This is a genomic window from Stenotrophomonas sp. RIT309 (genome assembly GCF_000632045.1).
Lineage (GTDB): Bacteria > Pseudomonadota > Gammaproteobacteria > Xanthomonadales > Xanthomonadaceae > Stenotrophomonas > Stenotrophomonas indicatrix.
This window is the reverse complement of sequence record NZ_JFYS01000011.1, coordinates 57,672-104,241: the sequence shown is the minus strand read 5'-3', so window position 1 is coordinate 104,241 and position 46,570 is coordinate 57,672. Positions and strand designations below refer to the sequence as shown.

General features: G+C 67.6%; 35 protein-coding genes and 3 tRNA genes (1 of these 38 running past the window's edge). 19 read left to right on the top strand and 19 right to left on the bottom strand.

Annotated features, from left to right (window positions below; translation table 11 throughout):
• Positions 1 to 286: 286 nt before the first annotated feature.
• The 3 genes from BW38_RS13105 to BW38_RS13115 all read right to left on the bottom strand — a co-directional run bounded on the left by BW38_RS13105 (position 287) and on the right by BW38_RS13115 (position 5,647).
• Entirely contained in the window at positions 287 to 3,307 is a 3,021-nt protein-coding gene (locus tag BW38_RS13105) for a ligand-binding sensor domain-containing diguanylate cyclase (protein ID WP_032975818.1), read from the bottom strand.
• A 213-nt stretch (positions 3,308 to 3,520) separates the two neighbouring features.
• Positions 3,521 to 4,912 carry an ATP-binding protein gene (locus BW38_RS13110; RefSeq protein WP_025875397.1) on the bottom strand — a complete coding sequence of 464 codons (1,392 nt, stop codon included), beginning with the start codon at positions 4,910 to 4,912 and terminating at the stop codon, positions 3,521 to 3,523.
• Between the two features lie 6 nt (positions 4,913 to 4,918).
• On the bottom strand, positions 4,919 to 5,647 hold the full coding sequence (locus tag BW38_RS13115; RefSeq protein ID WP_032975821.1) for a response regulator: 729 nt from the start codon (positions 5,645 to 5,647) through the stop codon (positions 4,919 to 4,921).
• Between the two features lie 205 nt (positions 5,648 to 5,852).
• On the opposite strand from BW38_RS13115, the gene BW38_RS13120 reads away from it, so the two are divergent.
• From BW38_RS13120 to BW38_RS13130, 3 genes are read left to right on the top strand one after another with little or no spacing between them, the layout of a single operon-like run.
• A complete protein-coding gene (locus BW38_RS13120; RefSeq protein WP_025875401.1) occupies positions 5,853 to 7,091 on the top strand; it encodes an efflux RND transporter periplasmic adaptor subunit in 1,239 nt (412 codons plus the stop codon).
• Entirely contained in the window at positions 7,088 to 9,046 is a 1,959-nt protein-coding gene (locus tag BW38_RS13125) for a MacB family efflux pump subunit (RefSeq protein ID WP_032975817.1), read from the top strand. Before BW38_RS13120 ends, BW38_RS13125 begins: the two co-directional genes overlap by 4 nt.
• Positions 9,043 to 10,482 (top strand): efflux transporter outer membrane subunit, encoded by a 1,440-nt coding sequence (locus BW38_RS13130; protein WP_032975816.1) that lies wholly within the window; start codon positions 9,043 to 9,045, stop codon positions 10,480 to 10,482. The genes BW38_RS13125 and BW38_RS13130 overlap by 4 nt, the downstream gene beginning before the upstream one ends.
• 146 nt (positions 10,483 to 10,628) lie before the next feature.
• Here BW38_RS13130 and rlmB read toward each other — a convergent pair whose 3' ends face one another.
• The 3 genes from rlmB to rnr all read right to left on the bottom strand — a co-directional run bounded on the left by rlmB (position 10,629) and on the right by rnr (position 14,614).
• Positions 10,629 to 11,372, bottom strand: a complete 744-nt coding sequence (gene rlmB, locus BW38_RS13135) for a 23S rRNA (guanosine(2251)-2'-O)-methyltransferase RlmB (protein ID WP_025875407.1) — start codon at positions 11,370 to 11,372, stop codon at positions 10,629 to 10,631.
• A gap of 129 nt (positions 11,373 to 11,501) precedes the next feature.
• Positions 11,502 to 11,987: a GFA family protein gene (locus BW38_RS13140; RefSeq protein WP_025875409.1), complete on the bottom strand. Its 486-nt coding sequence runs from the start codon at positions 11,985 to 11,987 to the stop codon at positions 11,502 to 11,504.
• 167 nt (positions 11,988 to 12,154) lie between these two features.
• The gene (rnr, locus tag BW38_RS13145) at positions 12,155 to 14,614 is read right to left on the bottom strand and encodes a ribonuclease R (protein ID WP_032975815.1); all 2,460 of its coding nucleotides are present in this window, start codon (positions 14,612 to 14,614) and stop codon (positions 12,155 to 12,157) included.
• A 128-nt stretch (positions 14,615 to 14,742) separates the two neighbouring features.
• Here rnr and BW38_RS13150 point away from each other — a divergent pair.
• A tRNA-Leu gene (locus BW38_RS13150) sits at positions 14,743 to 14,827 on the top strand.
• 159 nt (positions 14,828 to 14,986) lie between these two features.
• Positions 14,987 to 15,073 (top strand) — tRNA-Leu (locus tag BW38_RS13155).
• Positions 15,074 to 15,133: 60 nt separating this feature from the next.
• Here the strand turns inward: BW38_RS13155 and BW38_RS13160 are convergent.
• Positions 15,134 to 15,880, bottom strand: a complete 747-nt coding sequence (locus BW38_RS13160) for a sulfite exporter TauE/SafE family protein (protein WP_032975820.1) — start codon at positions 15,878 to 15,880, stop codon at positions 15,134 to 15,136.
• 96 nt (positions 15,881 to 15,976) lie between these two features.
• Here BW38_RS13160 and BW38_RS13165 point away from each other — a divergent pair, with 96 nt between their 5' ends.
• Both BW38_RS13165 and BW38_RS13170 read left to right on the top strand, forming a co-directional pair.
• The gene (locus BW38_RS13165) at positions 15,977 to 16,888 is read left to right on the top strand and encodes a LysR substrate-binding domain-containing protein (protein WP_032975813.1); all 912 of its coding nucleotides are present in this window, start codon (positions 15,977 to 15,979) and stop codon (positions 16,886 to 16,888) included.
• Positions 16,889 to 16,938: 50 nt separating this feature from the next.
• Positions 16,939 to 17,025, top strand: a tRNA-Leu gene (locus BW38_RS13170).
• Between the two features lie 188 nt (positions 17,026 to 17,213).
• On the opposite strand, the gene emrB is transcribed toward BW38_RS13170, so the two are convergent.
• The 4 genes from emrB to emrR are packed head-to-tail and all read right to left on the bottom strand — an operon-like array spanning position 17,214 to position 21,932.
• Positions 17,214 to 18,800: a multidrug efflux MFS transporter permease subunit EmrB gene (gene emrB, locus BW38_RS13175; RefSeq protein ID WP_025877622.1), complete on the bottom strand. Its 1,587-nt coding sequence runs from the start codon at positions 18,798 to 18,800 to the stop codon at positions 17,214 to 17,216.
• Between the two features lie 8 nt (positions 18,801 to 18,808).
• Positions 18,809 to 19,987, bottom strand: a complete 1,179-nt coding sequence (gene emrA / locus BW38_RS13180; RefSeq protein WP_025877623.1) for a multidrug efflux MFS transporter periplasmic adaptor subunit EmrA — start codon at positions 19,985 to 19,987, stop codon at positions 18,809 to 18,811.
• Positions 19,988 to 19,998: 11 nt separating this feature from the next.
• Positions 19,999 to 21,492, bottom strand: coding sequence for a multidrug efflux transporter outer membrane subunit EmrC (emrC, locus tag BW38_RS13185; protein WP_032975811.1), 1,494 nt, complete (start codon positions 21,490 to 21,492; stop codon positions 19,999 to 20,001).
• Positions 21,489 to 21,932, bottom strand: a complete 444-nt coding sequence (gene emrR / locus BW38_RS13190; protein WP_025877626.1) for a multidrug efflux system transcriptional regulator EmrR — start codon at positions 21,930 to 21,932, stop codon at positions 21,489 to 21,491. Before emrR ends, emrC begins: the two co-directional genes overlap by 4 nt.
• Before the next feature lie 145 nt (positions 21,933 to 22,077).
• On the opposite strand from emrR, the gene BW38_RS13195 reads away from it, so the two are divergent.
• Together BW38_RS13195 and parC are read left to right on the top strand one after the other, a co-directional pair.
• On the top strand, positions 22,078 to 22,986 hold the full coding sequence (locus BW38_RS13195) for a helix-turn-helix transcriptional regulator (protein WP_032975809.1): 909 nt from the start codon (positions 22,078 to 22,080) through the stop codon (positions 22,984 to 22,986).
• Positions 22,987 to 23,045: 59 nt separating this feature from the next.
• Positions 23,046 to 25,289, top strand: coding sequence for a DNA topoisomerase IV subunit A (gene parC, locus BW38_RS13200; protein WP_032975808.1), 2,244 nt, complete (start codon positions 23,046 to 23,048; stop codon positions 25,287 to 25,289).
• A 253-nt stretch (positions 25,290 to 25,542) separates the two neighbouring features.
• On the opposite strand, the gene bfr is transcribed toward parC, so the two are convergent.
• Positions 25,543 to 26,031 carry a bacterioferritin gene (bfr, locus tag BW38_RS13205; protein ID WP_025877631.1) on the bottom strand — a complete coding sequence of 163 codons (489 nt, stop codon included), beginning with the start codon at positions 26,029 to 26,031 and terminating at the stop codon, positions 25,543 to 25,545.
• A 125-nt stretch (positions 26,032 to 26,156) separates the two neighbouring features.
• Here bfr and BW38_RS13210 point away from each other — a divergent pair, with 125 nt between their 5' ends.
• Positions 26,157 to 28,487, top strand: a complete 2,331-nt coding sequence (locus BW38_RS13210; protein WP_032975807.1) for a penicillin acylase family protein — start codon at positions 26,157 to 26,159, stop codon at positions 28,485 to 28,487.
• 117 nt (positions 28,488 to 28,604) lie between these two features.
• Here the strand turns inward: BW38_RS13210 and BW38_RS13215 are convergent, their stop codons facing one another.
• The gene (locus BW38_RS13215; RefSeq protein ID WP_032975806.1) at positions 28,605 to 29,993 is read right to left on the bottom strand and encodes a cation:proton antiporter; all 1,389 of its coding nucleotides are present in this window, start codon (positions 29,991 to 29,993) and stop codon (positions 28,605 to 28,607) included.
• Positions 29,994 to 30,101: 108 nt separating this feature from the next.
• Positions 30,102 to 31,793, bottom strand: coding sequence for an asparagine synthase B (gene asnB, locus BW38_RS13220; RefSeq protein WP_032975805.1), 1,692 nt, complete (start codon positions 31,791 to 31,793; stop codon positions 30,102 to 30,104).
• Positions 31,794 to 32,134: 341 nt separating this feature from the next.
• Here asnB and BW38_RS13225 point away from each other — a divergent pair, with 341 nt between their 5' ends.
• The gene (locus BW38_RS13225; protein ID WP_032975819.1) at positions 32,135 to 33,013 is read left to right on the top strand and encodes an SEL1-like repeat protein; all 879 of its coding nucleotides are present in this window, start codon (positions 32,135 to 32,137) and stop codon (positions 33,011 to 33,013) included.
• Between the two features lie 95 nt (positions 33,014 to 33,108).
• Here the strand turns inward: BW38_RS13225 and dapE are convergent, their stop codons facing one another.
• The 5 genes from dapE to map are packed head-to-tail and all read right to left on the bottom strand — an operon-like array spanning position 33,109 to position 39,175.
• Entirely contained in the window at positions 33,109 to 34,236 is a 1,128-nt protein-coding gene (dapE, locus tag BW38_RS13230) for a succinyl-diaminopimelate desuccinylase (protein WP_032975804.1), read from the bottom strand.
• Positions 34,233 to 34,598, bottom strand: a complete 366-nt coding sequence (locus BW38_RS13235; RefSeq protein ID WP_032975801.1) for an arsenate reductase — start codon at positions 34,596 to 34,598, stop codon at positions 34,233 to 34,235. Before BW38_RS13235 ends, dapE begins: the two co-directional genes overlap by 4 nt.
• Before the next feature lie 13 nt (positions 34,599 to 34,611).
• Complete coding sequence (gene dapD / locus BW38_RS13240; RefSeq protein ID WP_025877642.1) at positions 34,612 to 35,703, bottom strand: 2,3,4,5-tetrahydropyridine-2,6-dicarboxylate N-succinyltransferase; 1,092 nt, start codon at positions 35,701 to 35,703, stop codon at positions 34,612 to 34,614.
• Entirely contained in the window at positions 35,703 to 38,330 is a 2,628-nt protein-coding gene (locus BW38_RS13245; protein WP_032975800.1) for a [protein-PII] uridylyltransferase, read from the bottom strand. The genes dapD and BW38_RS13245 overlap by 1 nt, the downstream gene beginning before the upstream one ends.
• Before the next feature lie 2 nt (positions 38,331 to 38,332).
• The gene (map, locus tag BW38_RS13250; protein ID WP_080277585.1) at positions 38,333 to 39,175 is read right to left on the bottom strand and encodes a type I methionyl aminopeptidase; all 843 of its coding nucleotides are present in this window, start codon (positions 39,173 to 39,175) and stop codon (positions 38,333 to 38,335) included.
• 173 nt (positions 39,176 to 39,348) lie between these two features.
• Between map and BW38_RS13255 the strand changes: the two genes are divergently transcribed.
• The 8 genes from BW38_RS13255 to tsf all read left to right on the top strand — a co-directional run.
• Positions 39,349 to 39,876 (top strand): spore coat U domain-containing protein, encoded by a 528-nt coding sequence (locus BW38_RS13255; protein WP_025877648.1) that lies wholly within the window; start codon positions 39,349 to 39,351, stop codon positions 39,874 to 39,876.
• The gene (locus BW38_RS13260) at positions 39,876 to 40,631 is read left to right on the top strand and encodes a molecular chaperone (protein WP_032975799.1); all 756 of its coding nucleotides are present in this window, start codon (positions 39,876 to 39,878) and stop codon (positions 40,629 to 40,631) included. Before BW38_RS13255 ends, BW38_RS13260 begins: the two co-directional genes overlap by 1 nt.
• 7 nt (positions 40,632 to 40,638) lie before the next feature.
• Complete coding sequence (locus BW38_RS13265; RefSeq protein ID WP_032975797.1) at positions 40,639 to 42,978, top strand: fimbria/pilus outer membrane usher protein; 2,340 nt, start codon at positions 40,639 to 40,641, stop codon at positions 42,976 to 42,978.
• A complete protein-coding gene (locus tag BW38_RS13270; protein WP_032975795.1) occupies positions 42,975 to 44,009 on the top strand; it encodes a spore coat U domain-containing protein in 1,035 nt (344 codons plus the stop codon). Before BW38_RS13265 ends, BW38_RS13270 begins: the two co-directional genes overlap by 4 nt.
• A gap of 148 nt (positions 44,010 to 44,157) precedes the next feature.
• Positions 44,158 to 44,337 (top strand): hypothetical protein, encoded by a 180-nt coding sequence (locus tag BW38_RS13275; RefSeq protein WP_235189922.1) that lies wholly within the window; start codon positions 44,158 to 44,160, stop codon positions 44,335 to 44,337.
• Positions 44,337 to 45,035 (top strand): fimbria/pilus periplasmic chaperone, encoded by a 699-nt coding sequence (locus tag BW38_RS13280; protein ID WP_032975793.1) that lies wholly within the window; start codon positions 44,337 to 44,339, stop codon positions 45,033 to 45,035. Before BW38_RS13275 ends, BW38_RS13280 begins: the two co-directional genes overlap by 1 nt.
• 219 nt (positions 45,036 to 45,254) lie before the next feature.
• Positions 45,255 to 46,058 carry a 30S ribosomal protein S2 gene (rpsB, locus tag BW38_RS13285; RefSeq protein ID WP_025877657.1) on the top strand — a complete coding sequence of 268 codons (804 nt, stop codon included), beginning with the start codon at positions 45,255 to 45,257 and terminating at the stop codon, positions 46,056 to 46,058.
• Between the two features lie 125 nt (positions 46,059 to 46,183).
• Positions 46,184 to 46,570 carry the 5' end (the start) of a translation elongation factor Ts gene (gene tsf, locus BW38_RS13290; RefSeq protein ID WP_032975792.1) on the top strand. The gene runs 492 nt beyond the window's last position, so 387 of the gene's 879 nt are visible here — the first part of the coding sequence; it begins with the start codon at positions 46,184 to 46,186; its stop codon lies beyond the right edge, outside the window.

The window sequence follows — 46,570 nt, the reverse complement described above, 5'->3', positions numbered from 1 at the left end:
GGCGGCCTGCGCAGGGGACGCTGCAAGTACATCCCTGTAAGCTCGGTCGCCGCATCCATGCGGCTCACGCCCCTGTGCAGCCCACCCGCCCGGCCACGGACAGTTTCCCGGGCGCCACGGAAAGATCAGAAAAGCGGGAGCAACAGCGGGTCGCTGCGCTCGATGGATCCTGCCGGCTAGGGCTGTGGTGAGTCACCTTTTTGGTGGGTGCCGACCGTTGGTCGGCACGCCGATTGGTACGGCAATGCCAGTAGATCCACGCCATGCGTGGATGCTTTGCATTGGATCAACCGATGCTCGTGCGATCCCGGCCGTCACTCTTCGCACGGTACAACGCGCGGTCGGCGCGCTGGTACAGCAGTGCCGGGGTGCGGTCGTCGCCGTCCAGTTCCACCAGGCCGGCGCTGAAGGTCACCCGCAGGCCGGGGATGCCGGCCCAGTCCGGGTGGTCATGGAACAAGCCACGCAGGCGCGCGCACAGCTGCGCCGCTTCCTCCAGCCGGGTGTCATTGAGCAGCAGCGCGAATTCTTCGCCGCCGGTGCGTGCCGGCAGATCCGAATCACGGCTGGCGGCGGCGATCACCTGGGCCACTTCCACCAGTACCGCATCACCGATGCTGTGGCTGTGCTGGTCGTTGACGTCCTTGAAGTGGTCGATGTCCAGCACCACCAGGCACAGCGGATGGCCGCTGCGCTGGGCGCGGGCGAAGTCGCGGGCCAGCGCCTCGTCGAAGCCGCGACGGTTGGCCAGCCGGGTCAGCGCGTCTTCGCGGGCCTGCCGTTCGAACGCCTCGGCCTGCCGCGCCAGGCGCTCGGCCAGCTCGGTCTTCTCCTGGTTCAGCGCCTGCAGGTGCACGGTCTGCGCCTGCAGGTCGAAGGTGGCCTCGTCCACGCGCCGTGCCAGGCGCAGGTTGCTGGCCTTGTACTGCTGCAGCAGGAAGCGGTACAGCGCCACCAGCGCGGACAGCAGCACCAGCCCGATCAGCGCCTGCACGCTGTGCCGCTGCCACCAGAATGGCTCGACGGTAAAGCTCCACACTGCTTCCTGATGCCCCCAACTACCACCCGGGTGCGCGGCGGCCACGTGCAGCGTGTAATCACCCGGCGGCAGGCCGACGAATTCCACGCTGCGCTGCGGGCCACGTTCCACCCAGCCGTTGTCCAGCCCTTCCAGCCGCGTGCGGTAGCGGATGCGGTCGGACATCAGGTAGCTCAGGCCCACGTAGCTCACCGCAAGCCGTCGCCCACCGGGAATCAGGTTGCGCTCGGGGCCTTCCCAGTGCACCGGCGCACCGTCGACCTGTACGTTCTCGATTGCCGCAGGCGGTGCGGGACGTTCACGGAAACGCTGCAGCCGCTGCGGATCGACCGTGCTCAAGCCGCCGGCGGTCACCACCCAGAACGTGCCGTCCTGGCGCAGGATCGCCGAGGGACCGGAGCTGCCGTTGGCCTGCGCATTGGCCATGCCGTCGATCTCGTTGTAACGCTCCACCGTGACCCGCGGCGCGCGTCCGTCGGCCACGGCGTTGAGCGTGGCCATGTCGGTGCGCAGTACTCCGCGGTTGCTGCTGATCCACACGTTGCCCAGTCGGTCGGGCACCAGCTGGAACACCGCGTCCACCGGCATGCCCTGCTCCAGGCCCACCCGTGCCAGCGTCCCCGCCTGCCAGCGGTACAGCCCACGGTCACTGCTGATCCACATCGCATCGCCGATCTGGTGGAAGCCGAACACGCTGCGGCCACCGCCCAGCGGCGCCAGGTCGATCGACTGCACCTGGTCACCGCGCAGCACGCGGACGCCTTCAATGGTGCCGATCCACAGATTTCCCTGGTGATCGTGTTCCAGCGCGGTGGTCAGGCCTCCCGGCATGCCAGGAACGGTGGGCACGGTTACCTGGTCACCCTCGATGCGGACCACGCCCTTCTGCGTCCCCGCCCAGACCACGCCGTCAGGCGCGATGCTGATCGCACGGATGTTGCCGCCAGGCAGGCCATCGGCCGCCGCGTAGTTGTGGCGAAGCCGTCCATCGGCGTGCAAGCGGTAGATGCCGTCGCCGAAGGTGCCCACCCACAGATCGCCGCCGGCATCCTGCGCCAGGCTCAGCACCGAAGGCGCCTTGCCACCGCGGTTGTGCAGCGGTATCGCACGGAATCGACCGTCGGCTGTCTGCAGGTCCAGGCCGCTGGCGCTGCCCACCCACAGGTGGCGGTCCCGGTCTTCGAGCACCGTGCGCACGTAGTCGCCGCTGAGGCCGTCGCGTTCGGTGTAACTGCTGAACAGGGTTTCGCGCAGGCGGTACAGACCGCCATTGGCACCCACCCAGATGCTGCCCTCGGCGTCTTCACGCAGGCTGACCACGCGCCCGCCGGGCAGGTTCAGGCCCGCCGGCAGGCGCTCCAGGCCATGTGCCGAGATGCGCAGCAGCCCTTGGTTCTCAGTGCCCAGCCACAGGTCGCCATGGCGGTCCTGCAGCATGGCGGTCAAGTGCAGCTGGCCAGGCAGCCGGTGCACCAGCACCAGGCGATCATCCTCCACCCGGTACAGGCGCTCGCCCGCGACGATCCACAGCGTGCCATCGGGGGCGCGATAGGGCCACGACAGGCCCTTGTCCACGCCCCACGCTGCTGGCGCGCGCTGCAGTACGCCGGCGGTGTCGCGCAGCACCAGGCCGTCGAGGGTGCCGATCCAGACCCGGTCCTGCGCATCGACCGCCATCTTGGTGAAACTCATCGCCAGCGGCAGGTCCGGCGGCGGGCGCTGGTAGACGATGCCCTTGTCCGGGGTCAGATAGCCAATGCCCTTGCCCTCGTACAACAGCCACAGGCGCCCTTGGCTGTCCATCTGCATGGACTGGATCAGCACCTGCGGCGTATCCGGTTGATGTTCCCAGACCCGCCACTGGCCGTCGCTGCCGCGGTGGCTGACATTGCCGCGCGAATCGCTGATCCACAGACCGCCCTGCGGGTCGACCAGCAGCGCGCCGATGCCGTTGTCGCGCAGCCCCGGCCGGGTGCTGCGGTCGAACACGGTGAAATCCAGGCCGTTGTAGCGCACCAGGCCTTCCCAGGTGGCGAACCACAGGTGGCCTTCCGGGGTCTGCGCGATGTCGCGCAGCGAGTTGTGCGGCAGACCATTGCGCGAGGTCCACACGTCGATGGCGTAGTCGCGCAACGGCGGCGCGCCACTCTGCGCGGCCAGTGGCGTGGCAATCGCCAGCAGCAGCCACAGCAGACCCACCTGCAGCAGGCGACCGATGTTCTCCGCGTGGCGCCCCGCCCGGCGCCTGCCCGCCCCCTGTCCGCCCATCAGCGCAGCGGCGGCGGCCAGCTACGGATGCCGGTGGCGGCAGCAGACGCGAACAGGGACAGCCGCACCGCGCAGGGCGGCATGCCAGCAGGAACAGGCAGGCTCATCGGACGAAGAATGGGGAAGTACGCAGATGATAGGGCAAACCCTGTCACCGGCGTCACCGCGCCCGGGCAGCCCGGCGCAACCGGGCCGGGTCCGGGATCGATGCCGCTAGCGCGCCTCGGCGCTGGTCGACCACTGCACCACCGCTTCCAGCCCACCTTCGGGGCGGTTGCGCAACCACAGTCGGCCCCCGTCCTTCTCGGCCAGCGCGCGGGCGATGGTCAGGCCCAGGCCGGCACCGCCGGTCTCGCGCGAACGGGATGTCTCCACGCGCACGAACGGGTCGAACACCGCTTCCAGCTGGTCATCGGCCAGCCCGGGGCCATCATCGGCGATGACCACCGTGATCGTGCCCTCGCCGCGCTCGACACGTACCCGGGCGCGTTGCGCATACATCACCGCGTTGTCCACCAGGTTGGAGAACAAGCGATGCATCGCCAGCGGGCGCAGCATCAGCACCGCGCCGCTGCGGCCTTCAAAGACAACGTCGGCGCCGTCCTCGGCGGTGTCCTCGACGATGCTCTCCAGCAGCGAATCCAGGTCCAGCGCGGCGCGCTGTTCGGCACTCTCCGCACTCCGAGCCAGTTCCAGCCCCTCGCGTACCAGTGCCTGCATCGCAGCCAGGTCGCCGATCAGGCGCTCGCGCAGCGTCTCGTCGGTCACGTTTTCCAGGCGCAGGCGCAGCCGGGTCAGCGGCGTCTGCAGGTCGTGGGTGATCGCCGCCAGCATCTGCGTACGTTCGGCCAGGTGGCGCTGCAGCCGATGCTGCATGGCATTGAAGGCTTCGGCGGCGCGCTGCACTTCACGCGGCCCGCGCAGCGGCAAGGGTGCCCGCTGCAGGTCATCGCCCAGGTCCTCGGCGGCGGCCGCCAGCTCCTGCAGCGGCGCACTGGCCATGCGTGCAACCACGTAGGCCAGCACGGCAATGGCCAGTACCAGCAGGGTCAGGAACAGCGGGTCCACGGCGAGGATGCCGTTGTGCGCGATCGCCGGCGAATCCAGGGCGAGTTTCAGCAACGTGCCGTCGTTGAGCACCACGTCCACCGCCCGGCACTTGGGCGGGATGAAGGTGGGATCGCGTTCGTGTGGCGGCTTGCGGTGGCCCGGCGGCGGTGGCGGCAGCAGGTCCTGCAGCTTGGGAATGCACGAACGGAACGAGGCGAAGTGCACATGCGCCCGCGACACCGGGCCCGGGCGGTCTTCCAGTACTTCCATCAGCGCCTTGTCGGCCCGCCCGATGCGCGCGCCGGGCTGCAGTGCCCGCACGCTGGGGCCACCGATCTCCAGCAGCCGCTCGCGCAGCTCCGGGTTGCCGTCGAGCAGGTTGATGTAGCCCTGCAGGCGGTCGGCGATGCGGTTCAGGTTCTGCCGCTCGAATTCCTGCTGCCGCTTGGAACTGGCCAGCATGGTCGCGCCGATCGCGGCCACGCTCATGCCCAGCAGCAGGATCACGAACAGCCGTCCGACCATCGAGGACAGGAAGTGGCGCAGGCGCTTCATCGCGGCTTATTCCAGGTTGACGGCCGAGGCCAGCACGTAGCCTTCGTTGCGCACGGTCTTGATCAGGCCATCGGGGCCACCGTCATCAGCCAGCTTGTTGCGCAGCCGGCTGACCTGCAGGTCGATCGCCCGGTCCTGCGCTTCGTAGTTGCGGCCGCTGCTGAGGGCCACCAGCTGCTCGCGCGAGAGCACCTTGTTGGCATGGGCGATGAACACCCGCAGCAGGCGGAATTCGGCGCCGGACAGCACCACCACGCGCCCGTCCGGATCGACCAGGTGGCGATGCTCCAGGTCGAAGATCCAGCGTGAGAAACGCGCACGGCGCACCGCCAGCGGTTCCAGGTTGGCCGGCAGCGCTTCGGTACGGCGCAGCACGTTGCGGATGCGCGCCAGCAGTTCACGCGGCTCGAACGGCTTGGCCAGGTAGTCGTCGGCGCCCATTTCCAGGCCGAGTACGCGGTCGATCGGCTCGGCGCGCGCGGTGAGCATGATCACCGGCGTGTTCGAGCGCGCGCGAAGGTCGCGACACAGGGTCAGGCCATCCTCGCGCGGCAGGTTGAGGTCGAGCACGATCAGGTCCACGTGTTCGCGTTCCAGCAGCTGGCGCATGCTGGTGCCATCGGCGGCGGTGCTGACCTGGTAGCCAGCACGGCCGAGCTGCTCGGCCAGCAGGGTGCGGATATCGTTGTCGTCATCGACGATCAGCAAACGGTGCATCGGGTTATCAGTCTCCATGTCGCGAATCATCCCGTGTCGGCAGCTGAACCGCATCCAGGCCAATGCGTACCACTGTATCCCCTGCAGTGCGGGATACCTGCCGATACGCAGTCTCGCAGACAGTGTTACATAGAGACACACCCCGAGGATTGAGCACAGCGTCGCTCGATCTTCACAATGCCCACCAACGCCGCCGCTGCGGCCCCCAGAGTGAAGCCGCCACGTGATCTCCCGCCTGTTGCCCGCGACCCGCAAGGGTCGCCTGATGTTGATCGCCCTGATTGTCCTGATCGCCGCTGTATCCGCCTGGTGGCTGCTGCGCAAGCCTGCCGCACCGGCGCTGGCGACCACCCCGGTCAGCCGCGGCGACATCGAGCAGACGGTGGAAGCTACCGGCGTGATCGACGCCTACAAGCTGGTCAGCGTCGGCGCGCAGGCCTCCGGCCAGATCAAGTCGCTGAAGGTGCAGCTGGGCGATACGGTGAAGGAAGGCGACCTGATCGCCGAGATCGACGCCACCACCCAGCAGAACCAGGTGCTCAACGCGCAGGCCTCGCTGGACCAGGTGACCGCGCAGCGCGCAGTGCAGCAGGCCACCCTGCGCCAGGCCGAACTGGAGTTCGCACGCCAGCAGCAGATGCTGGCTGCCGAAGCCACTTCGCGCCAGGAATACGACGCCGCCGAGGCCCAGCTGAAGACCGCGCGTGCGCAGCTGCAGTCCTACGAGGCGCAGATCAAGGGCCGCGAAACCGAACTGGGCACTGCCCGTGCCAACCTGGCCTATACCCGCATCGTCGCGCCGATGGACGGCACCGTGGTGGCGGTAGTGGCCGAGGAAGGCCGCACGGTGAACGCCAACCAGACCGCGCCGACCATCGTGATGCTGGCACGGCTGGACGTGGTGACCGTCAATGCCGAGGTGTCCGAGGCCGACGTGGTCAAGATCAAGGCCGGCATGCCGGTGTACTTCACCACGCTGGGTGACCCGGACCGCAAGTACCACGCCACGCTGCGGCAGATCAATCCGGCACCGGCGTCGATCGCCAACGAAAGCTCGTCCAGTTCCAGCAGCTCGTCCAGTTCCAGCTCCAGCAGCGCGGTCTACTACAACGCGTTGTTCGACGTCGAAAACCCCGATGGCACCCTGCGCATCGACATGACCGCACAGGTATCGGTGCTGCTCAAGCAGGCCAAGGGCGTGCTGATGGTGCCGGCCGTTGCACTGGGACCGAAGTCGCGCGATGGCGAGCGCATCGTGCGGGTGGTCGACGACAAGGGCCAGCCGCAGCCGCGCAAGATCAAGGTCGGCATCAACAACGGCGCCAACGTCGAGGTCCTGTCCGGCCTGAAGGAAGGCGAGCGCGTGGTGGTCGGCGAAGGCGGCGCTGCGGCAGCCGCTGGCGGCGGCAACCGTGGCGGCATGCAGATGCGGGTCGGCGGCCCGGGCATGGGGCGCCGATGAGCATGACGGCGCCACTGCTGCGCCTGCGCGACCTTCGACGCGAATTCCCGGCCGGTGAAGATGTCATCGCCGTGCTGCGCGACGTCAACCTGGACATCCATGCCGGGGAGATGGTGGCGATCGTCGGCCAATCCGGGTCGGGCAAGTCCACGTTGATGAACATCCTCGGCTGCCTGGACCGCCCGACCCGTGGCAGCTACCAGGTGGCGGGCCGCGAGACCGGGAAAATGGCGCCCGACGAGCTGGCCGAGCTGCGCCGCGAGCACTTCGGTTTCATCTTCCAGCGCTACCACCTGCTGGGTGATCTCGACGCACGCGGCAATGTGGCCGTACCGGCGGTGTATGCCGGCAGCCCCGGCCCGGTGCGCACCGCGCGTGCCGAGCAGCTGCTGCAACGGCTGGGCCTGGCCGACCGCATGCACCACAAACCCGGGCAGCTGTCCGGTGGCCAGCAGCAGCGCGTGTCGATCGCGCGCGCGTTGATGAACGGTGGCGAGGTGATCCTGGCCGACGAACCGACCGGCGCCCTGGACACGAAATCCGGCGAAGAGGTGATGGCCATCCTCGGCGAACTGCATGCCGAAGGCCACACCATCATCATCGTCACCCACGACATGAGCGTGGCCGAGCACGCACAGCGCATCATCGAGATCCGCGACGGCGAGATCATCGCCGACCGTGCCAATCCGGCCGCGCCCAGCTACCGTGCGCAACGCGAGCCGAGCGCTGGCGTGGCCCATGGCAGCAGCTGGCAGGCCGCCCGCGACCGCTTCACCGAAGCGTTCCGGATGGCCCTGCTGGCGATGAACGCCCATCGCCTGCGCACCTTCCTGACCATGCTCGGCATCATCATCGGCATCGCTTCGGTGGTCTCGGTGGTGGCACTGGGCAACGGTTCGCAGCAGCAGATCCTGCAGAACATCAGCGCGCTGGGCACCAACACCATCGACGTCTACCCCGGTCGCGGCTTCGGCGACATGCGTTCGGCGCGGGTGCAGACCCTCAAGGCCAGCGATGCCGATGCCCTGTCACGGCAGAGCTACGTCGACAGCGCCACCCCCAGCGTGTCCAGTTCGGTCACCGCGCGCTACCGCAACCAGTCGGCCACCGCGCAGATCAGCGGCGTCGGCGAGCAGTACTTCCGGGTGAAGGGCGTGAGCCTGCTCAGCGGCAGCTTCTTCGACACCGACGCGGTGAAGGGGCTGGGCCAGGTGGCGGTGATCGATGAGAACACCCGGACCCAGTTCTTCCCCGACAGCGATCCGATCGGCCAGGTGATCCTGCTCGGCAACGTGCCGGTGCGGGTGGTCGGCGTGGCCAAGAAGCAGAGCTTCGGTTTCGGCGGCAGCACCAGCCTGAGCGTGTTCGTGCCCTACACCACGGTGATGTCGCGCATGCTCGGGCAGAGCCACGTTTCCAGCATCACCGTGCGGGTGAACGATGAAACGCCGATGGATGCGGCACAGGAAGCGATCACCCGGCTGCTGACCATGCGCCACGGCACCGAGGACTTCTTCCTCAGCAACAGCGCCGAGATCCGCGACACCATCGAACAGACCACGCGCACGATGACCCTGCTGATCGGCGCCATTGCCGCCATCGCGCTGCTGGTCGGTGGCATCGGCGTGATGAACATCATGCTGGTCTCGGTGACCGAGCGCACCCGCGAGATCGGCGTGCGCATGGCGGTGGGGGCGCGGCAGAGCGACATCCGCCAGCAGTTCCTGATCGAAGCGGTGCTGGTATGCCTGCTCGGCGGATTGCTTGGCATCGGCCTGGCACTGCTGATGGGCGTGTTGATCGGCCGGTTCGCCAGTGATTTCCAGGTGCTGTTCTCCACCGCTTCCATCATTGCCGCCTTCGCCTGCTCGACCCTGATCGGCGTGGCGTTCGGCTTCCTGCCGGCACGCAGTGCCGCCCAGCTCGACCCGGTGGAGGCCCTGGCCCGCGAATGAAGATGATGACCCGACTGCCCTTCCCCGCTCCCTCGCGCCTGCTGCTGTCCGGCGCCGTGCTGCTTGCACTCTCCGCCTGCGCTTCCGTGGGCCGCTATCCGGTCGAAGACCCCAGCGTTGCCGCCACCTATGGTCGTGGCGATGCGACCCTCAACGCACCGGCCGACGACCCACGCAGTGGCCTGGATACGCCGGCCCGCGACATCCGCCAGGACAACTGGTGGACCGGCTTCGGCGATGAGCGCCTCGACCGCCTCGTCGCGCAGGCGCTTGCCGCCAACAGCGACCTCGGTGCGGCCGGGCTGGCGGTGCAGCGTGCACGCCTGCAGGCCGGGCTGGCCAGCAACGCGCTGTGGCCGCAGCCTTCGTCGTCCGGCGTGAGCGGCAGCGGCAGCCGCGCCACCGACCAGGCCGACGACTGGCGCCGCAGCTATTCCACCGGCGTGTCGCTGGGGTGGGAAATCGATCTGTGGGGCCGCCTGCGCAGCCAGCGCGACATCGCCCGCTGGGAGGCCGACGCCAGCGAAGAAGACCGGCAGAACACCGCCCTGCTGGTGATCGGCGATGTCATCAACCAGTACTGGGCACTGGCCTACCTCAACCAGTCCATCGCCACCGGCCAGGCCAACCTTGAGCGGCTGCAGCGCACGCACGAACTGGTACAGGCGCGCTTCGATGCCGGTGCGGTTTCGCGCCTGGAAGTACGCCAGGCACTGCAGAACCTGCAGTCGCAGCGTTCGGCGCAGAGCGCGCTGGAACAACAGCGGGTGGAGGTGCGCAACGCGCTGACCGTGCTGCTGGATGGCACGCCGTGGCCGCAGCAGGACGAACCGCAGAACCTGCTGGAGGCGCAGAGCCCGACCATTGCCGAAGGCCTGCCCGCCGACCTGCTCGGCCGCCGGCCCGACCTGCGCGCGGCCGAACTGCGGCTGCGCAACAGCCTGAAGACGATCCGGGTGACCGCCACCCAGTACTACCCGGCACTGAGTCTTACCGGCAGCCTGGGTTCCAGCGCCACCTCGCTGGGCGATGTGCTGCGCAATCCGGTGGCGACACTGGGAGCTGGGCTGTCGCTGCCCTTCCTCAACCTGCAGCGCGCGCAGCTGGATACGGACGTGGCCGGCACCAACTACCAGATCGCCGCCACCAACTTCCGCAAGACGCTGTACACCGCGCTGTCGGAGGTGGACAACGCCTTGTCCGCACGCGAGCAGCTGCTGCGCCAGGTAACCGCGTCGCAGGCGTCCTACGATGAAGCGGTGGAAGTGGAACGTGCGCAGGAAGTGCGCTATCGCGTGGGCGCCACCGATCTGCGCACCTGGCTGGAAGCGCAGCAGACCCGGCGCGACGCGGAACTGTCACTGGCACGGGTGCGGCAGAGCCAGTTGAACAACGACGTGACGCTGTTCAAGGCGCTGGGAGGCAACGCGGGGTAAGGCATCCGGAGCGCCAACCAAGGTTGGCGACTACCGCCTGCCCGGTAGGTGTCGACCTTGGTCGACACGGCAGATCAGAAAAAAGGGTCAGATCCCTTTCCCGTGGGAAAGGGATCTGACCCCGATCGGGTCTCCGCAGCTGTCGATCAACCGCGCTGGCGCACGGCCTCGAACAGGCTGACACCGGCAGCAACCGAGACGTTCAGGCTCTCGATCTCGCCCGGCATCGGAATCTTGACCAGGCCATCGCAGTTTTCGCGGGTCAGGCGGCGCAGGCCGTCGGCTTCGCCGCCCAGCACCAGGGCGATGTTGCCCTTCAGGTCCAGCTGGTACAGCGACGCAGTCGCCTCACCGGCCAGGCCGTAGATCCACACGCCCTGCTTCTGCAGGTCCTTCAGGCAGCGCGACAGGTTGGTCACCGCCACCACCGGAATAAGGTCGGCAGCGCCGGCCGAGGTCTTGCGCACGGTGGCGTTGACCGTGGCCGACTTGTCCTTGGGAATGATCACGGCGGTAGCGCCGGCAGCGGCGGCCGAGCGCAGGCAGGCGCCGAGATTGTGCGGGTCCTGCACCTCGTCCAGCACCAGCAGCAGGGCCTTGCCTTCCGCAGCCGTGACCAGCCCTTCCAGCTCGTTCTCGTTGTAGGTGCGGGCGGCGGCATAGCGTGCGGCCACGCCCTGGTGGCGCACCGAACCGCCCACGCCGTCCAGCGCCTGGCTGTTGACCTTGCGCACGTCGATGCCCTTGCGGCGGGCGTTTTCCTCGATTTCGACCAGGCGCGGGTTCTTCGCACCGGCCTCGACCAGCACTTCGCGGACGTTCTCGGCGTCGTTCTCGATGGAGGAGGCGACGGCGTTGACGCCGACGATCCACTGGCTGTTCTTGCTCATGCGGGCAGGACCGGAAAGGGGGTGGCTATGGTAGAGCATCGGCGGACGCGGCGCTGCGGCGGCTGGCCGGTAGCGCCGGGACATGCCCGGCGACCGTTGTCCGTCGCCCCCGCCGGGCATGGCCCGTCGCTACCCGCGCGTGCGCGGCGGCCAGTGCGGGGTGTCGTGGTCGGGATGCTGGTGGGAAACGACCGTGGCCAGGAATTCCAGCGCGGCCATGTCCTGTTCCGTACGGCGTGCCGGCAGTCGGCCCAGCCCATCGACGAAGGGCAGCTTGCGCTCGACGCCGTACTGAAGGGTCGGCGGCAGTCGTTCAGGCTGGTCGAACGCACCGGCGGCCACCGCCACGCCATCGGGGGCCTCATAGGTCAACGGCGTGCCGCAGTCGGCGCAGAAGCCGCGCCGCACTACGTTGGACGACTGGAAATAGCGCGGTTGGCCACGGGTCCAGCTGAACTGCACACCGCGCACCGACACCAGCGGCGCGTAGTAGGCGCCGAAGGCCTTCTGGCACATCCGGCAGTGGCAGATCGAGCTGTCGGTGAGCTCGCCCCGCGCCTGGAAGCGGATCGCGCCGCACTGGCAGCCGCCGCTGTATTCGGGTTGGCCCTGCATTGCTGCTTTCCTCCGGAACATCGTGTCGACCAAGGTCGACACCTACCGATGGGGAGCGTGTCGAGCAAGGTCGACACCTACCGATGGGGACGTGCCGCCCGGGACCGGCGCCTACCGGGATGGTCGGCGCCGGCGTGGCAGGTGCCGACCGTTGGTCGGCACACCTTTCAGTACTTCTTCTTCGCGCGCTTGGCTGGCTTGCCGCGCTCGGGTAGCGGGGCCGGGCCTGCTTCCTCTTCCTCGCCCTTGTGCTCGACCAGGCGGAAGTCGATCTTGCGTTCTTCCATGCTGGCCTTCAGCACCAGGATGCGCACCTGGTCACCCAGCCGGTAACTGCTGCCGCGACGCTCGCCGGTCAGCGTCTTGCGGGTCGCGTCGAACTTGTAATAGTCCTGCGGCAACTGGGTCACGTGCACCAGGCCCTGCACCTTCGAGTCGGCCAACTCCACGAACAGGCCGAAGCTGGTCACGCCGCTGATCACGCCGTCGAACTGGCCACCGACGTGTTTTTCCATCCACGCCGCGCGGTAACGCTCATCCACTTCGCGTTCGGCCTCATCGGCGCGACGCTCACGCTCGGAACACTGCAGTGCCAGTGCTGCCATCTCGCGGGCGGTGTAGGTGAACTTGTCCAGCGGCTTGCCCGACAGCGCATGCTTGATCGCCCGGTGCACCAGCAGATCCGGGTAACGACGGATCGGCGAGGTGAAGTGCGCATACGCTTCCAGCGCCAGGCCGAAGTGGCCGTTGTTGTCGGGGCTGTACACGGCCAGGCTCTGGCTGCGCAGCAGCACCGATTCCAGCAGCGTGGCATCGGGACGGTCGCGGATCTTCTTCAGCAGCTTGGTGTAATCACCCGGGCGCACCTTCGACCACGGCGGCAGGCTCAGCTTGAACTCCTTGAGGAATTCCAGCAGATCGGCGTACTTGGTCTCCGGCGGCTTCTCATGCACGCGGTAAGGCGCCGGCACATGGCGCGACAGCAGGTACTTGGCCGCCTCCACGTTGGCCGCGATCATGCATTCCTCGATCAGCTTGTGCGCATCGTTGCGCACCAGCATGCCGGCCTGGGTGACTTCACCGCGGTTGTCGAGCACGAAGCGGACTTCACTGCTTTCAAACTCGATCGCGCCACGCTTGCTGCGCGCCTTCGACAGCACCTTGTACAGCTGGTGCAGGCGCTGCACCTGCGGCAACAGGTCACCGATGAAGGCCTTGGCACCGGCATCGTCCTCGCCCACCGCCTGCCACACCTGGGTGTAGGTCAGGCGCGCATGCGAATTCATCACCGCTTCGTAGAAGCGCGAGCCGGTCACCTGGCCCTCGCGGTCGATCTGCATGTCGCAGACGAAGCACATGCGGTCGACCTTCGGCATCAGCGAGCAGATACCGTTGGACAGCGTTTCCGGCAGCATCGGCACCACGAAGCCGGGGAAGTACACCGAGGTGGCGCGCTTCTGTGCTTCATCGTCCAGCGGCGTGCCGGGACGGACATAGTTGGAGACATCGGCAATGGCCACCACCAGGCGGAAGCCATCGGCGTTCGGCTCGCAGTACACCGCGTCGTCGAAGTCCTTGGCGTCCTCGCCATCGATGGTCACCAGCGGCGTGCTGCGCAGGTCGACGCGGCCGCCGATCATCGCCGGCTCGACCACCAGCGGTACCGAGGCGGCTTCGTCCAGCACCTCCTGCGGGAACTCGAACGGCAGCTCGTGGCCGTGGATCGCGGTTTCCACCACCAGCGAGGCAGTCAGCTTGTCGCCGAGCACGGCGATGATGCGACCGATCGGCGGACGGCGGCTGTCCGGTGGCTGGGTCAGTTCGCAGACGACCAGCTGGCCATCGTTCGCGCCGCCGGTCTGGTCCGGCGGCACCTGCACGTTGCGCTGGATGCGCTTGTCATCGGGCACCACGTAGTTGATGCCCATCTCGACGCTGAAGCGGCCGATCAGGCGCGTCATGCCGCGCTCGAGCACGCGGGCGATGCTGCCTTCGCGACGGCCGCGGTGGTCAATGCCGGTGACACGTGCCAGCACCTTGTCGCCGTGCATCACCTTGCGCATTTCATAGGGCGGCAGGAACAGATCGTCACCGCCCTCGACCGGGCGCAGGAAGCCGAACCCTTCCGGATTGGCGATCACCACGCCGGTGACCAGGTTCAACGTCTGGATGGGCGCGAAGCCGCCGCGGCGGTTCTGCACCAGCTGGCCGTCGCGGACCATGGCGCCAAGCCGGCGCGACAGCGCTTCGGCACGGTCCGGTGCGGTCAGGCCCAGGCGCGCGCCGAGTTCCTCAGCCGTCTGCGGCCCTTCGCAGCGTTCCAGCAGGGCCAGGATGGCCTCGCGGCTGGCAATGGGTTGTTCGTACTTTTCCGCTTCGCGGGAGGCGTAGGGATCATCGATCACCTTGCCCGCCGGTGGCAGCTTGCGACCCGTTGCCGGGCCCGGCGGCTCGGCGTTGCGGCGGCCACGCCCCGGAGGCGGTGCACCGCCTTCGGCCAGTGCGGGGAGCCAGCCCGGCAACGGCTTGCCCGGCTTGTTGTTGCGGGCAGTGCCCTGCTTGGTGCCCTTGTTGGGGGCTTCACTGCGGGACTTGCTCCCGCCCTTGCTTGGTTTTTTGGTAGTCATCGCCCTCCATGGTAGCCGCTGTGGGCGTGCAGAACGGGTCAGCGCCCGTCTTTGAACAATCGGGTGAAAAACGTTCACAAAATCGTTGACAGCCTGCGTGTTCATCTTCACAATTGCGCCTCTGGAACGCCCAGATGGCGGAATTGGTAGACGCACTAGTTTCAGGTACTAGCGGGTAAAACCGTGGAGGTTCGAGTCCTCTTCTGGGCACCAACGAAAAAACTCCTCGCTTCGGCGGGGATTTTTTTTGCCTGTAATCCGGCTGCCGCACCCATCCACGCATGGCGTGGATCTACTGAGCGCGTTGGACGCAGGAATTTCAGAAGGGTGTTGACACCTCCGTCACGGCACCCCATAATTCTCCTCCTCGACGCCCAGGTGGCGGAATTGGTAGACGCACTAGCTTCAGGTGCTAGCGGGGGCAACTTCGTGGAGGTTCGAGTCCTCTCCTGGGCACCATGTCGAGAATGAAAAACACCCGCGAAAGCGGGTTTTTTCTTGTCTGGCGTCCGGTCGGCATCACCACCACGAACGCAGCATCAGCTCCAGGCCCAGCAGCAGCAGGAAGCCGAGGAAGCAGGCACGGAACACGCGCGCACTGATGCGCTGGCGGATCACCTGCCCCAGCCACATGCCCAGCAGCGCCGGCAGCACCGCCAGCGCGCTCAATCCCAGTTGCTGCACGCCAAACGCACCGTTGAGCACCAGCCCGGTGGTCAGCGAGATCGTCGAGACGGTGAACGCCAGGCCCAGTGCCTGCACCAGCTCCTCGCGCTGCAGGCCCAGCGACTGCAGGTACGGCACCGCCGGCATGACGAACACGCCGGTGGCGCCGGTGACCACGCCGGACACCGCCCCGACCAGCGGCCCCAGCCAGCGCTCGCTCCGCTGCGGTACGCGGAACACCGGCGCCACCAGTGCGTACAGCGCATACACCACCAGCGCCACGCCCAACGCGGCGCGCGAGGCATCACGATCCACCCGTACCAGCAGCGCGGCCGAGCCCAGCGTCACCACCACCACGGACAGCATCATCGGCCACAGCCGCCGCAGGGTGCGGCCCAGTGATGGCCCGGACAGCAACTGCCAGGCATTGGTGACGAAGGTGGGAATGAACAGCATCGAGGCCGCCGCCACCGGCGACAACGCGCCGCCCAGCAATCCCATCGCCACCGTCGGCAGGCCCATGCCGGTCACGCCCTTGACCACCCCGGCCAGCACGAACACCACCACCAGCAACCCATAGAAGTATGTCGTCTCGTTCATGCCGCCATTGGAGCCGGCGCCGCAGGCGCGCACAATGCGGTCTTCCCGCCTGCGCCTTCGGACCAGCCGAAGGCAGGGCCGAGCGGAGCAAACGACATGCGCTTGGACATTGCCGATCTGCGCCTGTTCCTGGCGGTGGCCGAAGCCGGCAGCATCACCGCCGGCGCGATGGAGGCGAATCTGGCACTGGGATCGGCCAGCGAACGCCTGCGCGCCATCGAAACCGACGCTGGCACGGCGCTGCTGACCCGTCACCCGCGCGGCATCAGCCTCACCGAAGCGGGTGCCGCACTGGCCCATCACGCGCGCCTGATCCTGCAGCAGCAGGCGCAGCTGCGCGGCGAACTGCAGGCGTTCGCCCACGGTGCGCGCGGCACGCTGCACCTGTACGCCAACACCGCGGCATTGACCAACTACCTGCCCGCGCGGCTGGCCCCATGGCTGGCAGAGCGCCCTCGCCTGCGCGTGGAACTGCACGAACGCACCAGCAATGAAGTCGTGCGCGCGATCCGTGCCGGCCAGGCAGAGGCCGGCATCATCAGTGACGCCGTCCCCGCCGACGGGTTGCACCGCCATGTGGTTGCGGAAGACCCGCTGATGATGCTGCTGCCGGCTGGCCATCGCTTCGCCGCGCGACGCTCGCTCGACTTCAGCGATGTGCTGGGCGAGACCTTCGTTGCCCTGGCCGACGGCAATGCGCTGCAGACCTATATCGAAGAGCTGGCGGCAGAGGCCGGACGTACGCTCGACGTGCGCATCCGCATGAAGACCTTTGAAGGCCTGTGCACGATGGTGGGCCATGGCATCGGCGTGGGCATCGCGCCGCGCACGATCGCGCGGCAACATCGGCGGGCCACCGGCATCGTCGCCGTTGCACTCGGCAACGCATGGGCACAACGCCGGCTGTGCGCCGCGTTCGCCGACTGGAAATCGCTCTCGCCACCGATGCGCAGCCTGCTGCTGCATCTGGATGTGGACGCGGAAGCCGGTGCAGAAAAAAATGTGTGAAATGGTGTTGACACATATCCAGCCTTCCTGCAAAATTCTCCTCCTGAGTCGCCCAGGTGGCGGAATTGGTAGACGCACTAGCTTCAGGTGCTAGCGGGGGCAACTTCGTGGAGGTTCGAGTCCTCTCCTGGGCACCATGACTCAGACAATGATCAAACCCGCGCAAGCGGGTTTTTTCATGTCCGGTATTCGAAACGCGATCGCCTGCGCGGCAGTCCATCCACGCATGGCGTGGATCTACTGGAATTCGCATGCCTGCGTGGATGCACTGCAAACAAAAACCCCGCCTTCCGGCGGGGTTTTGTTTTTCAGCAACAGCGATCGATCAGTGCCCGCCACCGGCGGCGGCACCCGCGCCCGCACCGAAGGGCGGCTTGGCCAGCCACAGGAACGAGATGATCGCCAGGAAGATCCAGCCCAGCAGGAAGAAGATGTCGTTGAAGCCCATCTGCGATGCCTGGTGGTTGATCATGTTGTTCAGCACCGCCGCGCCATGTTGCAGGTCGCCCTGCCCCATCGCCGCCACCTGGTCCTGCATGCCCGGCTGATAGGCCGAAATGTGCTCGGTCAGGTCCGCGTGATGCACCTGCGTGCGACGCGCCCACAGCCAGGTGGTCAGCGACGCCGCGAAACTGCCGCCCAGCGTACGCAGGAACGTGGCCAGGCCCGAACCGGCCGCGATCTCACGACCATCCAGGTCCGACAGCAGGATCTGCAGCACCGGCATGAAGAACAGCGCCACGCCGATGCCCATGATCAGCTGCACGCCGGCCACATGGTGGAAGTCCACCTGCAGGTTGAAACCCGAACGCAGGAAGCTGGTCATCGACAGCACCACGAACGCGATGGTGGCCAGCATGCGCATGTCGAAACGCGATGCGTACTTGCCCACGAACGGGGTCATGATCACCGGCAGTACACCGATCGGGGCTGTTGCCAGACCGGCCCAGATCGCGGTGTAGCCCATGTCGCGCTGCAGCCACTGCGGAATCAGCAGGGCCACGCTGAAGAACGCCGCGTAGGCCACCACCATCGCCAGCGTACCGGCACGGAAGTTGCGGTGCCGGAACAGCTTCAGGTCGACGATCGGGTCCTTGTCGGTCAGCTCCCAGATCAGGAACACGGTCAGCGCCACCACGGCAACGCAGGCCAGTACCACGATCTTCATCGACGAGAACCAGTCTTCGTCGTTGCCCAGGTCGAGTACCAGCTGCAATGCGCCCACGCCGATCACCAGGGTGACCAGGCCGACGTAGTCCATCTTCGGCTTCTCGACGTGCTCCGGGCGCCCCTTCAACTGGTTGCCCACCACCAGCGCAGCGAAGATGCCCAGCGGCACGTTGATCAGGAAGATCCATTCCCAGCTGTAGTTGTCGGTGATCCAACCACCGAGGATCGGCCCGCAGATCGGCGCCACCACGGTGATCATCGCCAGCAGCGCCAGCGCCTGCCCGCGTTTCTCCCGTGGATAGATCGAGACCAGCAGCGACTGGGTGATCGGGTACATCGGGCCGGCGACGAAGCCCTGCAGCGCACGCGACAGCACCAGCATGCCCATGCTCTGGGCCAGGCCGCACAGCAGCGAGGTGATCACGAAGGCCAGCGTGGCCCACACGAACAGCTTGCGCTCGCCGAAGCGACGGCTGAGCCAGCCGGTCAGCGGCAGCGCGATCGCGGTGCTGACCGCGAACGAGGTGATGACCCACGTCGCCTGCTGCGAACTGGCGCCAAGATTACCGGCGATGGTCGGCAGCGAGACGTTGGCGATGGTGGTGTCGAGCACCTGCATGAACGAGGCCATCGCCAGGCCCACGGTGCACAGGGCCACACTGGGTGGCAGGAATCCAGCGGCCGCACCCGGCGCCGCCGGTGCGCCCGGAGAGCCGGGCGCAGCTGGAGCTTGTGCGGACATGGCCGACCTCAGCTCGCCTTGGACTGCTGCGGCAGGTTGCCCTGGATGATCGTGTGGATCACCTCATCGGCATCGTGCAGCTGCTTGGCGTACACGTCGGTGTCGAACACCGTGCCCTTGGCGGCTGCGCTCGGCAGCACTTCGCCCTTCTGGTCGCGCAGGCTCACCTCGGCCTTCATCGACAGGCCGATGCGCAGCGGGTGTTCGGCCAGCTGCTTGGCATCGATGGCGATGCGCACCGGCACGCGCTGCACGATCTTGATCCAGTTGCCGCTGGCGTTCTGCGCCGGCAGCAGCGAGAACGCCGAGCCGGTGCCCAGGCCCAGGCTGTCGATGCGGCCCTTGTACTTGACGTCGCCGGCATACAGGTCCGACTTCAGCTCCACTTCCTGGCCCAGGCGCATGTGCCGCAGCTGGGTTTCCTTGAAGTTGGCTTCGACCCACATCTGCTCGGTCGGCACCACCGCCATCAGCGCATTGCCCGGCTGCACGCGCTGGCCAACCTGCACCGAACGACGGGCGACATAGCCGGTGACCGGCGCGACGATGCCCGAACGTGCATTGTTGAGGAAGGCCTGGCGCAGCTGCGCGGCGGCAGCCTGCACATCCGGCTGGGTGGCGATCACGGTGTCATCAACCAGTGCGCGGTTGCGCTCGACGGTCTCGCGCGAACCGGCCACGGCCGCTTCGGCAGCTGCCAGCTCATCGCGGGCGTGGGCCAGTTCTTCGTTGGAGATGGCGCCGGTGGCGGCCAGGCCCTTGCGGCGTGCGAAGTCGTCGCGCACGCGCTTCAGGGTCACCTGGCGTGCGTTCAAGTCCGCCTGCGCACCTTCGACGCTGCGGTACAGGCCGCGGGTCTGGCGCACGGTCTTGGCCAGGTTGGCTTCGGCCTGCTGCAGGGCCACCGAGGTATCGGCCGGGTCCAGCTGCACCAGCAGCTGGCCGCGCTCCACGCGCATGCCGTCATCGGCGTTGATGGCGACCACGGTACCGGCCACCAGCGGGGTGATCTGCACCTGGTTGCCCTGCACGTAGGCGTCGTCGGTCTCTTCGAACCAACGGCCGAACATGAAGTACCACAGCGCCAGTGCCGCCAGCAGCAGCACGACGATCACGAACAGGCCGCGCAACAGCTTGCCGCGGCGGTTGGGGGCGGCGGGGGCCGCAGTGTCTTGGGTCTGGCTCATGGCAGGCGTCTTCAGGAATGCGAGGAATCGGAATGGGAAGCAAGCGGTGCGGCATCAGCGTCACTGGGCTGGAAACCACCGCCGAGCGCCTTGCTCAGGCGCACCGAGGTCTGCAGCTGCTGCGACTGCAGGCCGGCCAGCTGCTGCTGCGACTGCAGCAGGGTGGACTGCGCGGTCAACACGTCCAGGTAGCTGCCGATGCCAGCGCGATAGCGCTGCTGGGCCAGGTCGAATGCAGCGCGTGCGGTATCCACCGCCTGCTGCTGCGACTGCGCCTGCTGCGCCAGTGAGCGCACCGCGTTGACCTGGTCGGCCACGTCGCGCAGTGCATCGAGCACCGCCTGGTTGTAGTTCGCCACGGCCAGGTCGTACTGCGCATCGGTGTTGGCCAGGTTGGCCCGCAGCTTGCCGCCTTCGAAGATCGGCAGGCTCAGCGCCGGGCCGATGTAGGCGAAGCTGGAACTGCTCTGCAGCAGGTCGCCGACATTCGGTGCGACCACGCCGGCCAGCGCGGTCAGGTTGAGGCTCGGGTAGAACCGGGTCTTGGCGACCTTGATCTGCTTGTCGGCCGCTTCCACCCGCCAGCGCGCGGCGACGATGTCGGGGCGACGGCCGAGCAGTTCACTGGGCACCACGCCCGGCAACTGCAGGGCCAGCGGGTTCATCGCCCGCGGGCGTTCGATCGACAGGCCGCGGTCCGGGCCCTTGCCGACCAGCGCGGCCAGCGCCGTGCGCCCGGCATCGATGCGCTGCTGCGCCGCCAGCAACTGCTGCTGTGCGGCCGGCACGCGGGCTTCGGCCTGGCGCACCTGCAGGTCGCTGTCGATGCCGGCACTACGACGCTGCCGGGTCAGCTGCAGCGACTTCTGCGAGCGCGCCAGTTCTTCTTCGGCCACGTCGTTGAGCTGCCAGGCGTAGGCCAGGTCGGTATAGGCCTGGGCGATGCCGGTGGACAGGTTCAGGCGCGCGGCCTGGGCCTCGACGGTGGCGGCGTGGGCGCCATCCACGGCAGCCTCCCAGGCGGCGCGCTTGCCGCCCCAGAGGTCGATGCCGTAGCTGAAGTCGAACGCGATCTGGCTGCTGCCGGCGTAGTGGCCGCCGATTTCATCGCCAGCCATCGATTCGGGCAGGCGCAGGCCGGTGTAGCCACCGGACACGGAGAGGCTGGGCAGGCGATCGGCGCGCGCGGTGCCGACCTGCGACTGTGCCTGGCGCAGGCGCGCGTCGGCGGCGTCCAGGCTCGGATGGCCGGCCAGGCCTTCGGCGATCAGCGCATCCAGTTGCGCATCGCCCAGTGCCTTCCACCAGTCCTGGGCAGGAAAACCGGCTGCGCTCAGGTCGCTGTCGGCCAGGGTACGTTCGCTGTGCAGGCTGTCCACGTCGAGCACGTGGCCCTGCGGGTCAAGGCCACGGCTGCTTGCGCAGGCGGCCAAGGCCAGGGCCAGCGCTGAAACCAGCAGCGCGCGCCCGGAGCGGCGGAGAGTGGGATGCGGGATCGGGTTCATGGGGTTGTCAGGGAATCGCGGATTCGGGTCAGGAGGGACAGCAGCTGCGTGCGTTCGTCGGCGGACAGATCGCGCAGGGCGTAATCCATCACCGCGTCGCCGCGCAGCTTCAACCGCGCCCACAGCGCGCGGCCTTCATCGGTCAATACGATCTGCAGTGCACGCCGGTCCTGCGCATGCGGCTCGCGGCGCACGCAACCGAGCGCTTCCAGCTTGTCCAGCAGGCGGGTGACCGCGCTGGGCACCTGGTCGATGGCCTGGGCCAGCTCGTTGGCCGTGCACGGCGCCATGTTCGAGAGCACCTTCAGCCCGATGTAGTGGGTGAAGCCGATGCCGAGGTCTTCTTCGGCCATGGACGCGTCGAGCTGACGGACCAGGCCGTCGCGCACCTGGCGCAGCAGCAGGCCGAAGCTGGGGGGAGTGGTTGCAGGACAGATCATGGGGGAGCATTCTCTTCCAAAAAAAATATTTCTCAATGGAAATATTCGATCTGGCATCAAATGCTGTGTTGCAGCAGTGGGCTGGATCAGGTGAAGGCGCCACCTTAATGGCGCCCCCAACTGGCCCGGTAGTACAATCCAGCCAATGAATGTCACATTCAAGCCACCCCCGGCCCACGTGAAGGCGGGCGAACCCGGCCCTGCCACCCTGCTGCGCGAAGAAGCACTGGATTGGTTCGAGCGCAATGACGGCCCGCCGGTCATCGCCTTCCGCTTCGACAGCCCGCAGGGGCTGGCCCGCGAAGTGGACTGGCATCACCACGTCCGCGCGCAGCTGATCTGCGTCGAACGCGGCCTGCTGACCACCCGCACCTCGCATGGCACCTGGTCGCTGGCGCCAGGCTCGGCGGGCTGGATGCCGCCGGCCGAGCCGCATACGGTCCACATCGATGGCCCCCTGCGCGGCTGGGGCATGGTGCTGGCCGCACCGCTGTGCGCCGAACTGCCCGCCGACCCATGCGTGCTGGGCATCTCGCGGTTGGCGCAGGCAGTGGCCGAACGCATCTGTGACTGGCCGCAGGACTACGAAAGCACCAGCGAACGGCAGCACATCATCAACGTTCTGCTGGACGAGATACGCGCCGCGCCGCGCCAGCGCATGCACCTGCCGATGCCGCGCGACCGGCGCCTGCTGAAGATCGCCTCGCAGCTGCTGGCCGACCCGGCCGACGAGCGCGGCCTGGCGCAGTGGGCGCATTGGGCCGGCCTGTCGCCGCGCAGCCTGACCCGCCATTTCCGCGACGAGACCACCCTGAGCTTTGCGCAATGGCGCCAGCAGGCGCGGCTGGCCGAGGCGCTGCGGCAGCTCAGCGAGGGCCGCAGCGTGGCCGACATCGCCCACGCACTGGGCTTCAGCAGCGCCAGCGCCTTCGTCACCGTGTTCCGGCGACACTTCGGGCTACCGCCCGGACGCTACCTGGCACGGGCCGGCCACGGCCTGGAACCGGGCCTTGACCCTGCACGCGGCTTGGCATCCCCCGCCGCATCCGGATAATCACTGGATTGAGAGCGGCGACCGCCGTCACCGCCTCCCGACATAGGTAACAACGCCGCATGACCGATCTTGCCCGCCCCGTGTTCCACGGTTTCGAACAACTGCCGCTGCGCGAGTACGCCGAACGCGCCTACCTCGACTACTCGATGTACGTGGTCCTGGATCGCGCCCTGCCGTTCATTGGCGACGGCCTGAAGCCCGTGCAGCGCCGCATCATCTATTCGATGAGCGAGCTGGGCCTGAATGCCGCGTCCAAGCCGAAGAAGTCCGCACGCACCGTCGGTGACGTCATCGGTAAATACCACCCGCATGGCGACAGCGCGTGCTACGAAGCGCTGGTGCTGATGGCACAGCCGTTCTCGTACCGTTATCCGCTGATCGAAGGCCAGGGCAACTTCGGTTCCAGCGACGACCCGAAGTCGTTCGCGGCGATGCGTTACACCGAATCCAAGCTGACCCCGATCGCCGAAGTACTGCTGGGCGAACTGGGCCAGGGCACCACCGACTGGGCACCGAACTTCGACGGCACCCTGCAGGAACCGACCTGGATGCCGGCACGCCTGCCGCATCTGCTGCTGAACGGCACCACCGGCATCGCCGTGGGCATGGCCACCGATGTGCCGCCGCACAACCTCAACGAGATCGTCAGCGCGCTGCTGCACCTGCTGGACGATCCGGATGCCAGCGTGCGCGACCTGTGCGAGCACGTGAAGGGTCCGGATTATCCGTCCAACGCCGAGATCATCACCCCGGCCAACGATCTGCGGAACATGTACGAGACCGGCAACGGCAGCGTGCGTGCGCGTGCCACCTACATCAAGGAAGCGCACAACGTGGTGGTCACCGCGTTGCCGTTCCAGGTGTCGCCGTCGAAGGTGATCGAGCAGATCGCCGCGCAGATGCGCGCCAAGAAGCTGCCGTGGCTGGAAGACATCCGCGATGAGTCCGACCACGCCAACCCGGTGCGCGTGGTGCTGGTGCCGCGCTCGAACCGCGTCGACGCCGAGCAGTTGATGGGGCACCTGTTCGCCACCACCGACATGGAGCGCAGCTACCGCGTCAACCTCAACGTGATCGGGCTGGACGGCCGTCCGCAGGTGAAGAACCTGAAGACGCTGCTCAGCGAATGGCTGGCATTCCGCAGCAGCACCGTCACCCGCCGCCTGCAGCACCGCCTGCAGAAGGTCGAGCGTCGCCTGCACCTGTTGGAAGGCCTGCTGGTGGCGTTCCTCAACCTGGACGAGGTGATCCACATCATCCGTACCGAGGACGAACCGAAGGCGGCGCTGATCGCACGCTTCGGCCTGTCCGAAGACCAGGCCGAGTACATCCTGGAAACCAAGCTGAAGCAGCTGGCCCGCCTGGAAGAGATGAAGATCCGCGGCGAGCAGGACGAACTGGCCAAGGAGCGCGACAAGATCCTCAGCATCCTCGACAGCAAGGCCAAGCTGAAGAAGCTGATCCGCGACGAGCTGCAGGCCGATGCGAAGAAGTTCGGCGACGAGCGCCGCTCGCCGCTGGTGCAGCGCCAGGCCGCGCAGGCCATCGACGAGACCGAGCTGGTACCGAGCGAGCCGATGACGGTGGTGATGTCCGAGAAGGGCTGGATCCGCGCCGCCAAGGGCCACGACATCGATGCCTCGACCCTGTCCTACCGCGATGGCGATGCGCTGCAGGGTGCAGTGCGTGCGCGCAGCACCCAGCAGGTCGCGTTCCTGGACAGCGAAGGCCGCGCCTACTCCACGCCGGTGCATACCCTGCCCTCGGCACGCGGCAACGGTGAGCCGCTGACCGGCCGCTTCTCGCCAGCTGCGGGCACCAGCTTCGTGACCCTGGCCAGCGCCGAACCAGATACGCGCTTCGTGCTGGCCTCGACCCACGGCTATGGTTTCGTCACCCGCTTCGAGAACCTGATCGGTCGCAACAAGGCCGGCAAGGCGATGCTGAACCTGTCGGCGGGCTCATCGGTACTGACCCCATCGGTGGTGGCGAACGTCGCTACCGACCGCATCGTCGCGGTGACCAGTTCGGGCAACCTGCTGGCGATCGCCGCCAACGACCTGCCGGAACTGGACAAGGGCAAGGGCAACAAGATCATCGAGATCCCCAAGGCCAAGCTCGCCACCGAACGCGTGGTCGCCATCGTGGCAATCAGCCCCGGCCAGACCCTGCAGGTCCGCAGCGGCCAGCGCACCATGGGGCTGAAGTTCAACGAGCTCGACGCCTATCTGGGCGCCCGCGCCACCCGTGGCCATCTGCTGCCGCGTGGCTGGCAGAAGGTGGAAGGGTTGTCGGTCGAATGACGGTAGGTGTCAACCTTGGTTGACACGCCTTGCCCGGCAACCGGGAACCCGCCGGGCATGGCCCGGCGCTACCGGGAACGGAGCATCAGACACAAAAAAGCCGGGGCATTCCCCGGCTTCTTTGTTTGTCGGCTGGCGGGCGGTGGAGCAGCTGGCGGGCGATGGCTGGCTGGCGGTGCTCCGGTGCTGGCGGGCGACGTTGCTTTGCGCTCCTGGTAGAGCCGGGCATGACCCGGCGCTACGACAATCGGGGTCAGTGCGCCGGGGCGCCGCTGCCGTCGATCTTGCTCAGCTGGTACAGCTCCAGGCCGATGCGCTTGATCAGGCCCAGCTGCTGCTCCAGCCACCAGGCGTGGTCTTCCTCGGTGTCCTTCAACTGCGCCAGCAGCATGTCGCGGCTCACGTAGTCGCCCTTCTCCTCGCACAGCTTCATGCCGGCGGCGAGGTTGTTGCGCACCGCGTATTCGGTGTCCAGGTCCTTGCGCAGCATCTCCTCCACGGTCTTGCCGGGCTCGGTGGCATGCGGGCGCATGTCCGGGTCGCCGCCCAGGAACAGGATCCGGCGCAACAGCGCGTCGGCATGCTGGGTCTCTTCCTCCATCTCGTGGTTCAGGCGTTCGTACAGCGCGAACAGGCCCTGGTCCTCGTAGCGGCGGGAGTGGATGAAGTACTGGTCGCGGGCGGCGAGTTCGCCGCGCAGCAGTTCCTTCAGGCAGGCGATGACGTCCGGGTTGCCTTTCATGGGGGGAGCTCCTGTGAATCGATGGCGCCCATGGTGCCCCATCTGGAAATACGGTGATCTAATCGGAATCAGTCGCAGTTGCGCCTGCGGCTACAATCGGCCGACCTGCTCGGAAAGGACCTGTAATGCGTCGTACGTGGCGGTGGATTCTGGGTGTGCTGGTGGCAATCGTGCTGCTCGCGGTGCTGGTCCTGTGGTTGCTGCTGCGCGGCAGCCTGGCCGAACTGGACGGCGAGCGCCCGTTGCCCGGGCTGGCCACCAAGGTGACCGTGGAGCGCGATGCGCTGGGGGTGGTCACCATCACCGCCGGCAACAAGGCTGATGCCCTGCGGGCGCTCGGCCGTGTTCACGCGCAGGAACGTTATTTCGAAATGGACCTGATGCGGCGCAGTGCCGCGGGTGAACTGTCCGCCCTGTTCGGAGCGAAGGCGATCGAAGCCGACAAGCGCATGCGCGTACACCGCCTGCGCGCGCGCACCGAGGCCCATCTGCAGGACGCACTGGGCAGCGACCCTGCGGCCGTGCGCGCCTATGTGGACGGGGTCAACCAGGGCCTGGGCAGCCTGGCGGTACGGCCATGGGCCTACCTGCTGCTGCGGCAGGCGCCCCAACCGTGGCAGGCCAGCGACAGCGTGCTGGCAGGCCTGGCCATGTACGCCGACCTGCAGGACCCCAGCAACCAGTCCGAACTCGCCCTGGAGCGCATCCGCGCGGTGGTGCCACCGGCACTGCATGCGCTGCTGGCGCACGACGGCAGCGAGTGGGATGCGCCGCTGGTCGGCGCTGCCCGTGGCAACGCCCCCCTGCCTGATGCCAGCCAGCTGGACCTGCGCACGCTGAAGGCCGCGACCGGCGCGGCTGCCGAGGATGCCGACGCGGTCGGCAGCAACAATTTCGCCGTGGCCGGCGCGCTGACCGCCGATGGCCGTGCGATCGTCGCCGACGACATGCACCTGGGCCTGCGCGCCCCCAGCCTGTGGTTCCGTGTGCGCCTGCGCTACCCCGATCCACAGGCTGCGGGTGGCCAGGTCGACGTCAGCGGATTCTCGCTGCCGGGCGTGCCGGCGGTGATCGTCGGCAGCAACGGCCACGTGGCCTGGGGCTTCACCAACAGCTACATCGACACTGCCGACTTCCGCACCGAGCCAGCGGACGCTGCAGTGACCGTGCACGAGGAACGGATCGTCGTGGCCGGCGGTGCCGACGTGCGTTTCCCGGTACGCGAAACCGCGTGGGGACCGATCCTGCACACCCACGCCGATGGCAGAGGCGACGCCCTGCGCTGGGTCGCGCAGTTGCCGGGCGCGGTGCGCATGGACTTCGCCGACATGGCACGGGCCGCCGATCTGGACCAGGCCCTGCAGATTGCCGACCATGCCGGCATTCCCGCGCAGAATCTGGTGATCGGCGACCGCAGCGGGCGTATCGCGTGGCGCCTGATCGGCGCGCGGCCTGACCGTGGCCCGGGCTGTACACCGCTGGGCTTCAATGACAATCACCGCAACCCGGGCTGCGCGCCGTGGCCGATCCGCAGCGACGCCGCGCCGAGCCTGGTCGACCCCGCCTCGCATCGGCTGTGGACGGCCAACAGCCGCGTGGTGGACGAGGCGACGCTGGCCACGGTCGGCAATGGTGGCTACGACCTCGGCGCACGCGGACGGCAGATCCGCGACCTGCTGGCCACGCAGGAGCATTTCGACGAGCACGACCTGCTGGCGATCCAGCTCGACGACCGCGCGGTGTTCCTGCAGCGCTGGTGGGTGCTGCTGCACCAGGTGGTCGAACACAGCGACGATCCGGCACTGAAGCGGTTGGGCACGGTCAGCAGCCATTGGGAGGGTCGCGCCGCGATCGATTCGGTCAGCTACCGGGTGGTGCGCGAGTTCCGCACACAGGTACTCGACACGTTGACCGATGCGCTGCTGGCACCGGCCCGGGCACCGCTGGGCGAGGATTTCCTGGCACCGCGACTGGCGCAGCTGGAAGGCGTGGCCTGGCCGATGCTGCAGCAGCGCCCGGCCAACCTGCTGCCGCCCGCGTACACGAACTGGGATGCGCTGCTGGCCGATGCGGCGCGCCGTACCGAAGCGGAGCTGTCCGCGCAGGGGCCGCTGGCGCACCGCATCTGGGGCGAGCGCAATACCGCAGCGATCTGCCATCCGGTCGCGCGCGCCCTGCCCGCCTTCGCCAGCCGCTGGTTGTGCATGCCGGCCGATCCCCTGCCCGGCGACCGTGACATGCCGCGTGTACAGACGCCGGCGTTCGGCGCCTCGCAGCGCATGGTGGTCTCGCCCGGCCACGAGGCCGATGGCATCGTGCACATGCCGGGTGGGCAGAGCGGCCATCCGCTGTCGCCGTACTGGGGCGCCGGACATGAGGACTGGGTGCATGGCCGCCCCACCCCGTTCCTGCCCGGCAAGGCGCAGCACACGTTGACGCTGCTACCGGCGCGATAGCGCTGGCCGGCCACGGCATGATGCACGCCGCGTGTGCGTGGCTGCCGGCCAGCGGCCGGCACTACCCTGCCATCAGGCCGCGGGGGATGCCCTGCACCGCCACCGGGCGCGACCGGGTCAGGCCTTGCGGCGCTCGATCAGGTTCAACAGCGGCCCGGTCATCGCAGTGGTCACCAGTGCCATGATCACCAGCACCGCAAACAGGCGGTCGCCAAGCAGGCCCAGCTCGTAGCCCAGGTTGAGCACGATCAGCTCCATCAACCCGCGGGTATTCATCAGTGCACCCAGTCGCCACGCTTCGCGCGAGGTCATGCCGGTACTGCGCGCCGCGCTCCAGGTGCCCAGCAGCTTGCCCACTGTGGCCATGGCGATCACCACGACGCACAACGCGATGTCACTGGTCTGCAACGCATCGGCGCGCATGCGCAGGCCGGTCATGGCGAAGAACAGCGGCAGCAGCAGCGTCACCGCGAACGGTTCGACCCTGGCCACCAGCAGGTGCCGCAGCTGCGCGTTGGACGACACCGCCACGCCTGCAGCGAAGGCGCCGAACAGCGCATGGATGCCGAGCACTTCGGTGACCAGCGCACTGGCCAGCGACAGCAGCAGGATGCCCAGCAGCCAGCGCCCTTCGCGACCCGGCGCGATGGTCTGGCGGGCGAACCACGGCTTCACCAGTCCCAGCATCAGCGCGATGAACGCCACCACGCACAGCAGGTTGAGGCTGGCCGGCAACCAGCCGGTGGCCTGCGCTGCCGCCACGATCAGCGCCAGCAGGCACCACGCGGTAGCATCGCCCAGCGCCGCGCAGGCGATGGCGGTCTGCCCCAGCGGTGTGTGGGTGATGCCGCGATCAGCGAGGATGCGCAGCAGCACCGGGAAAGCGGTGATGCTCATCGAAATACCGACGAACAGCGCGAACGCGGTGAAACCCACGCCCTGCGGGCCATGCTGCGGGTACAGCCAGATGGCCAGGACCACACCAAGCACGAACGGCACCGCGATGCCTGCGTGGCTGACGGTGAAGGCGAATCGACGGCGCCCACGCAGCGCGCCCAGATCCAGTTCGGCACCAGCCACCAGCAGGAACATCAGCACACCCAGCTGGCTGAGCATACCCAGCGGCCCGAGCGAAGCGGCCGGGAACAGTGCACCGTGCACCTGCGGCAGCAGGCTGCCCAGCAACAGCGGCCCCATCATCAGGCCGGCGGCCATCTCGCCGATCACGGCCGGCTGGCCGAAACGCTTCAACAGCGCACCGGCGCCCTTGGCGACCAGCAGCAGCACCAGCAGCTGCAGCAGGAACAGGCCGAGCGGCGAGGCCAGGTGATGTGCCCAGTCACTGCCGACCACGGCTTCGGCCTTGCTGGCCACCGTCGGCAGCCCGGGGCCCGCATAGCGCGCCAGCAGCAGGCCGACCAGCAGCGGCACGCCGGCCCACACCAGGTAGCGCCAAGCCCACTTCGTCGGCCTCACGGGACCTCCGGTCTGTACGTCCATGAACATTCCCCAATGTGCAGGGGGCTGATGATACGTCCCTCGCCGCCCATGCGCTGCAGGGCTCGCCGGGCATGGCCCGGCGCTACCCGTGTGGCTGCCGCTCGGCGCGGCCGATCAGGCCAGGGCCTGCTCGTGCACGCCGGCGATGGCGCGGCCCGATGGGTCGGCGGCGGCGGCGAAGCTGGCATCCCAGGCGATCGCTGCCGGCGAGGAACAGGCGATCGACTTGCCGCCCGGCACGGTTTCAGCCGCCGCATGGCTGGGGAAGAACTGCTCGAACAGGTGACGGTAGTAGTACGCCTCCTTGGTCTGCGGCGGGTTGTGCGGGAAGCGCTTGTCGGCCGCAGCCAACACGCGGTCGCTGACCTGTGCTTCGGCGTGCGCCTTCAGGCCATCGATCCAGCCATAGCCGACGCCATCGCTGAACTGCTCTTTCTGCCGCCACAGGATGCTGTCCGGCAGGTAGCCCTGGAAGGCTTCGCGCAGTACCGCCTTCTCGATGCGGCGACCACCAAAACCGGCGCCGACCATCTTGTGCGCGGCATCGAATCGCATCGCCACGTCGAGGAACTCGCGGTCCAGGAACGGCACGCGCGGCTCCACGCCCCAGGCCATCATCGACTTGTTGGCGCGCAGGCAATCGTAGTTGTGCAGGGCGTCGAGCTTGCGCACCAGTTCCTGGTGGAATTCGCGCGCGTCCGGTGCCTTGTGGAAGTACAGATAGCCGCCGAAGATCTCGTCGCTGCCTTCGCCGGACAGCACCATCTTCACCCCCATCGCCTTGATCCGGCGCGCCAGCAGGAACATCGGCGTGGAGGCGCGGATGGTGGTGACGTCGTAGGTTTCAATATGGCGGATCACCTCCGGCAGCACGTCCAGGCCTTCTTCGAAGGTGTATTCGAAGCCGTGGTGGACCGTGCCCAGTGCTTCGGCGGCCACCGCAGCAGCGGCCAGATCCGGCGAGCCCTTCAGGCCGATGGCGAACGAATGCAGGCGCGGCCACCACGCTTCGCTCTGCCCGCCATCTTCGATGCGACGACGCGCATAACGTGCTGCCACGGCGGCAACCAGCGACGAATCCAGCCCGCCCGACAGCAGCACGCCGTACGGCACGTCACTCATCAACTGGCGTTCGACCGCATGTTCGAAGGCCTGGCGCAGCTCGGCGAGATCGGCCGGGCGGCCCTGCACGTCGTCGTACTCGCGCCACGGCTGTTGGTAGTAGCGCACCAGCTCACCGCTGGCGCTGTCGTAGTAATGGCCAGGCGGGAACTGGGCGACGTCGGCACAGGTATCGACCAACGCCTTCATTTCAGAGGCGACGCGCAACCGCCCCTGCGCATCATGGCCCCAGTACAGCGGCACCACGCCGACCGGGTCGCGCGCGATCAGTACACGGCCCGCACTGCGATCCCATAAAGCAAAAGCGAAGATGCCGTTGAGCTGCTCCAGCCACTGCGCCGGCGACCCGCCCTGGCAGTACAGCGCGTTGATCACCTCGCAGTCCGAGCCGGTCTGGAAGGCATAGGCCTGGGCAAGTCCGGCCTTGAGCTGCTGGTGGTTGTAGATCTCGCCGTTGACCGCCAGCGCCAGCTGCCCGTCTTCGGACAGCAGCGGCTGCGAGCCGCCTGCCGGATCGACGATGGCCAGGCGCTCGTGCACCAGCAGCGCGCCCTCGTCCAGGTACACACCGCTCCAGTCCGGGCCACGATGACGCTGGCGCTGCGACAGCTCCAGCGCATGGCGGCGCAGGGAAGGAAGATCGTCACCGGCCTGCAGGCCGAAAATACCGAAGATCGAACACATGGGTGGAACTCCTGTTGTGGGGAAGTACACGGGGGGAAGGTGTTCGACCGGCCATCCAGGCCCGGGTGGGGCTGCGCCCGGGCACAAAAAAACCCGCATCGACCGATGCGGGTTTTCTGGTGTCCGGGCGTATGTTGCTGTCTATCTACCCAGGGCGCAGTCCCGCATCGGCCGCGCACGATTATTCGCACGCAGATTATTGCGGTTGGTGTTGTTGACGGCGGTGGCCAGGCGGATCGACATGGCATCGACCCTACCCCGCTTTCCGGCACGGCGCAACCGTTGCGTTGGCAACCACTCCGCAGAGCGCATAATGGCCCGCCATGAAACGTGCAATGGAAATGCAACACCGCAACGGACGCAACGCGGCTCTGGCCGCCCTGATCTGCCTGGGCCTGGCCGCCTGCCAGACCCTGCCCCCACCCTCGCCCCTTCCGCCGGCTCAGCAGCAGAGCCTGGAACAACGCGGAACCGACGGCAGCTTCGAGGGGGCCTTTGATACCGCGGAAACCTTCGAGCGCTTCAACGATCCGCGTGCCATCGCCTATTACGAGCGTGCCGCAGCGGTCACCCCCTGGACCTTCCACAACACCAAGGCGGAAAAAGCCCTGGGCCGGATCTGGATCTCCGGCACGCTGCAGTATGCCGACAGCCCCCACATCAACCCTGCGCCGGTGCTGCGCGCGTCCTGGCGGCGTGGGGAACGCGCCTATCTGGCGGCGGCCTACCACGGCAATCCCTATGCGTTCTACGAACTCGCCAAGGCCTATCGCCAGCGTGGCGACGCGCAACAGGCGCTGCGCTGGGACCTGCGCGGAATGATCTACCAGCGCTACCCGAGTTCATCGTCGCGACTGCCGGATGCGGTGGCCGCGCAGGGCGACAGCGTGCATCCGCTGGTTGCGCAGATCCAGCGTCGCGCCGAGCGCGGCGATGCCGAAGCTCAGGTGGACCTGGGCGCGCTGCTGGAGAAGGGCGTGGGACTGCCACGCGATCCGGCGCGTGCGCTGCAGCTGTACCAGCGCGCCGGCGAGAAGGGCAATGTGTTCGGCCAGTACTTCGCCGGGCTGCTGCTGGGCCGCAGTGCGCCGGGCGTCGAAAAGAACCCTGACGCTGCTGCGGCCTGGTTTGCCAAGGCGGAAGCACAGCAGTTCTACATGGCGGCGCCGAGCTACTGGAAGAAAGCGGTCGAACCGCCGTTCTTCAGTTTTTCGGAGTAACGCGCGCCGCTGCGCTCGCCGGGCATGGCCCGGCGCTACCCACGATCATCCGCACGCTCACCCCGGTGGCGCCGGGCCATGCCCGGCGACGCGGATCACACCAGCAGGCGTTCGACCAGTCGCTGGTACAGCCCCGGCAATGCTTCCAGCTCGTCCACGCGCACGTTCTCATCCACCTGGTGGATGCTGGCGTTGACCGGGCCGACTTCGATGCACTGCGCGCCCAGGGGTGCGATGAAGCGCGCATCGGAGGTGCCACCACCGGTGCTCTCTTCCGGTGCGCGACCGGTGTGCTCGGCCAGCACCGCGCGCGCCGCTGCGCGCAACGTACCTTCCGGGGTGTAGAACGGCTCGCCACTGCGGTGCCACTTCAGCGTGTACTGCAGGCCATGGCGGTCCAGCAGCGCAGTGATGTCCGCTTCCAGCTTCGCTGCATCCCAGTGCGGGTTGTAGCGGATGTTGAAATCCACCTCCAGCTCACCGGGAATCACGTTGTTGGCACCGGTGCCGGCATGGATGTTGGAGATCTGCAGGCTGGTCGACGGGAAGCTCTCATAGCCCTCGTCCCAGCGCCGTGCGCTCAGTTCGGCCAGCATGGGCGCGGCAAGATGAATCGGATTGCGCGCCTTGTCCGGGTAGGCCACGTGGCCCTGCACGCCCTGCACGCGCAGCTTGGCCGACAGGCTGCCGCGACGTCCCACGCGCAGCAGGTCACCCAGCGTGGCGGTGGAGGACGGCTCGCCGGTGATGCACCAGTCGATGCGCTGGCCACGCTCGGCGAACAGCCGCGCGACATGGCGCACGCCATCGATCGCATCGCCTTCCTCATCGCTGGTCAGCAGCACCGCCAGCGTGCCGGCGTGCTGCGGATGGGCCGCAACGAACTGTTCGGCAGCGATCACGAACGCGGCCACGCTGCCCTTCATGTCGGCGGTGCCGCGCCCGTACAGCACGCCATCGCGGATCTGTGGCGCGAACGGATCGCTCTGCCACGCCTCGCGCGGGCCCGGCGGCACCACGTCGGTATGGCCCAGCAGGACCAGCACCGGCGCGCCGCTGCCGTGCGTGGCCCACAGGTTGTCGACCTCGCCCAGCCGCAGGTGCTCACAGGTGAAACCGGCCGCCTGCAGACGTTCACCAATCAGCGCCTGGCAACCGGCATCGTCCGGGGTCACCGACGGCCGTGCAATCAGATCGCAGGCCAGGTCGAGGACGGTGCTCACGCGCCGCCCACGCCGAAGCGCGCCTTGAAACCGTTGTCGCTGAAACCCTGGCTGACCTTGCCGTCGGCAGTCACCACCAGCGGCCGCTTGATCAACTGCGGGTACTCGCGCAGCAGCAGCTTCCATTCCGCCTCCGAATCGGCGGCCTTGCGGTTGTCCGGCAGCTGCCGCCAGGTGGTGGAGGACCGGTTGACCATCGCCGCCAGGCCACCCAGCTGGGCGGCCCATTCCAGCAGCGTTTCCGGGCTGGGTTTGTTGTCGCGGTAGTCGACGAAGGTGTACGGCACGCCGAAGCGGTCCAGCCACTTGGTCGCCTTCTTGCAGGTATCGCAGTTCTTCAGACCGTAGACGATGGTGCTCATGCGTGCGGCCCCGTCAGTCGGCCAGGCCGCGCAGCAGGTCGTTGACGCTGGTCTTGCTGCGGGTGCGGGCATCGACCTGCTTGACGATCACCGCGCAGTACAGCGAGTGGGTACCGTCCTTGCTCGGCAGCGAGCCGGACACCACCACGCTGTACGGCGGAATGTAGCCGTAGCTGATTTCGCCGGTGGCGCGGTTGTAGATGCGGGTGCTCTGGCTGAGGAACACGCCCATGCCGATCACGCTGTGATGGCCGACGACCACGCCTTCCACCACTTCCGAACGCGCGCCGATGAAGCAATGGTCTTCGATGATGGTCGGGCTGGCCTGCAGCGGCTCGAGCACGCCACCGATGCCGGCACCACCGGACAGGTGGCAGTGCTGGCCGATCTGCGCGCAGGAACCGACGGTGGCCCAGGTGTCGACCATGGTGCCTTCGCCGACGTAGGCACCGATGTTGGTGAAGCTCGGCATCAGCACCACGTCCTTGCCGAAATACGTGCCGCGACGGGCGATCGCACCCGGCACCACGCGCACGCCGCCACGGCGGAACTTCGCCTCGTCATAGCCGGCAAAGCGCGATTCGACCTTGTCCCAGAACGGTGCCGGGCGTGCATCGACCACGGCCATGTCGTTGACGCGGAAATACAGCAGCACCGCCTTCTTCAGCCATTCGTTGACCTTCCAGCCACCATGGCCATCGGGTTCGGCGACGCGGAACTCGCCGCTTTCCAGGCCGTCGATCACGCGGTTGACCAGCGGCCGGGTCGAGCCTTCCAGTTCGTGCAGGGTCAGCGTGGCGCGGCGCTCGAAGGCGCTTTCGATGCCGAACTTCAGTTCTTCCACGCCCGGCCCGGCCGGCTTGCGCAGCGACTTGCGTGCGATGTTCTCGGCGCGCGCAGCTTCGGCGGTCTTGGCCGGGACCTTCTTTGCCGGCGCCTTCTTCGCTGCAGCCTGTTTCGGCACGGCGGCCTTCTTCACCGCTGCGGTCTGGCCCGCCTTCGGCTGTTGTGCAGCTTTCTTCGCAGCCGGGGCAGCGGCAGTAGTCTTTCTGGCCGCAGCGCTCTTGGCAGTCGCGGCAGTCTTCTTTGCAGGCTTGGTGGCCATCAGGCGGGGTCTCCGGCGTTTCGATCAGGGTCCAGGCAGGCCAGCATTGCGTCATGCAGCTGCTGCCGGGCGGATTCAGTCAGGGGGAGGTCGTGTTCGTCACTGATCACGAAGGTGTCTTCGGCGCGTTCGCCGAATGTGGCAATGCGCGCGTCCTGCACGCGCAGTCCCTGGTTGCGCAGCACGAACGCCACGTCGGCCAGCAGGCCGGGGCGGTCGGGCGCGACCAGGGCAAAGCGGGTCGCGCCGGGTTCATCGCGGAACTCGATGCGTGGGGCGAAACGGAAGTGGCGCAGCTGCCGTGGCACCACCCGGCGCGAGGGACGCAGCCGCGCAAGGTCGCCACTGAGCGCCTCGCGCAGTGCAGCTTCCAGGTTGGCGCTGCTGCCATCGGCAAACGTATCGGCCGGGCTGACTTCAAAATTATCGAAAATCGTCTCGGACGGACCATCCAGCACGCGTGCGCGGTGGATGCCGTAACCCTTGCGGTCCAGGGTCATCACGATCGCGGCAAACAGGCCATCACGGTCCGGCGAGTGCACGAACACTTCCAGCGCCGGGTCGTCAACGCTGATCCGGCGTACCTTCACCAGCGTCTGGCCCTGCTTGATCGGCACCAGTGCGGCAGCCTGCCAGGCCAACTGTTCCGGGCGCAGGCGGATGAAACCTTCGTCAGGCATCACCGCGAACTGGCGGTCGATGGTGGCATCGTCGTAGCCCTGCTCGCGCACCAGCGCACGCACGCTGTCGCGCGCTTCGGCCACGCGCTCGGCCGCCGGCACCGGATGCTCCAGGCCCTCGCGCAGCGCGCGGCGGGTAGCGAAATACAGATCGGCCAGCAGCCGGTCCTTCCACGCGTTCCACAACTTCGGGCTGGTGCCGGCGATGTCGGCGCAGGTCAGCAGATAGAGGTAATCCAGGCGGTCGCGGCTGCCGACCAGGGTCGCGAAGCGATGGATCACGTCGGCATCGGCGATGTCCTGCTTCTGCGCGGTCACCGACATCCGCAGGTGCTGTTCGACCAGCCAGGCCACCAGTTCGGTATCCGAACCACTCAGCCCCTGCGCGTGGCAGAACGCCCGTGCATCGACCGCGCCCAGTTCGGAATGATCGCCGCCGCGCCCCTTGGCGATGTCGTGGAACAGGCCGGCCAGCAGCAGCAGTTCGGGCTTGCGCAGGCGCGGCCAGACTTCGTGGGCTATGGAGAAACGTTCATCGGCGCGACTGCTGGCAAACAGCCCCATGTTGCGCAGGACCATCAGCGTGTGCTGGTCGACGGTGTAGACATGGAACAGGTCAAACTGCATGCGCCCGCTGACCTGGGCAAATGCAGGAATCCACTGCCCGAGCACGCCCAGCCGCGCCATGCGCGAAAGCGTGTCGACCGGGCGCTGGCCACGCAGCAGGGCCATGAACTGTTCGCGCGCATCAGGGTCTGCCTGGTCATAGGCAGGCAGCAACGGCAGCGATTCGGCCAGCGCGCGCGCAGTCAACGAATGCAGGCCACGGATCTGCGGATTGTTCGCCCAGCTGGCGAACAGCGCGAAGACCTGGCCGATGTCAGCATTCGGCCAGTCGGCATCGTTGGCCGCCAGGTAGCCACGGCGCAGCGCGAACCCCACGGTCAGCGGCTCAGGCTGTGCCTCGCCATCGAACTGTTCCTCGAAACGCTGCAGCAGACGATCACTGATCCGCCGCACCACCGAAGCGGCGCGGTAGAAGCCCTGCATCATCTTCTCGACGCCCAGGCTCTCGGCGTCGTCTTCAAAGCCCAGGCGCGCGGCCAGGGTCTTCTGGTAATCGAAGCGCAGGCGCTCTTCCGGGCGTCGCGCCACCAGGTGCAGGCCGAAGCGCAGTCGCGCCAGCACCGCACGTTCGCGCTTCAGCGCCGCGGCCTCGTCAGCGCCCAGGTGGCCCAGGCCGACCAGCGCTTCCAGATCGCGCACGCCAAACGCACGCAGCGCCATCCAGCCCAGCGTGTTGAGATCGCGCAGGCCGCCGGGGCCATCCTTCAGGTCCGGCTCCAAGTTGTCGGCGGTGTCGCCGAAACGCTGGTGGCGGTTGCGCAGTTCCTCCAGCTTGGCCAGGAAGAACGCACGCGGCGGCCACAGTTCGCGGTCATCCACTGCCGCACGCAGCGCACGCCGCGCCGCCTCATCGGCCATCAGCGGGCGCGCTTCGATCAACGCCGTCAGCACGGTCTGGTCGGCCGCAGCCTCGCTGCACTGCCCGCCCGAACGCACCGCGTGGCTGACCGCCAGGCCGCAATCCCACAGCAGCGCGAACAGGCGCGCGAGCGCTTCCTCATGGGCCAGCTGCGCCTGCGGATCGCCGAACACCAGCAGGTCGATGTCCGAGCGCGGGAACAGTTCACCGCGCCCATAGCCACCGACCGCAAACAGCGACAGGCCACTGTCGGCCGGCAGGCAGCGCTGCCACGCATGGCGGATCAGGTGATCGGCCGCGCGCGCGCGCAATGCCAGCAGGCGCTCGATGTTGTCGCCCTGGTCGAAGCGGCGGTACAGGCGCGTATCGGCCTGCTGCAGCGCGTCGCGCGCGGCAGCAGCCCAGTCCGGGTCGTTGAGCGACGCGGCCGGCGTGTCCAGCAGCGAACTCGCCGGCAGCATCGTCAGGAGACCTGCGACTCGCCCGGCGACAGGGTCAGCACGTCCACGCCGGTCTCGGTGACGGCGATCATGTGCTCCCACTGCGCCGACAGCTTGCGGTCCTTGGTCACCACGGTCCAGCCATCGGGCAGCACCTTGTTGTAGCGGGTGCCCTCGTTGATCATCGGCTCGATGGTGAAGGTCATGCCCGGCTGCAGCACCAGGCCCTGGCCCGGACGGCCGTAATGCACCACCTGCGGTTCATCGTGGTAGACCTTGCCGATGCCGTGGCCGCAGTACTCGCGCACCACGCTGAAACGCTCGCCTTCGGCGTAGCTCTGGATCGCATGGCCGACGTCGCCCAGGGTTGCGCCCGGACGCACCGCGCGGATGCCGCGCCACATCGCTTCATAGGTGGCGTCGACCAGGCGCTTGGCCATCACCGACGGGGTGCCGACGAAGTACATGCGGCTGGTGTCGCCATGCCAGCCGTCCTTGATGACGGTGACGTCGATATTGATGATGTCGCCATCCTTGAGGACCTTCCCTTCGCTGGGAATGCCGTGGCAGATGACATTGTTGACCGAGGTGCACACGGTCTTGGGGAAGCCGCGGTAGCCGACGTTGGCCGGAATGGCGCCCTGCACGTTCACGATGTGGTCGTGGCAGATGCGGTCCAGTTCCTCGGTCGTGACACCGGGCTTGACGTGGGGGGTGACGATGTCGAGCACTTCGCTGGCCAGGCGGCCGGCGATGCGCATCATCTCGATTTCCTGCGGGGTTTTGATATTCACGCTCATGGCTCCCATTATCGCCGATCCGGCCGCAATCTGAACGAACGCCACCCAACTGGCGATCCGGGGCATGCACGGATCCGGCAAGGAACGTGAAAGCGTGATGGGCCACACCCTTTCGATCGCCTGTTTCTCACGGAATACAGACACTTGCGGTGCCTACGCTGGCCCCACTGTCGTCAAATCGGCGCAGAACGTGCCGACTTCGCGCTGTTCAACGGACCTTCGGGTCAGGGAGGTTGTCCATGCGATCCACCGTTCGTTCCCCCTGGGCTTGGGCCCTGGCCCTGCTGGTGGCTGGCCCGGCCGCCGCCGCCGACACCACTACGTTCAACGTCACCCTGGTGGTCACCAAGGCCTGCACCATCACTGCGGCCGCCGCGACCAACGTCGACTTCGGTACCGCCGCCTCCACCACCGCCACCCCGACCCTGGGCCAGGGCACCGTAACCGCACAGTGTTCGGCGCTGACCCCGTACACCATCTCGCTCAACGCCGGTGCCAATGCCGGTACGGCCAATGACGTCACCACGCGGCGGATGAAGAACACCAACGCAGCAGTGACGGCCAACAACTACGTGGGCTACCAGCTCTACCAGGATGCCGCGCATACCCTGGTGTGGGGCGCCACCACGGGCACCAACACCCAGGCCGGTATCGGCACCGGCCTGGCGGTGCCCTACATCGTCTACGGCCAGATCCTCAACCTGAGCACGGCCAACGCTGCGACCGGCAACTACCTGGATACCGTTACCGCCACGATCACCTATTGATGGAGCACGCCTGCATGGCCGGATCCCGCCCGTGGCGCGCCACCGGCGTGGCGCTGCTCGTTCTCAGCCTGCTGCTTTGGGTCTCCGCGGCGTCGGCGACCAGCCTGCAGGTCGCGCCCACCAGCCTGCAGCTGGAGGCACGCCAGCGCGCCGGCGAACTGTGGTTGACCAACAGCGGCACCTCGCCGGTGAAGCTGCAGGTCCGGGTATTCCGTTGGGTGCAGCAGGACGGCAACGAACAGCTGCTGCCCACCGAAGATCTGCTGGCCACGCCGCCGATGCAGGAGTTGGCCGCCGGCCAGCAGCAGCTGGTACGGGTCATGCGCGCCGTGGCCGACGCACCGGCTGCGCAGCAGTACTACCGGCTGATCGTCGACGAGGTGCCCGATCTGGCCACGCGCACCGAAGGCATGCAGTTCGTGCTGCGCTATTCCATCCCGGTATTCGTGCAACCCGGCGCTGGCAGCCGGCTGGCACCGCAGCTGCACGCCCGCCTGGTGCGGCTGGACGACGGTCGCAACGGCGTGGAAGTAGGCAATACCGGCAACAGCTATGCGCAGATCGCCGACCTCGCCCTGGGTAGCCCGGAGCGGCCGCGCATCGTCCATCCCGGCCTGCTGGGCTATGTGCTGCCCGGCCAGGTCATGCGCTGGCCGCTGGAGCGCACGGCGATCGACCGCGACAACGACCAGATCACGGCCAAGCTCAATGGCGAGTCGGAACAGACGTCGCTGCCGCCACCACCGGCTCGCTGAGGCGCTGATGAGCGCAGCGCTCGGTGCGGCCCTGTCCCCGGCGGCTCATGCAGCCGATGTCTCCGGGGTCTCCGCCGATGCCCTGCTGCCGCCACCAACCCCACTCACGGCCAACCAGACGCTGTACCTGGACGTGACCCTCAACAGCACGCCACGCGGCCTGCTGCCCTTCACCGACAACCGTGGCCGCCTGCAGGCCAGCCCCGAGATCCTGCGCCAGCTTGGCTTCAACGCCAGCGGCGCTGCCCCGGTATACCTCGACCAGATCAGCGGTGCGGTGGTGCGCTATGACGCGCACCTGCAGACCCTCGCGCTGGACGTACCACTGGACCAGTTGACCCTGCCCACGACCGTGCTCAGCCGCCCGCAGGTCCGCGCTTCCCGCGGCAGCGCCTCGCCCGGCGTCCTGCTCAATTACGACCTGTACGGCAGCCGTGTCGACAGCCTCGGCAACCTTACCCTGAGCTCTGAACTGCGAGTGTTCGGCATCGGTACCGGCACCTTCGAGAACACCGCCGTCAGCCGTCGCTACCAGACCGGAGACCGCCACTGGCGCAGCGAAAGCGTACGCCTCGATACGCGCTGGACGCTGGACTTCCCGGACAAGGCGCTGACTTTGGAGGTGGGCGATTTCTACAGCGGGTTTGTCGACTGGAGCCGGCCGGTACGCCTGGGCGGCATCCAGATCGGCCGCAATTACGGGCTGCAGCCGTATCGCGTCCTCACCCCCACCCCGGCCTTCCTTGGCCAGGCGGTGGTGCCATCCACGGTCGAGCTGTATGTGGATGGCCTGCGCCAATACAGCGGCCAGGTACCGGTCGGGCCGTTCCAGCTGGCGGCGCAGCCGGGCATCAGCGGTACCGGCAGCGCGCAGGTGGTGGTTACCGATGCCTTCGGCCGCATGCAGACCCTGGATTTCAGCTTCTACGGCACCCAGCAGCTGCTGGCCAAGGGTCTGTCGGACTGGTCGCTCGGCGTCGGCCAGCTGCGCGAGCAGTTCGGCGAACGCTCCTTCGCCTACGACGACCGTACCGTGGCAAGCGCCAGCTGGCGCGGCGGCGTCAGCGACACATTCACCGGTGAAGCACATGCCGAGGGCGGCGGCGGCCTCGCCCAGGCCGGCGTGGGTGGCTGGTGGCTGCTGGGCGGCGCCGGCGTGCTCAATGCCGCCTATGCCCACAGCCGCTACCAGGGCCTGCAGGGCGGACAGTGGGCGCTGGGGTACAGCTGGAACAACCGGCGCTTCAATTTCAACCTGCGCAGCGTGCGCAGCCACGGCGACTACCGCGACCTGGGCACGCTGCAGGCCAACCTGCCGCCCAGCATCAGCGAGCAGGCCACGGTCGGCCTGGACCTGTTGCGCCTGGGCACCCTCAGCGCCAGTTACCTTCGCCTTCGCTACCCCGATGGCGATGACAACCGTTATGCCAGCCTGTTCTGGTCACGCAGCTGGAGCCCGCGCTGGTCGGCCTACCTGTCGGTCAACCAGAACCTGGACGACAGTGATGACCGCAGCGTCTACCTGTCGCTGACTGCAAGCCTGGGCAACAACCGCCAGGCCAGCCTGTCCAGCCAGCGCAATGGCGACCGCCAGAACTGGGTCGCCGATGTCACCCAGCCGGTCCCGGGCGACGGCAGCGCAGGCGGTATCGGTTGGCGCGCGCAGGTCCGCCACGGCGACGGCGGCAGCGGCGGCCTGGCCGAAGTCGGCATCCTCAACGATGTCGGCCGCTACGCCTTCGGTGCCTCCCGCCAGGCGGGCCTCAACTACGCCTATGGCAGCGCCAGCGGCAGCCTGGTGTGGATGGCCGGGCACACCTTCGCCGCCCGCGAAGTCGCCGATGCCTTCGCCGTGGTCAGCACGAATGGCGTTGGCGGTGTGCCGGTGCGGCTTGAGAACCGCCTGATCGGTGCCACCGACGAGCGTGGCCTGCTGCTGATCAGCCCGCTGCTGTCCTGGCAGCGCAACCGCGTCTCCATCGACACCCTGGACCTGCCGGCGGACATGCGCGCTGATCGCATCGAGGACTGGGTGACACCCCGCCAGCGCGCCGGCACCGGCCTGACCTTCAACCTGCGTTCGCGCGCGTCATTGCGGCTGATCCTGCAGGACATGAGGGGGCAACCGCTGGAGGTGGGCAGCGAAGTGCAGCTGCCCGAAGGCCGCCAGGCCACCGTCGGCTACGACGGCCTGCTGTACCTGGAGGACGTTGCACCTGGCAGCGTGCTGTACATCACCAGCAGCGGTGGCCAGTGCCGGGTCCGCGTGCCGGGACCGCAGGTGGTCGCCGTCGGGGCCAGCGCGCGCCCGGTCCCGCTGCAATGCGTGCCGGAGGTGGCGCCATGAGGATGCTGCTGCTCGGCCTGCTGCTTCTGGCCGGCCTGATCGCCAGTGCACCGACACGCGCGGCCGCGACCTGCACCGCCACCGCCGACGCGCTGCTGCCCTTCGGCAACGTCAGCAGCGGCGCGGCAGGTGCCACCCCCGGCACCTTGAACATCACCGTGAACTGCTCCACCGCCGCACTCAGCCTGGTCGCCACCACCGGCATCCGCGTCTGCATCGGCCTGGGCAATGGCACCGGCGGCACCAGTACTTCGCCGTGGCGGACAATGGTCAACGGCAGTAGTGATCCGCTCAATTTCCAGATCTACAACGTCGCCAACTACAGCGAAGTCACCGGCCTGGCACCGCGCGGTACACCGCCTGCACAGGAACTGACGATGACCTACAACGTGCCGCTGATCGGCGGCTCCGGCAGCCGTACCACGCAGTTGTTCGCACAGATCCCGGCCAACCAGGTGCTGGCCTCCGGCAACTACAGCAGCACCTTCACCGGGGCCAACGTGGTGCTCACCTGGGCCTGGAACGAGGTGCTGCTGGGCACCGCCACCGTGCCGGCCACCTGCAATGGCGGCGCTACCGGCACCAACACCGCCAGCAATGCCTTCACCTTCAATGCCACTGCCACCGTGCTGCCGCAATGCGGCAGCTACCTCACCACCACCATGAATTTCGGCAACGTCACCGGCGGCATTCCCGCCAACATCGACCAGACCGCCACCCTGACGCTGACCTGCCTCAAGCGCACCGCCTACCAGGTCGGCCTGAACAACGGTCAGAACAACCCGGCCCTTACTACCACCCGGCGCATGCGCACCACCATCGGCGGCAACAGCTATTACCTGACCTACGAGCTGTACCGGGACGCTGCGCGCAGCCTGCGCTGGGGCAATACGCTCACCGTGGACACCTTAAGCGGCGTCGGCACTGGCAGCGCGCAGACACTGAACATATTCGGGCGTGTGCCTCCCGTTGCCGGACAGCCTCCGGCGGGCACCTACAACGACCTGGTGCAGGTGACGATCACCTACTGAGGGGAGCCCGCTCTACAGAATCCCCCATCTCGGCCGATACCGCGCATCAGGTCGACAACACGGTGGATCGCAGGTGGTTCGGGCAGTACTGATCGGAGCGATGTGCATCGCCAGCACGACAGCGTGGGCCGACCCGGCGCCCGTCCCAATGCAGATCCGCCTGACCGTGGTTGAAGGCTGCGTCGGCACGGAGGGCGGCCCACGTTGCCCGGTGCCACAGCAGCACAGCGACGGCGGTCACCTGCCGCGCCAGGTGCGTGAACTGGCCTCGCCAGCGCAGGACGAACAGGGGCATTCGCTGCCCGAACCGCCCACCACTTACTACTGATGCGCCGGCTGCTGCCCCTGTTGATGGCACTGCTGCCCATGCCCTTGCAGGCGCTGGACCTGATGCCGACCACCCTGCACCTGCCTGCTGCACAGGGGCGGTCCGAGCTGTGGATGCACAATCCTGGCCCCGGGCATTGGCGCGGCCAAGTGCAGATCTGGGCGTGGGACCAGCAACCGGGCGCCGAACACCTGCAACGCAGTGCGCAGGTGCTGGCCAGTCCGACCCTGCTGGACCTGCCGGCCGGCGCCCGCCAGCGCGTGTGGTTGCTGCCGGCGTCGTCCGCGCCTGTCGCCGCTGAACAGGCATTCCGTATCATCCTGGCACCAGCAGAACCGGCCATGCCGCGCTATTCACTGCCCCTGTTCCGCAGCGAACCGGTCGGCCCAGCGTCCCCCTGCCTGCAGGCAGAGCTGGTGGTCAACGGGTCGCAATTCATGCTGAGACTGCTGAACAGTGGCACCCGGCACGCGCGCTTGAGCGACCTAGCCTATGAGACGGCTGGCGGCCAGCGCAGCCTGCTGCTGCCCGGTCTTGCCGGCTACGTACTGGCGGCGCGCCAGCGCCAGTGGCAGCTGCCGCCGCGCGCCGATGGCTATGCAGGCGGCAGGTTCCATGCCCGCCTGCAGGACGGAACGGAGGTCATCCTGGCGGCGCGGGCACCCGCAATTGCAGCGAGCCAGCCAAGCGGGCTATAATTGCCCGGATGTCCTGCCGCCCCGTGCGCGGGACACCGTCCACACCGGACGTAACCGGTGAATCCACACCTGCTGCCCCCATCCGTGCCGGGGTGCTCCGCAAGGAGTTCGGCCACGGAGGCAACAGGGAAGCCCAACCCCGGAACCTTCAGCGCTTCCACGCGTCCCGCATACCTATCCCGCGGGCGGAATCGCCGGTTCCCCATCAGGAGTTCTGCAATGCCTCAGGTCACCATGCGTCAGATGCTGGAAGCCGGCGTCCACTTCGGCCACCAGACCCGCTACTGGAACCCGAAAATGGCTCCGTACATCTTCGGCGCCCGCGGCAAGATCCACATCATCAACCTGGAAAAGACCGTCCCGCTGTTCAACGACGCGATGAACTTCATCTCGTCGGTTGCCCAGAAGCGCGGCACCATCCTGTTCCTGGGCACCAAGCGCAGCGCACGTGAGTCGATCCGCGAAGAAGCCGAGCGTTGCGGCATGCCGTTCATGAACCAGCGTTGGCTGGGCGGCACCCTGACCAACTTCCGTACCGTCAAGCAGTCGGTTGCCCGCCTGAAGGAACTGGAAGCCGGTGAATCCGACGGCACCTTCGAGAAGCTGGTCAAGCACGAAGTGCTGGGCCTGCGTCGCGAGCGCGACAAGCTGGAAGCCTCGCTGGGCGGCATCAAGGACATGAACCGTCTGCCGGACGCGATCTTCGTCATCGATATCGGCCACGAAGACATCGCCATCAAGGAAGCCAAGAAGCTCGGCATCCCGGTGATCGCCGTCGTCGATACCAACTACAACCCGGAGCTGGTGGATTACGCGATCCCGGGCAACGACGACGCCATCCGTGCCGTGCAGCTGTACGCACGCGCCGCTGCTGACGCCGTGCTGGAAGGCAAGGCTGCTGCACCGCACGCTGCCACCGTCCGTGAAGAAGAGTTCGCCGACGCTCCGGCCGAAGAAGGCAAGCCGGCTCGCCGCGCTCCGGCCAAGAAGGCTGCTGCCGACAAGGGCGAAGCCCAGGCCTGATCCAGGCCCCGGTGGGCGCCACGCGCCCACCTTTCCTGTCCGCTGCCGATGGCGCGACGACAGGAAACTGTCACACGGGCCGGCCACCATGCCGGCCCAACCCCTTTCTTTCGTGAGGTAATCCCGTGGAAATCACTGCTTCCCTGGTCAAGGAACTGCGCGAGCGCACTGGCGCCGGCATGATGGAATGCAAGAAGGCGCTCACCGAGGCCGGCGGCAACATCGACGCCGCTGCTGAAGCGCTGCGCAAGTCCGGCGCTGCCAAGGCCGACAAGAAGGCTGACCGCGTGGCCGCCGAAGGTCGTCTGGGCCTGGCCCAGGACGGTGGCAAGGCCGTGCTGGTCGAGATCAACTCGGAAACCGACTTCGTCGCCAACGACATCAACTTCAAGAACTTCGTCGATTCCGTCGCCGCCGCTGCACTGGCATCGGGCGCCGCCGACGTGGAAGCCCTGAAGTCGGCCACCCTGCCGACCGGCCAGACCGTCGAAGAAACCCGCGCGACCGCCGTG

What these genes read in the sequence shown, in the direction of transcription:
- bfr (WP_025877631.1), bottom strand. Translation starts at nt 26,031, where the DNA reads ATGAAAGGCAACCCGGACGTCATCGCCTGCCTGAAGGAACTGCTGCGC.
- BW38_RS13280 (WP_032975793.1), top strand. Translation starts at nt 44,337, where the DNA reads ATGCGCCGGCTGCTGCCCCTGTTGATGGCACTGCTGCCCATGCCCTTG.
- BW38_RS13235 (WP_032975801.1), bottom strand. Translation starts at nt 34,598, where the DNA reads ATGAGCACCATCGTCTACGGTCTGAAGAACTGCGATACCTGCAAGAAG.
- BW38_RS13195 (WP_032975809.1), top strand. Translation starts at nt 22,078, where the DNA reads ATGAATGTCACATTCAAGCCACCCCCGGCCCACGTGAAGGCGGGCGAA.
- BW38_RS13105 (WP_032975818.1), bottom strand. Translation starts at nt 3,307, where the DNA reads ATGGGCGGACAGGGGGCGGGCAGGCGCCGGGCGGGGCGCCACGCGGAG.
- BW38_RS13115 (WP_032975821.1), bottom strand. Translation starts at nt 5,647, where the DNA reads ATGGAGACTGATAACCCGATGCACCGTTTGCTGATCGTCGATGACGAC.
- rpsB (WP_025877657.1), top strand. Translation starts at nt 45,255, where the DNA reads ATGCCTCAGGTCACCATGCGTCAGATGCTGGAAGCCGGCGTCCACTTC.
- BW38_RS13130 (WP_032975816.1), top strand. Translation starts at nt 9,043, where the DNA reads ATGAAGATGATGACCCGACTGCCCTTCCCCGCTCCCTCGCGCCTGCTG.
- parC (WP_032975808.1), top strand. Translation starts at nt 23,046, where the DNA reads ATGACCGATCTTGCCCGCCCCGTGTTCCACGGTTTCGAACAACTGCCG.
- rnr (WP_032975815.1), bottom strand. Translation starts at nt 14,614, where the DNA reads ATGACTACCAAAAAACCAAGCAAGGGCGGGAGCAAGTCCCGCAGTGAA.
- BW38_RS13165 (WP_032975813.1), top strand. Translation starts at nt 15,977, where the DNA reads ATGCGCTTGGACATTGCCGATCTGCGCCTGTTCCTGGCGGTGGCCGAA.
- BW38_RS13275 (WP_235189922.1), top strand. Translation starts at nt 44,158, where the DNA reads ATGCAGATCCGCCTGACCGTGGTTGAAGGCTGCGTCGGCACGGAGGGC.
- asnB (WP_032975805.1), bottom strand. Translation starts at nt 31,793, where the DNA reads ATGTGTTCGATCTTCGGTATTTTCGGCCTGCAGGCCGGTGACGATCTT.
- BW38_RS13270 (WP_032975795.1), top strand. Translation starts at nt 42,975, where the DNA reads ATGAGGATGCTGCTGCTCGGCCTGCTGCTTCTGGCCGGCCTGATCGCC.
- BW38_RS13110 (WP_025875397.1), bottom strand. Translation starts at nt 4,912, where the DNA reads ATGAAGCGCCTGCGCCACTTCCTGTCCTCGATGGTCGGACGGCTGTTC.
- BW38_RS13265 (WP_032975797.1), top strand. Translation starts at nt 40,639, where the DNA reads ATGAGCGCAGCGCTCGGTGCGGCCCTGTCCCCGGCGGCTCATGCAGCC.
- map (WP_080277585.1), bottom strand. Translation starts at nt 39,175, where the DNA reads ATGCCCCGGATCGCCAGTTGGGTGGCGTTCGTTCAGATTGCGGCCGGA.
- emrA (WP_025877623.1), bottom strand. Translation starts at nt 19,987, where the DNA reads ATGAGCCAGACCCAAGACACTGCGGCCCCCGCCGCCCCCAACCGCCGC.
- BW38_RS13255 (WP_025877648.1), top strand. Translation starts at nt 39,349, where the DNA reads ATGCGATCCACCGTTCGTTCCCCCTGGGCTTGGGCCCTGGCCCTGCTG.
- rlmB (WP_025875407.1), bottom strand. Translation starts at nt 11,372, where the DNA reads ATGAGCAAGAACAGCCAGTGGATCGTCGGCGTCAACGCCGTCGCCTCC.
- BW38_RS13225 (WP_032975819.1), top strand. Translation starts at nt 32,135, where the DNA reads ATGCAACACCGCAACGGACGCAACGCGGCTCTGGCCGCCCTGATCTGC.
- BW38_RS13260 (WP_032975799.1), top strand. Translation starts at nt 39,876, where the DNA reads ATGGAGCACGCCTGCATGGCCGGATCCCGCCCGTGGCGCGCCACCGGC.
- emrB (WP_025877622.1), bottom strand. Translation starts at nt 18,800, where the DNA reads ATGTCCGCACAAGCTCCAGCTGCGCCCGGCTCTCCGGGCGCACCGGCG.
- BW38_RS13160 (WP_032975820.1), bottom strand. Translation starts at nt 15,880, where the DNA reads ATGAACGAGACGACATACTTCTATGGGTTGCTGGTGGTGGTGTTCGTG.
- BW38_RS13140 (WP_025875409.1), bottom strand. Translation starts at nt 11,987, where the DNA reads ATGCAGGGCCAACCCGAATACAGCGGCGGCTGCCAGTGCGGCGCGATC.
- emrR (WP_025877626.1), bottom strand. Translation starts at nt 21,932, where the DNA reads ATGATCTGTCCTGCAACCACTCCCCCCAGCTTCGGCCTGCTGCTGCGC.
- dapD (WP_025877642.1), bottom strand. Translation starts at nt 35,703, where the DNA reads ATGGCCACCAAGCCTGCAAAGAAGACTGCCGCGACTGCCAAGAGCGCT.
- BW38_RS13125 (WP_032975817.1), top strand. Translation starts at nt 7,088, where the DNA reads ATGAGCATGACGGCGCCACTGCTGCGCCTGCGCGACCTTCGACGCGAA.
- BW38_RS13215 (WP_032975806.1), bottom strand. Translation starts at nt 29,993, where the DNA reads ATGTTCATGGACGTACAGACCGGAGGTCCCGTGAGGCCGACGAAGTGG.
- BW38_RS13210 (WP_032975807.1), top strand. Translation starts at nt 26,157, where the DNA reads ATGCGTCGTACGTGGCGGTGGATTCTGGGTGTGCTGGTGGCAATCGTG.
- emrC (WP_032975811.1), bottom strand. Translation starts at nt 21,492, where the DNA reads ATGAACCCGATCCCGCATCCCACTCTCCGCCGCTCCGGGCGCGCGCTG.
- BW38_RS13245 (WP_032975800.1), bottom strand. Translation starts at nt 38,330, where the DNA reads ATGCTGCCGGCGAGTTCGCTGCTGGACACGCCGGCCGCGTCGCTCAAC.